Origin of the sequence: Streptomyces sp. NPDC060064 (assembly GCF_042736455.1) — a bacterium.
GTDB lineage: Bacteria > Actinomycetota > Actinomycetes > Streptomycetales > Streptomycetaceae > Streptomyces.
Genome location: NZ_JBHWWF010000023.1, coordinates 47,886 through 104,715, shown reverse-complemented (window position 1 = coordinate 104,715; position 56,830 = coordinate 47,886). Strand labels below are relative to the sequence as shown.

Below are 56,830 nucleotides of genomic sequence, written 5' to 3'. Positions count from 1 at the left end.
AGTACGGTGCCGCCATCACCCTCGATGTCGACGAACTGTACGTCCGGGGCGGCGGATGGGGCCTGAACACCGGCCGTCCGGGCAGCGGGTGCCACCCCGGCGGCCGCCCCTACGGCCGGTCCGGCGAGAAGCGCCAGGGAGACCGAACCGATCGCGGTCGTGCGCAGAGCCTTGCGCGACTGTCCCACGGGTCACTCCTCACTCGTGTCAATGCAAAGTGACCCGACGGTAACCTGGGGGACTTACTTGAGGTAACTACTCGGTAAGTTACGCGAGGGTAACGATTATTGGACGTCGTGTCAGTGGGAGTGGAGTCCGGCGCCTGCGTCGGCCGTCGCCGCGAGGTTCACCCCAACACGCCCTGCAGTGGCTGATGTTGCGCGGTGCCCACGACCTCGGCGCCGACGGCCACGTCATGCGCGGGGTACCCTCCACCCTTGACGATGGTGATCGTCTTTTCGGGCCGGCGCGCTGCAGGCTCGGTACCGGAGGCCAGGTCGTCGAGACCCCCGGCGAGTGGGAGAGACCAGTGGGCGGAGCCACCGACAACGCGCTGTACCGCGCCTTCCGGGCGTGTACGGCCCGCCGATGACGGCCACCGTCGAGGCGCCGGCCGCGCGGCCCGCGTCCGTACTGCGCAGCGGCGCCGCGATGGCCGCCGGTTCCATCGTCTCCCGGGCCACCGGATTCATACGCTCCGCCGTCGTCGTCGCGGCCCTTGGCACCGGCCTCCTCGCCGACGGCTACACGGTCGCCAACACCGTCCCGAACGTCCTCTACACCCTGCTCATCGGCGGAGCGCTCAACGCGGTCTTCGTTCCCGAACTGGTCCGGGCCGCCAAGGAACACGAGGACGGTGGAGCCGCGTACACCGACCGGCTGCTGACCGCCTGCACCGTCGCACTGCTGCTCATCACGGCCGCGGCCGTCCTCGCCGCGCCGTCGCTCGTCGCGTTCTACACCGACTACACGGGCGCGCAGGCAGGTCTGACCGTGGCCCTCGCCCGCTACTGCCTGCCACAGATCCTCTTCTACGGTCTCTTCACCCTGCTCGGACAAGTACTCAACGCCCGCAGCCGCTTCGGCGCGATGATGTGGACGCCGGTCCTCAACAACCTTGTCGTCATAGGGGTGTTCGGGCTGTACCTCGGGGTCGCGGCCGGCAGCGGCGGCACACTCGGCCAGTCCGAGGCCCGGCTGCTCGGCTGGGGCACCACGGCCGGCATCGTCGTCCAGGCGCTCGCGCTGATCCCCTCGCTGCGCGCGGCCGGATTCCGCTGGCGGCCGCGCTTCGACTGGCGCGGCAGCGGGCTCACCCGGCCGCTGCGGTCGGCCGGCTGGCTGTTGCTGCTCGTACTGACCAACCAGTTCGCCTACTGGGTGGTGACCCGGCTGTCGACGTCCACCGCGAAGCACGCGGTGGAGGCGGGACTTGCGGGCGGGGCCGGGTACACGGCGTACACCAATGCCTATGTGCTGTGGGCCGTTCCGCAGGGCATCGTCACTGTCTCCCTCGTCACCGCGCTGCTGCCGCGGATGAGCCGGGCCGCGGCCGACAGCGATCTCCCGGCCGTCCGGCGCGATGTCTCGTATGCGCTCCGCTCCAGCGCGGCGGTCGTGGTCCCGGCGGCCTGTGCGATGTTCGCGCTGGCGCCGTGGGTGATGGGGAGCGTCTACGGGTACGGCAGGACCGGGCCGGACGACATCGCGGTGATGGCCGGGATGCTGATGGCGTTCGCGCCCGGACTGATCGCCTTCTCAGGCCAGTACGTGCTCTCGCGCGGCTTCTACGCGCTCTCCGACACCCGCACCCCCTTCTTCCTCAATCTGGTGATCGTCGGGCTCAACGCCGGGCTCTCCGTGGGCGCTTATCTGCTGCTGCCCGCGCGCTGGGCGGTGACCGGAATGGCCGGGGCGTACTCGGTCGCGCTCTTCGCGGGCTTCGCCGTCACCGCGTACACCCTGAACCGCAGACTCGCGACCGGCGGCCGGCCCGCGCTGCTGCGCTCGCCCGGCCTGAGGATGCACGGACGGCTGCTGCTCGCCTGCCTGCCGGCGGGCGTGCTCGGATACGCGGCGGCCCGGTTCGCCGACGCTGCCGGGGACTTCGCGGCGGCGGGCGCCGGGACGCTGACGCTGGCCGCGGTCGTCGCGCTGCTCGCGCGTCCGCTGGGCCTCACCGGAATCACCGCACTGCTGACCGGCGCCCGCCGGCGCCTGCGCCGCTGAACCACGCCGAATCGCCGGAAGACACCACCGAGGTGACCGCCACCGGCACCGACGGTTCCTTCGGGCCGGAGCGCTGCTCGCTCGCCACCGGATGAGCGGAATTCAGCCGACCTCTGGTGTTCCCGTGGCGGACGTCCCAAGCTCTCGGTGTGGAGAATCCAAAGGGCGACACCCCGCCGGCGGCGCTGGTGACCCTCCGGCTGCGACGGCAGGTCGAGTGGGTGCCCGTCGCGGCGCTCGTGCTGGCCGTCGTCTGGGCCATCGCCACCGGGGCGATCGTCGACGGCCCCAATGGCACGGCCGGCGGGATCGCCATGTCGGTGATCGGGGTGCCGATCGCCGTCCTCGCGATCAGCTGCGTGGGCCATCTGGTGCGGCCGCTGCGGGTGAGTGCCGACGCGGCCGGGCTGACCGTGCGGCTGCCGGTCTGGCCGGCCAGAACAGTGCCCTGGTCCGGCATCTTGCGGGTGACCGCACTGCCGCAGTACGTCGTCGTCGGCTGTCGCGCGCCGGTCGGCAAACTGCCGCGGACCTGTCGGCCGCGGGCCGCGTACCGCAGACTCGCTCCCGCCCCTGACAGTGTGGCGAGCGGCCAAGGGCTCTGTTTCGAGACACTGGTATTCGAGCTGGATCCGGCCGAACTGCTGGACGCCATCAGGCAGTATGCGCCGGTGGGGCTCCCGGTGACGGACGAAACGCGCCACTAGGCCTCCACAAGCCCCTCTCCACCCTTGCCCGGCGGGGCAGTTGACACCACCGTGGCGGTGTAGGCCTCTTTCGGCGATCGGAGCAGCCGTGGCCCCTTTCCTCCTGCCCCATTCACTGTACGGATCGGGCCCGCACCGGATCATCGCCGTGCACGGCTGGCTCGCCGACCGTGCCGACTATGCCGCGATACTGCCGGACCTCGACCGGCACAACTTCACCTATGTCTTCGTCGATCTGCGAGGCTACGGCGAGGCGCGGGAAGCCCCCGGCGCGTACACCACCACGGAGGGCGCCGCCGACATCCTCACGCTCGCCGACCGGCTCGGCTGGGACTCCTTCTCGCTCATCGGGCACTCGATGGGCGGATCGGTCGTCCAGCGCGTCCTGGCCGCGGCCCCGCACCGGGTACGGCGGCTGGTCGGGATCTCGCCGGTGCCCGCGAGCGGGCTGCACATGCCGCCGGAGCAGTGGGAGCTGTTCGCCTCCGCGGCCACGAAGCCGGAGAGCCGGCGCGCCATCATCGACTTCACCACCGGGTCGGTGCGGCCGGACGCCTGGCTGGACCGGATGGTCGACCGGTCCGTGGACCGCAGCGACCCCGACGCCTTCCGTGCCTGGCTCGACTCCTGGGCGGAGGAGGACTTCCATGACGAGGTGGCGGGCTCGACGACGCCGGCGCTCGCGGTGACCGGGGCCCTCGACCCGGCGATCAGCGCGGACTTCATGCGCCGCACCTGGCTGCGGTGTTACGCACGCGCGAAGCTGGCCGAGCTGGCCTGCGCCGGACACCACGCGATGGACGAGACCCCGCTCCAGCTCATCCGTACGGTCGAGGACTTCCTTCGGGCGGACGGCCGCGTATGAGGCGTATGACAATGCCCGTATGACAAGGCCCGACCGGACCGTGCCGGACGTCTTCGATCCGCGGATCTACGCCGCCGGGCTGCCGCACGACGCCTTCCGCGAGCTGCGCGACCACCACCCCGTGGCCTGGCAGGAGGAGTACGAGGTCCTCGGCTGGCCCGCCGGACCCGGCTTCTGGGCGGTCACCCGCCACGCGGACGTCGTGCGGGTCCTCAAGGACTCCGCGACGTTCTCGTCCCACCTCGGCGCCACCCAGATCCGCGACCCCGACCCGGCCGATCTGCCGTTCATCCGCCGCATGATGCTCAACCAGGACCCTTCCCCCCGCTTCGCGGGGGAGACCCCGTCGGACCACGGGCGGCTGCGGCGGCTGGTGAGCCGCGCCTTCACGCCGGGACGCATCGACCTCTTCACCGGAGCGGCCCGGATCCGGGCTCGTCAACTCCTCACCGTGGCACGGGACATGGGTCCTGTCATCGACCTGGTCAGCGCCGTCACCGACGACTACGCCCTGCTCAACCTCTCCGATCTGCTGGGCGTCCCGGAGAGCGACCGGGGACTGCTGCTGAAGTGGACCGAGCGCGTCATCGCCTATCAGGACCCGGACGAGCCGCCGGTGCTCGGACCCGACGGCACGCCCGTCAACCCGCGCTCACCCGCCATGCTCCAGGAGATGTTCAGCTACGCCCAGCAGCTCGCCGCGTACAAACGGCGCCGGCCTGCAGACGACGTCATGACGTCGCTCGCGGAGTCGGAACTCTCCGACGCCGAGCTGGAGATGTTCTTCTTCCTGCTCACGGTGGCGGGCAACGACACCGTTCGCAGCGCGGCTCCCGGCGGCTTCCTGACGCTGGCGGAGCACCCGGACGAGCAGCGCAGGCTGCGGGCCGGAGAGGTGGCTCCGGACAGCGCCGTCGACGAACTGCTGCGCCGCCAGCCGCCCGTCCTCAGCTTCCGCCGCACCGCCACCCGGGACACCCGCCTCGCCGGGCAGCAGATCCGCAAGGGCGACAAGGTCGTCGTCTTCCACGCCTCCGCCAACTACGACGAGCGTGTCTTCGAGGCCCCGCACGGCCTCGACCTCTCGCGCTCCCCGAATCCGCACGTCTCCTTCGGTGACGGCCCGCATGTCTGTCTCGGCGCCCACTTCGCCCGGCTTCAGCTGCGCGTCCTGCACGAGGAGGCGCTGGATGTGCTGCCACCATGGACGACCGCGGGCCCGCCGCGCCGACTGGTGTCCAACTTCATCAACGGCATCAAGTCGCTGCCGCTGACCGCGGCCTAGCTTGCGGCGCGGTGCGAGTTGCGCGTGGCCGGGGCGGGCGTCTGCGCCGTCCGGGTCACATCGGCGACCAGCTCCACCACATCGGGGCCGTACGCCTGGGAGTTGACGACCTTGAGCAGCAGGCAGAAGGAGTTCCCGCCGTGCTTGCGGGCGAGCTTCTCGTGGTTGCGGGCCAGATAGCGGGTGGCCGCCTGGTTGGTGATCGCGCGCTGGCCGCAGAAGAGAAAGACGGGCCGCGCGTCCTGCCCCGCTGTGAGCCGCGCCAGCATGACGTACTCGGCGACGCCCGGCTCCATGCGGTAGCGCTCCGGGCCGATCTGGAAGGCGCCCTGGTCGGGGCCCGGCTCAGGGTCCGTGTTGACCTTCACGCCGGGGAGCAGCGACTGCAGATGCGCGGCCATCCGGCGGTTGGAGAACGGGCCGCCCACACAGAATTCCGTACGCTCGCCGAAGCCCTGCTGGGCTATGTCGTGCCAGATGATCTGGGCATGCGAACCGCAGTCCTTGATCAGCGCGGCGAGCTCGAGCAGCGCGAAGACGTCGAAGCGGTGCACGGACCCGTCGCGGCCGGCCTCGCGGTTGACAACGAGCAGGGACTCGGAGTTCCCCGGCAGCCCGAAGAAGGCCTGCTTGCGGTGGAGTCTTCGCCGCCAGAGGTACGTGCGGGTGAGCCAGCCGAGTGTGGCGCTGACCCCGGCGGCCATCACGCCGAGCACGATATTGCGTACGTCGTCATTCATGGGCGCGCATGTTAGCGGTCTTGCGGACCATTGTTCGAGACGGGCCTGACGGGGCGGTCGCGGTAAAGTTACGCTGCGCGGACGTACGTTGACTGGAGGTACGGATGCGTCGCTCTACCGCACGGAATGTGTCGGTTCTGGCCGTTGCCGCGGCCGTGGTCTCGATCGGCGCCGCGGCGCCGCCGAGCCACTCCCCGCCGGTAACGCCGCCGGTCAAGACGCCCGTGGCGGCCGGCTACGGCGGCGCCGTCGCGAGCGTCGACGCGGATGCCTCGGCCGCCGGCATAGAGGTGCTGCGGCGCGGCGGCAACGCCGTGGACGCGGCGGTGGCCACCGCGGCCGCCCTCGGCGTCACGGAGCCGTACTCCGCGGGCATAGGCGGTGGCGGCTTCTTCGTCTACTACGACGCCACATCCCGTACGGTCCAGACCATCGACGGCCGCGAGACCGCGCCCCGGTCCGCGGACGCCTCTCTCTTCCTCGAGAACGGCAAGCCGATCCCGTTCGAGGAGGGCATGACGAGCGGTCGCGGTGTCGGCACACCGGGCACCCCGGCGACCTGGGACACCGCGCTGGACGCCTGGGGCAGCAGGCCGCTGCGGCAACTGCTGCGGCCCGCCGAGCGGCTGGCGAAGGACGGCTTCACCGTGGACGCCACCTTCCGCTCGCAGACCGAGGCCAACCAGGCGCGCTTCGCGGACTTCCCGGACACGGCGAAGCTCTTCCTGCCGGGCGGGAAACTGCCGGTGGTCGGCTCGGTCTTCAAGAACCCCGATCTGGCGCGTACGTACAAGGAACTGGGACGCAAGGGCGTCGGCACCCTCTACCGCGGTGAGCTGGCCCAGGACATCGTCCGTACGGTGCGCAAGCCTCCGGTGGCCCCGGGCGCGGCGCGGGTCGTGCGGTCCGGCGATCTGACGGCCGAGGATCTGAAGTCGTACGAGACGGAGCGCCGGGCCCCGACCAAGGTCGGCTACCGGGGTCTTGATGTGTACAGCATGGCGCCCTCCTCGTCGGGCGGTACGAGCGTCGGCGAGGCGCTCAACATCCTGGAGCGGAGCGACCTTTCGAAGGCCACGCAGGCGCAGTATCTGCACCGCTTCATCGAGGCGAGCCGGATCGCGTTCGCGGACCGCGGGCGGTGGGTCGGTGACCCGGCCTTCGAGGAGGTGCCGACGAAGGAGCTGCTGTCGCAGCGGTTCGCGGACTCGCGCGGATGCCTGATCAAGGACAACGCGGTGCTCACCAGCCCGCTGGCGCCGGGTGACCCGCGCAGTCCCGCGGCGTGCGGGTCGTCGGGAACGGCCGCCCCCACCACGTACGAGGGCGAGAACACCACCCATCTGACCGCCGCCGACAAGTGGGGCAATGTCGTCGCGTACACCCTGACGATCGAGTCCACGGGTGGCAGCGGAATCACCGTGCCGGGGCGCGGCTTCCTGCTCAACAACGAGCTGACCGACTTCTCCTTCGCTCCGGCCAATCCGGCCGTCCACGACCCGAATCTGCCGGGCCCGGGCAAGCGTCCGCGCTCGTCCATCTCTCCGACGATCGTGCTCGACCACGGCCGTCCGGTGCTTGCGGTGGGCTCCCCGGGCGGCGCGACGATCATCACCACGGTGCTGCAGACACTCACCGGCCGTCTGGACCGGGGTCTGCCGCTGGTCGACGCGATCGCGGCGCCACGCGCGAGCCAGCGCAACCAGGCGACGACGGAGCTCGAACCGGCGCTGTGGAACAGCCCGCTCCGCGCCGAGCTGGAGGCAATCGGCCATGCCTTCCGGCAGAACCCGGAGATCGGCGCGGCGACGGGCATCGAGCGGCTGCCCGACGGGCGGTGGCTCGCGGCTGCCGAGAAGGTACGGCGGGGCGGTGGCTCCGCGATGGTTGTCCACCCGAGCGGTACTCAGTCCGGCGGCTGACCGATAAGAGTCGAACGCCCGCGGCCCCGGCCTCAATGGTCGGTCGGGTCGCGGGCGTTGTGCTGCCAGGGGTTGACGCGGTCATGCAGAGGGCTCACATTTGGTCGTTGAACGGGTAAGGAAACTTTCCTAACAGAAAGGCCACCCCCATGCGCACTCGTACGCTCGCGCTGGCCGCTGCTTCCGTCGTCGCCCTCCTCGCGGCCGCGGCGCTGCCTGCCACCGCCGACTCGGCGCAGCATGCCGCCGTTCCGAAGGCCGCCGGCGTCAAGGAAGGTTCGGTCAGCGCGGCCGACCTGCTGGCCAAGGTGAAGAACTGTTCGCAGATCTCCAACGGCAAGTACAAGTCGGACACCGAGACTTCGGCGAACATTCCGGTCTGCGGGAAGAACGGAGCCGTGTTCTGGAAGGCCGACATGGACGTCGACTGCGACGGCCAGGTCACCAGCAAGTGCAATGCCAACACCGACCCCTGGTTCCAGGACGACACGGCCTTCCATCAGTCCAACGGCAAACCGCTGAACGCCGAGAAGCTGCCGTATGTCGTCGTGCCGAGCAGCAGCGGCATCTGGAACTACTCGAGCGCCGGGATCAAGGGCGGCGGTGTCGTCGCCGTCATCTACAACGACACGGTGGAGTACGCCGTCGTCGGGGACACCGGCCCCAACAAGATCATCGGCGAGGCGTCCTACGCCACTGCGAAGGCGCTGGGCATCGACCCGGACCCGGAGACCGGCGGTGCCGAGTCCGGTGTCACGTACATCCTGTTCAAGAACTCCAAGGTCTCTCCGATCGAGAGCCACAGCGCCGCGGTGAGCCTCGGTGACTCCCTCGCCAAGAGGTTCCTGCAGGACAACTAGGCGGGCGGTGGGGCGGGGCGACCGGGCGGGCCTGCTCGGCAGGCCCGCCCGGCGGGACTTCTCAAACCCGCTCTAGAGTGCGGTCAGGATGCGCGGGCCGTCGTCCGTGACCGCCACCGTGTGCTCCGCGTGGGAGGCGCGGCTGCCGTCCGCGGTGCGCACCGTCCAGCCGTCGCGTGCCGTGTAGTGGTTGTCGGTGCCGCCGCCGATCACCATCGGCTCGATCGCCAGCACCATGCCGTGCCGCAGGGGCATTCCCCGGCCCGGGCGTCCCTCGTTGGGGACGCCCGGGTCCTCGTGCATATGGCGGCCCACGCCATGGCCGCCGAAGCCGTCCGGGATCCCGTACCCGGCCTTCCGGCACACCCGGCCGACGGCATGGGCGATGTCGCCGATGCGGTTGCCGACGACGGCCGCCGCGATGCCCGCCGCCAGTGCCTCCTCGGCGGTACGGATCAGCTTTGTGTCCTCGGCGCGGGCGCGGCCGACGGTGAAGCTGACGGCCGCGTCGCCCGCCCAGCCGCCGTGGAGCGCGCCGCAGTCGATGCTCACCAGGTCGCCGTCGCTCAGCCGGTAGTCGCCGGGGATGCCGTGCACGATCGCGTCGTTGACTGAGGCGCAGATGACGGCGGGGAAGGGGGTCGGTGCCCACTCGGGGCGGTAGTCGAGGAAGGGCGATGCGGCCCCGGCTTCACCCAGGACCGCGCGGGCGGCCCGGTCGAGGTCGCGGAGGCTGACGCCGACGGCCGCGGCCTCCCGGACCGCCGTGAGTGCCTGGGCCACGATGCGGCCGGCCTCGCGCATCGCGTCGATCGATGTATCGGTTTTGATCTCCACCATGCCAATTACTATACCGGTCCTTCCGGTATTTTAATACCGGCATTAGAATAACGGCATGGTGCGCACCCCTCTCACTCCCGAAGAGCGTGAACGCGGCGAACGGCTCGGCCGGTTGCTGCGCACGTCGCGCGGCGACCGCAGCATGGTGGAAGTGGCCGCGGCCGCCGGACTGTCCGCCGAGACTCTGCGCAAGATCGAGACGGGCCGCGCCCCGACTCCCGCCTTCTTCACCGTCGCGGCACTCGCCGCGGTCCTCGGCCTGTCCATGGACGAACTGGTCGCGAGCTGCGCGCCGGCGCCCGCCGTCTGAACCGGACCCCCTGACGCACGCCTCGGACCCCGGCGCGGCGTACTCTCGCGTCGTGACTCCCGACGACTTCGCCGACGCCAGGTACATCAGCGTGACCACGTTCCGCAAGGACGGGACGGGTGTCGCCACGCCCGTGTGGTTCGCGGTGGACGGCGGTGAGATCTTCTTCTGGACCCGCTCCGATTCCTGGAAGGTCAAGCGCCTGCGCAACAACAGCCGCGTCGTCGTCACGGTTTGCGACGTACGCGGCCGGATCGCGGACGGCGCCCCGAGCGCGGAGGGCACGGCGCGGCTGCTGGAGGGGGATGCGATGGGCGCGATCCGTAAGCTCCTCGCCCGCAAGTACACCTGGCAGTTCTGGCTGGTCGACTGGCCCGCGACGATCGCGCGACGCGGGAAGCGGCCGCACACCGGCATCGCGGTGACCATCTGAAAACTGTCCGTAGCAGAGCCGTAACACGACTGCGGTCGAATGCCTCCGGACCGGATGCTTTCGGGCGGTGGCGCAGGGGCGGCGATGACGGTGCATCAACTTCCGGTAGAGGCCGGGACGTTCGCGCGGTACTTGAGAGATCTGACCGCGCTGCTCGACCCGGGTGACGGCTGGTACGGGATCTTCTGCCAGCGGGACCCCGAGGGGATGCGGGCCTGCCTGGACGGTGTCGAGATCCCGCCCTGGGACGTGGTGGAGTCGCTGCTCCAGGACCTCGCGACGGGGCGCGGGGCGCAGTTCGCCGAGCCCGAAACCGTGCGCGCGAGACGGCTCCACACAGCCTCGGCGGCGGTGCACGACCGGCAGCCGGGCGGCCGCGAGGCACTGACGGAACGGCTCGAACTGATGCGCCGCGAGCAGGTGTACGCGACGGGCCGGGCGGAAGAGCTGGTGCGCCGCCTGGCCGGGGAACCGGAGGGCACACCGGCCTCGGAGCAACTCGCCAACGAACTGGCCTGGACACGTGACGACCACGCGAGGGCGACCGCCCGGGTGGGGGAGCTGCGGGGCCGGCTTGCGGCGGTATCCGACGGGCCCGGCGCGGACGAGGAGACGTCCGGGCTGCCGGACAGCTGGTACGGCCGGGCGGACACATCGGCGGGCCCCGGGCCGGCGTGGGCACCGGACGGACGCGCGCGCTCGGGCGTGGGGTGGGCCGCGGAGCAGGAGACGTCCGCCGCGCCGGGCGGGTATGCGCACGCCGCTCCCGCGGACGTCCGGCCCCGGTGGGCGCAGGAGACGGCCGAGGGTGCCGGATCTGCCCCGGTGTTCGGCGGACCCGCGCGCCCGGCGGCCGGACCGGGCGAGCCGAACGGACCGGGCGGACCGGGCGAGCCGAACGGACCGGGCGGACCGGGCAGGCCGAACGGGCCGGGCAGGGCGCACGGACAGGGCGGCGGAGCGGAGCACGGCCGGGAGGCGGACGACTGGTCCGGCTTCGCTCGGCGGTACGAACGGCCCACCGCGGCCGAGGCCCGGGCGGCCGCCGCCGACGGCTGGGACGCCCTTGGGGAACGACCGGGTGCGGACCCGGCGTACGACGCGTACCCCCGTCCGGACAGCGATGCCACTCGCCGGCCGGGCGGCAGGCCCTCGTTGCCCGACGACTGGTTCCGGCCGGAGCCCGCCGCGGCCGAGCCCGGCGACCCGGCGGCACCCCGTCCCACCGCGTTCGGTCCAACCACTCCCGGTCCAGCGGCGTCCGCCGGCACCCGCACCGGCTCCGCCCGCCCCGAGGCACAGCCCGACCCCCCGGTCGCCCCGCCCGCCCAGCCCGAGACCCGTTCCGCCAAGAAACGGCGGCCCCGTGGGGGCGCCCGCTTCGCCGGCGTCGAGGGGAGCGGGGACGAGATCGCCGCCGTGCCCGTGCTGCCCGTCACCGACGACGTCCCGCGCGGCGCCAGATACGGCGGCGCCGCACCCAGTCAGGAAACGCCCGCCGCCCCCGCCGCATCGGACGGCGCGCGCAGGGCCGCGCGGGAGACCGTCGCCGCGCTCAGCAGGCTCCGGGCCGAGGGGCTGAGCGGTGAGGCGCACGCCATGATCTGCGAGGCCGCCGTCCGGCCCGCCTCCTGGCTGCCCCTCCTGGCGGCCGAACTGCACCGCGCCGGCCTCGACGCCGACTGGGCCACCCTGCTGTGGGAGGCCGCCTCGCAGCCCGCCCTGCGGCTCGCATCGGCAGCCGGAGCACTCGCCGCCGCCGGCCGGACCGAGGACAGCGGACAGCTGCTGCGCCAGGGCGTGGCCCGCCCCGCCGACGACATCGCCGCCGCCGTACTCGCCCTCGAGGACGAGAGCCGGAATCCGGAGGCAAGGGCTTTACTGACCGCCTTCGTACAGGTGCACACCGCCGAGGACACGGCCAGAATCGCCGAACGGGATCCGCGCCGCCTTGTGCCGCAGCTGCTCGACGCCGCACGCGCCCAGTCCGCGGCGCATGAGCGCGATCTCGTCCACGCGCTGCGCGTAGCGGGTCACCTCAGCGGCTGAAGCGGTTCGGAGTGGACCGCTCGGGTGTGAAACATGATCGACTCTGCGGGTTAACGACGATGGTCTTGCCCCGCCGTGTGACGGGGCTTACGTTCTCCTCCTACGCACCGCATCTACGTGCGTAGAAGCTCTCTGACGCGCCGTCGAAGGAGCAACTCATGGCCCATGTCGTACGCGCCGCACTCGTCCAGGCGACCTGGACCGGCGACACCGAATCCATGATTGCCAAACATGAGGAACACGCCCGCGAGGCGGCCCGCCAGGGCGCCAAGATCATCGGTTTCCAAGAGGTCTTCAACGCGCCGTACTTCTGCCAGGTCCAGGAGCCGGAGCACTATCGCTGGGCCGAGCCCGTCCCGGACGGCCCGACCGTCCGCCGGATGCAGGAGCTCGCCCGCGAGACCGGCATGGTGATCGTGGTCCCGGTCTTCGAGATCGAGGGCGCCGGCTTCTACTACAACACCGCCGCCGTGATCGACGCCGACGGCTCCTACCTCGGCAAGTACCGCAAGCACCACATTCCGCAGGTCAAGGGCTTCTGGGAGAAGTACTACTTCAAGCCGGGGAATCTGGGCTGGCCGGTCTTCGACACGGCGGTCGGCAGGGTCGGGGTGTACATCTGCTACGACCGTCACTTCCCGGAGGGCTGGCGTCAACTGGGCTTGAACGGAGCTCAGTTGGTCTACAACCCGTCCGCCACCTCGCGCGGGCTCTCCGGGTACCTCTGGCAGCTGGAGCAGCCCGCGTCCGCCGTCGCCAACGAGTACTACATCGCCGCCATCAACCGTGTCGGCCAGGAAGAGTACGGCGACAACGACTTCTACGGCACCAGCTACTTCGTCGATCCACGAGGCCAGTTCGTCGGAGAGGTCGCCAGCGACAAGGAGGAGGAGCTGCTCGTACGGGACCTCGACTTCGACCTGATCGATGTCGTACGACAGCAGTGGGCGTTCTACCGGGACCGTCGCCCCGACGCCTACGACGGGCTGGTGCAGCCGTGACCAACCTGCACGACCGCCACAAGGCCGTCATCCCCGACTGGGTCGCCCTCTACTACCAGCAGCCGATCGAGATCACGCACGGCGAGGGCCGGCACGTCTGGGACGCGAACGGCAACCGCTACCTCGACTTCTTCGGCGGCATCCTCACCACCATGACCGCTCACGCTCTCCCCGAGGTCACCAAGGCGGTGAGCGAGCAGGCCGGGCGGATCATCCACTCCTCCACGCTCTATCTCAACCGCCCGATGGTCGAGCTCGCCGAGCGGGTCGCGACCCTCTCCGGCATCCCCGACGCGCGGGTCTTCTTCACCACCTCGGGCACCGAGGCCAACGACACAGCCCTGCTGCTCGCGACCGCGTTCCGCCGTTCCAACCAGATCCTGGCCATGCGCAACAGCTACCACGGCCGGTCCTTCTCCGCGGTCTCCATCACCGGCAACCGCAGCTGGTCGCCCACCAGCCTCTCCCCGCTGCAGACGCTGTACGTGCACGGCGGCGTCCGCACCCGCGGCCCCTACGCCCGGTTGTCCGACGCGCAGTTCATCGAGGAATGCGTCGCCGACCTCGAGGATGTGCTCGGGCAGACCCGCGGTGTCGCCGCGCTGATCGCCGAGCCCATCCAGGGCGTCGGCGGTTTCACCTCGCCGCCCGACGGGCTGTACGCGGCCTTCCGCGAGGTCCTCGACCGGCACGGCATCCTGTGGATCTCCGACGAGGTGCAGACAGGCTGGGGCCGCACGGGCGAGCACTTCTGGGGCTGGCAGGCGCACGCCGAGAACGGGCCGCCGGACATGCTCACCTTTGCCAAGGGCATCGGCAACGGCATGTCCATCGGCGGTGTCGTCGCCCGCGCCGAGATCATGAACTCCCTCGACGCCAACTCCATTTCGACCTTCGGCGGCTCCCCGGTCACCATGGCGGCCGGCGCCGCCAACCTCTCGTATCTCCTGGAGCACGACCTCCAGGGCAACGCCCGCCGCGTCGGCGGTCTGCTGATCGAGCGGCTGCGGGCCATCGGAGCGAGTGCCGCGTCCGTACGGGAAGTACGCGGCCGAGGCCTGATGATCGGCATCGAGCTGGTCAAGCCCGGCACGGACGAGGCGAACCCCGAGGCGGCCTCGGCCGTCCTGGAAGCGGCCCGCGAGGGCGGGCTGTTGATCGGCAAGGGCGGCGGCCACAACACCAGCGTCCTGCGCATCGCCCCGCCACTGTCGCTGACCGTCGCGGAGGCGGAAGAGGGCGCCTCGATCCTCGAACGGGCCCTGCACAGCGTCTAGTCGAGGACTCAGTTCATCCTCCAGTTCAGCGTACGAGAGGGAGCGCACCAGCATGAGCAGCACCCGCACCTTGATCCGCGGCGGTCTGGTCATCACCGCCGCGGACGAGATCCACGCGGACGTACTGATCGAGGACGGCCGGATCGCGGCCCTCGCCGCCCATGGCTCCGCCGTGTCCGAGGCCTGGACCGCCGGCCGCACCATCGACGCGACGAACAAGTACGTCATTCCGGGCGGCGTCGACGCCCACACCCATATGGAACTGCCCTTCGGCGGCACGCACGCCTCCGACACCTTCGAGACCGGGACGCGGGCCGCGGCCTGGGGCGGCACCACCACCATCATCGACTTCGCGGTGCAGTCGGTCGGCCACGCCCTGCGCGAAGGTCTGGACGCCTGGTACGCCAAGGCGGACGCCAAGTGCGCCATCGACTACGGCTTCCACATGATCCTCTCCGACGTCAATGAGTCGTCGCTGAAGGAGATGGACAAGCTGGTGGAGGAGGGCATCACCTCCTTCAAGCTCTTCATGGCCTACCCCGGCGTCTTCTACAGCGACGACGGCCAGATCCTGCGCGCCATGCAGCGCTCCGCCACCAACGGCGGGCTGATCATGATGCATGCCGAGAACGGCATCGCCATCGACGTCCTGGTGGAGCAGGCGCTGGCCGAGGGCCGCACCGATCCGCGCTACCACGGCGAGGTGCGCAAGGTCCTGCTGGAGGCCGAGGCCACGCACCGCGCCATCCAGCTGGCGCGGGTCGCGGGAGCTCCGCTGTACGTGGTCCATGTGTCGGCCGAGGAAGCCGTCGCCGAGCTGGTGGCCGCCCGCGACAAGGGGCTGAATGTCTTCGGCGAGACCTGTCCGCAGTACCTCTTCCTGTCCACCGACAACCTCGCCGAACCGGACTTCGAGGGCGCGAAGTACGTCTGCTCCACGCCGCTGCGGCCGCGCGAGCACCAGGCCGCGCTCTGGCGCGGGCTGCGGACCAATGACCTGCAGGTCGTCTCCACCGACCACTGCCCGTTCTGTTTCGAGGGCCAGAAGGAACTCGGCCGCGGCGATTTCTCCAAGATCCCCAACGGGCTGCCGGGCGTGGAGAACCGGATGGATCTCCTCCACCAGGCGGTCGTCGACGGACACCTCACCCGTCGCCGCTGGATCGAGATCGCCTGCGCGACACCGGCCCGGATGTTCGGCCTCTATCCGAAGAAGGGCACCATCGCTCCCGGCGCCGACGCCGACGTCGTCATCTACGACCCGCACGTCGAACAGACCCTCTCGGCCGAGACCCACCACATGAACGTCGACTACTCCGCGTACGAGGGCAAGCGGGTCACCGGGCAGGTGGAGACCGTGCTGTCGCGCGGCGAAGTGGTCATCGACGGGCGGGAGTTCACCGGCCGGGCGGGACACGGCCAGTACACCCCGCGCGGCACCTGCCAGTACCTCAGCTAGCCACTTCATCCACGCACCTCGTCCAGGAACCTCATCCGGGCACCTCGTCCAGAACCTCATCTAGGAGCGGCCAGGCCATGGACTTCGGACTTGTCCTGCAGACCGACCCGCCGGCCTCGGCCGTCGTCGGACTGATGCGACGCGCGGAACGCAACGGCTTCCGCTACGGCTGGACCTTCGACTCGGCAGTGCTCTGGCAGGAGCCCTTCGTCATCTACAGCCGCATTCTCGAACACACGGAGAAGCTCACCGTCGGCCCGATGGTGACCAATCCGGGCACCAGGACCTGGGAGGTCACCGCCTCCACCTTCGCGACGCTGAACGACATGTACGGCAACCGCACCGTGTGCGGTATCGGACGCGGCGACTCCGCGATGCGTGTCGCGGGACGCAAGCCCAACACCCTGGCCAGGCTCGGCGAGGCGATGGGCGTCATCCGCGATCTGGCCGAGGGCCGGGAAGCCGTAGTCGACGGCCAGCCGCTGCAGCTGCCATGGGTGCGAAACGGAAAGCTGCCGGTGTGGATGGCGGCGTACGGGCCCAAGGCGCTGGCGCTCGCGGGCCAGCAGGCCGACGGGTTCATCCTCCAGCTCGCCGACCCGTATCTGACCGCGTCGATGGTCACGGCCGTACGCACCGCCGCCTCCGACGCCGGACGTGACCCCGACTCCATCACCATCTGCGTTGCCGCGCCCGCGTACGTCAGTGACGACCTGGCGCACGCCCGTGAACAGTGCCGCTGGTTCGGCGGAATGGTCGGTAACCACGTCGCCGACCTGGTCTCCCGCTACGGCGAGCACTCCGACCTGGTGCCCGAGGCCCTCACCTCGTACATCAAGGCACGCGAGGGTTACGACTACAGCCACCACGGCCGCGCCGGGAACCCGTCCACGGACTTCGTCCCGGACGAGATCGTCGACCGCTTCTGTCTGCTGGGGCCCGCAGCGGCGCATATCGAAAAGCTGACGGCGCTGCGCGAGCTGGGCGTCGACCAGTTCGCGGTCTACAACATGCACGACGCGAAGGAAGCGACCATCGACGCGTACGGCTCCGAGATCATCCCGGCACTCAACCGCTGAAAGGCCCAGCAGCAATGACCGCGACCGTCCCGCCCGCCCCGTCCGAAGGACCGATAGTGGACCTGTCGGGCCGCGTCGAGCTCGCGCCCGGCGCGGTCCCCGCCGACCATCGCTTCGTCAACGACGATCTGCTGCCCGTCCCGGTCGCGAAGCGCCGCTGGACGACATACAACTTCGCCGCGCTGTGGGTCGGCATGGCCCACAACATCCCGTCCTGGCTGCTCGCTTCGGGTCTGGTCGCGCTGGGGATGGACTGGAAGCAGGCTGTGTTCACCATCGGCCTCGCCAATCTGATCGTGCTGGCGCCGATGCTGCTCACCGGGCACGCGGGACCCAAGTACGGCATTCCCTTCCCTGTGCTCGCGCGGGCGTCCTTCGGACTGCGCGGCGCGAATCTGCCGGCGCTGATCCGGGCCGGGGTGGCCTGCGCCTGGTTCGGCATCCAGACCTGGATCGGCGGTCAGGGCATCTTCGTACTGCTCGGCAAGATCTTCGGTGGCTGGGCCAAGGCCTCGGAGATCGGCGGGCAGCCGTGGACGCTCTGGGTCTGCTTCCTGCTCTTCTGGGTACTCGAACTCGCCATCATCTACCGGGGGATGGAGACGCTGCGACGGTTCGAGAACTGGGCCGCGCCCTTTGTCATCGTCGGCGCGCTGGTGCTGCTGGTGTGGATCACCGCGAAGGCAGGTGGACTCGGACCGCTGCTCGACCAGCCCTCCGAGCTCGGCTGGGGCGCGGACTTCTGGCCGGTGTTCTTCCCTTCGCTGATGGGGATGATCGCCTTCTGGTCGACGCTGTCGCTGAACATCCCCGACTTCACCCGCTTCGGGGCCGGCCAACGCGCCCAGATCTGGGGGCAGTCACTGGGTCTGCCGACGACGATGACGCTTTTCGCGCTGCTGTCGGTCTTCGTCACCTCCGGCTCCCAGGCGGTGTACGGGGCGGCGGTTTGGGACCCGGTCCAGCTCGCCGCCAAGACCGACAATGTCTTCGGTCTGCTCTTCGCGCTGGTCACGGTGCTGATCGCGACGATCTCGGTGAACCTCGCAGCGAACGTCGTATCGCCCGCATACGATCTCGCGAATCTGGCGCCGAAGATCGTCAACTTCCGTACGGGTGCGCTGATAACGGGCGTCGTCGGCGTACTGATAATGCCGTGGAAGCTGACCGAGACCCCCGAGCTCTACATCTTCACCTGGCTCGGTCTGGTCGGCGGACTGCTCGGCACGGTCGCGGGCATCCTCATCGCCGACTACTGGATCGTCCGCCGTACGGTCCTCGATCTGGCTGGGCTCTACACGCCGGGGAGCCGCTACTGGTACACCTCCGGCTGGAATCTGCGCGCGGTGGCGGCGTTCGTGGTCGGTGGGCTGCTGTCGGTGGGCGGTTCACACTCGGCGGAGGGGAAGGGGCCGTTCCCCGAGGACGGGTTGATCCCCTTCCTGAAGCCGCTCGCGGACTACGGCTGGGCGGTGGGGCTGGCGGCGTCGCTGGTGCTTTATGTGGTGCTGATGCTGCCGGAGCGGGGCCGTGCGGCGCATTCAAGCGCGTCCGGGGTTTGAGATCGAACCCGCTGCCGGGCGGCCTTGTCGGGACTTCGCCCCGAACCCCGCGCCTCAATCGCCGGCGGGGCTGGTTCTGGCTCCCGCCGGGCGGAAGATCCAGCCCGTCCGGTGGTTGAGGACGAACCGGCTGACGGGCAGGTCCAGCCCGTCCGGCGTTTGAGGACGAACCCGGCGGCCGGGCGGCCTGGTCGGGGCTTCGCCCCGAACCCCCGGCCTCAATCGCCGGCGGGGCAGATTTCGCTCCCCTCAGCGGCTGTCGCGCTGCGCCTCCACGATGTTTCGGACCGTGCGGTCCGCCCCGCTCGCGCGGCGCTGGACGCGCTCGGAGAAGCCCGGGAACTGACCGCCGATCGCGGTGAGCACCTTCATCTCGACCGGGGCGACGTTCACTTCGGCCCGGTCCTGTTCGATGGCGCGGAAGACGCCCGCCACGACCTGCCGGGGCGAGACCGTGCGCAGGCCCGCAGGGGCCTCCGCGCCGGTTGCCGCGAACATGCCCGCGTCCCTCACGAACCCGGGCTGGACGATCGATACGCCGACCCCGTGGTCGTGCAGATCCTGGCGCAGCGAGAGTGCGAAGCCGCGCAGACCGAACTTGGTGGCGTCGTACAGCGCGGAGTACTTCGTCGCCGTCTTGCCCGACATCGAGCCGACGAACGCCAGATGTCCCTGTCGCGCCTCGACCATGGCGGGGGCGAGCAGCCGGGCCAGCATCGCGGGAGCGCGAAGGTTCACCGCCAGGGCGCGGTCGATCTGCTCAGGGGTGTAGTCCAGCAGGTCGCCGCTGGAGGGCAGCGCGGCGTTGGCGATCAGGATGTCTGTGCCGGCGGCCTCGGCGGCGAGCCGTGCCACATCCTCCGGGTCCGCGAGGTCGGCGACGATCGTGCGGGCCCCGTACCGGTCGGCGAGCGGTTCCAGCGCGTCGGGCCGGCGCCCGGTCAGCACCAACTTGGCGCCTTTTTCAGCGAGTTCGGCGGCGAGTGCGCCGCCGATACCGCCGGTGACCCCGGTCAGCAGAACGGTTGCTCCGGTGATGCGCATCTGGTTACCCTCCAGTTCTGTTCGTTCGAACGAACAATAGGGAGGCGGGGCGGTCGTGTCCACAGATGAATTCGCCGGACTGACGGAGCATGTACGGGAGTTGGGGGAGGGTCGGACCACGTCCGAGGAGCTGGTGACCAGCGCGATCGAGCGCATTCAGGCCAGCCAGAGCACCATCAACGCCTTCCGCTGGGTGCGCGGCGAACGGGCGCTCGACGAAGCCCGTGACGCGGACCGGCGACTGGCGGCGGGGGAGCGGCTGCCGCTCCTCGGCGTGCCGCTCGCCGTCAAGGACGACACCGATGTGGCCGGGCTGCCCACGCTCTTCGGCTGCAACGGTGAACTCGCCCCGGCCGCCGCGGACGGTGAAGCGGTACGCCGCCTCCGCGCGGCCGGCGCCGTGATCGTCGGCAAGACCAACTCCTGCGAACTCGGCCAGTGGCCGTTCACCGAGGGACCTGCCTTCGGAGCGACCCGTAACCCCTGGTCCACCGACCACACCCCGGGCGGTTCCTCCGGTGGCTCCGCGGCCGCCGTCGCCGCGGGGCTCGTACCCGCGGCGCTCGGCTCGGACGGCGCCGGATCGGTCCGCATCCCGGCCGCCTGGTCCCATCTCGTCGGCATCAAGCCACAGCGCGGACGCGTCTCCCTGCATCCCTACGCCGACGCCTTCCAGGGCCTCGCCGTGAACGGCCCGCTCGCCCGCACCGTCGCCGACGCCGCTCTGCTCCTCGATGTGGTGCAGGGCCCGCACCCCGAGGATCTGCACCAGCCGGACGCGATCGACGCCTCCGCCGCCGCCCGCCGCGATCCGGGCCGGCTGCGCATCGCGCTCGCCTGGCGCCCCCCGCTCACCCTCACCCGCGCCATGCCCCACCCCGAAGTGCGCCGCGCCGTCACCGCACTTGCCGAGGCCCTCGCGCGCCTCGGCCACCAGGTGGAGGAAGCCAGACCGCGCTACGGGTTGATCGGCCTCGCCTTCGTGCCGCGCGCCACCGCCGGGATCGCCGAAGTCGCAGCCCTGCACCCCGATCCCGCCCTCCTCGACCCGCGCACGCGCAGCGCCATGCGCAACGGCCGGCGGCTCGGCGGCCGTGTGGTGCGGGCCGCCCGCGCCCGTGAGGCGCGTCAGCACCAGAGGATCGGCGCGATCTTCGACACCTACGACGTCGTGATCACCCCCACCACCGCCGCGCCGCCGCCGCGCATCGGCACCTTCGACGGTATGAGCGCCTGGCGCACCGACTCGACGATGGCGGCCGCGTGCCCGTACGCCTGGCCCTGGAACGTACTGGGCTGGCCCGGCGTCAATGTCCCGGCAGGCCTCACCGGTGACGGACTGCCTGTCGGTGCCCAACTGCTCGGCCCGGCCGGCAGCGAGGAGCGACTGATCTCACTTGCCGCCCAACTCGAGGCGGACCAGCGGTGGCACGAGAAGCGGCCGCCCGCCCCGGTGATCAGGGGGAGCGCGCCGGTGGAACAATGACCGTCATGTCCAACCCCGCCCGCTCCGCCCCGACCCGGCAGCGCATCATCACCGCCGTCCTGCACATCATCGGCAAGGACGGCGTCGCGGCGGTCACCAACCGGCGGATCGCCAAGGAGGCGGGCGTCTCGCTCGGCTCGGTCACGTACCACTTCGAGACCCAGCACGAGCTGCTGCGCGAGAGCCTGCTGCACTTCGTGCGCGAGGAGACCCGCCGCTTCACCGAGCTCGCGGACCAGTGCCAGAGCGACGGCGTCGACATCGCGGGCGCCGCCGCCCTGGCCGGGCAGGTGGCGGGCGGCACGTCCTTCGACAGCGAGCACATCGCGCCCTTCGAGCTGTACGTCGAGGCCGGGCGCGACGAACGGCTGCGGGAGGCGGCCGCAGAGGCTTTCGCGGCGTACGACCGGCTGGCGGCGCAGATCCTCACCGGCCTCGGCGTCCCGGACGCCGAGCGCCTCGCCGCGACCACCGTGGCGCTGGTGATGGGCCTGCAACTGCGCAGACTGGCTACGGGCGGGCCGGCCGAGGACCTGGTCGACGCGCTGCTGCTGCTCGCGCGGGGCGCGGTCGGCCAGGACGCCGGGCGGTAACCACCCACACCCCGCCACCGGCTCGCGGGAGCGGCCGCCCGCTGCGATGCGCGCCCCGTCGTCCCATGCCGACCGGGCGAGGCGCAGGTGGCACGCGGCCTGCCCATCCGTGTCAGCCGCGGTCGAGGACGAGATCCACGACCGGGCGGTACGCGTACTCCTCCGCGCCGCCAAGTGTCGCGTGGGTGGCGATACGGAAGACCAAGGCGCGAAGGAGCAGTTGACGCCAGTCGGGCAGATGCGCCCACCGGTCGAGCAGCGCGGGCTCGGCCTCGTACCAGCACAGCGCGTCGACGGCGACGACCGCCGAGGCCCAGCCTGCGGGCCGCCAGTAGGGCGGCCAGTCGATGATGGCGGGCGGCAGGCCGGGTTCGAAGAGGACATTGCCCAGCAGATCACCGTGGATGATCTGGGCCGGGGCCGAGACGGGGCGCAGCGCGGCGAGGAGCGGCTTGAGCAGCGGGAAGTCCGGGCCCTGTTCGGTTTCCTGCCAGGCCAGTCGCTCGGCGCGTGACCAGGGATTGTCGCGTAGGCCGAGGAAGCGCGGCCGGGGCAGGTCCGCCAGTGCCGCGTGGAATGCCTCGCCCGTCCGGATGACGTCGTCGGCGCGGTGCGGATCGCTGGATCCGCCGATCAGCCGCCAGGCCTCCCAGCCGTGCGCCGCCCAGGACCCGTCGGCGGCCGGGACCGGCCGGCCCACCCGGAAGGCGGAGGTCTCTGGCAGATGGTGCAGCACGCCCGCGCGCCACGCGGTCTCCGGCGCCGTCGCCACAGGCCTCAGTACCAGCGCGCCGGAGCGCCAGGCCGAGCCCCGGCAGCCGGGGACAAGGGCCGGCGCTTCGGCTGCGCCGAACGCTGTGAGCACAACAGAAGGCGGGGCCGCGGAGGCGGAGGACTGGCTCATGGACGGGGAGCGTAGGCGGCTACCCTGCACAGATGTCGAACACTCTCTTCGTGCCCGATGAATTCGTGGTGCCGCGCGAACTCGACTGCGGGCCATTCCGTCTCGAACCGCTGGGGCCCGAGCACAACGAGGCCGACCTCGCCGCGTGGACGTCGAGCATCGAGCACATCCGCAAGTCTCCTGGTTTCACCCGGAGTTGGCCACCGGCCGAGGGGATGACAGCCGAGGAGAATCTGGCTGATCTGGTCGGGCACGCCGGGGACTTCGAGCAGCGGCGGGGCTTCACGTACACCGTCCTCGAGACCGTGACCGGGACCGTGACCGATGTCGTAGTCGGCTGCGTCTACATCTACCCGGACCGGGACGACCCGGCCGTCACCACAGTGCGTTCGTGGGTACGGGCCGACCGTGGGAGCCTCGACCAGCCGGTGTACGAGGCCGTCAGCGCCTGGCTCACCGCCGACTGGCCGTTCGCCGAGATCCGCTACCGCTGAGGTTCAGTGCGCGAGGTTCTTCAGTACGGGTGCCGGTCGGGCTTTGAGCTCCACGCCTCGTAGGCCTTCGCGCCCAACTCGGGATGGATCTGCTCGATCTGGATCCTGCGCTCGTCGAGGGGCTTCATGAAGTCCTCGTACTGGAAGGCGTCATCGAATCCGATCTCACGCGTGGCCTTCAAATCGCAGCTGAAATAGACGTTGTCGATCCGCGACCAGTAAATGGCGCTCATGCACATCGGGCACGGGGCGCCGCTGATGTAGATCGAGCACCCTTTGAGCATCCGGGCCCTCTCCGGTACTCGGTCGGGGGACCCTTCCGGGCGCTGCACGTATTCCAGCGTGCTCTCGTTCTGGTGCTCCTGCGATATGGATGGCGCCTCGGGATTGAGCCGCTGAACCGCCTTGCGAATGGTCTCCACTTCGGCGTGCGCGGTGGGGTCGCCGGTGAGGAGCACGCGATTCTGCCCGCGGGCGAGGATCTCGCCGTCACGGGTGATGACCGCGCCGAAAGGGCCGCCCCATCCCTCTTCCACGGACTCGGTGGCCAGCCGTACCGCCTCGGCCAGAAACTCCTTGTGCCCCATGTCGAACCTCCGCTTCACTGCTCACTGAGGCATAATTACCCAATTGTCCGATAACTCCCCTGCGTAGTAGGCTACTCCGTATGGGTGTTGCTGCAAGCCGTGTCCCGGGCGACGACGGCGCGACCGTCGTGACCTCCCAGAAAGTCCGGGAGGGCCGGGTTGACGCCTATAAGCGCTGGCAGGAGAAGACCAACCACGTTGCCGAGGGCTTTGACGGCTTCGAGGGCGCGGAGGTGTATCCACCGGGCACCGGCGAGGAGAACGAGTGGGTGGCGGTCTTCCGGTTCTCCCGTATCGATGAGCTGACCACATGGCTGGACTCCGGCGCGCGCCGTGAGCTCCTGAATGAGGCGCGCCCGCTGTTCGAGGGTGCCCCGACGCAAGAGGTGCTGGCCGGCGGTACGCCTGCCCCTCAGGAGCAGGAAGCTGTCACCGCGGTCATCTCCCATTCTGTGCGGCCGGGGAAAGAGCCCGACTTTGTGCGGTGGCAGGACAAAGTCCGGAAGGTGCAGGAAAGGCATCCCGGCTTCATGGGGACCGAGTTGTTCCGGCCGGTGGAGGGAATCCAGGACAAGTGGGTGGTCGCTTTCCGTTTTGACACCCGCGACAACCTCGACGATTGGCTCGCCTCCGCCGACCGCGAAAAGCTGCTCGAAGAGGGGCATCGGTACTTCTCCTCGTACGACGTACGCAAGATCGGGTCGGCGTTCAGCGGCTGGTTCCGCTTCGGGGAGGGCGACGAGGAAGGGATTCCGGCCAACTGGAAGCAGGCCATGTCCGTCGTCCTGGCTCTGTATCCGACCGTGATGGTCCTGAATCTGACGGTGGGAAAGGTATTCGCCAACTGGGGCATACCCGGGTATCTGGGCCTGTTCATCTCCAATGTGCTGAGCGTCTCCATCCTGACCTGGGTGTTGATGCCGCTGCTCAACCGAGCCCTCGCATTCTGGCTGCTGCCCGACCGGGCACATTCCGTGCGTACGAATGCGGCGGGCGCCTTGGTCGTAATGGTGTGCTGGGCGATCTTCCTCCTGATATTCGGCCTGACCACGGGCTGACGACGAGTCGACCAATGGGGTCATCATGGGCGGACAGACGCACGCGCGGCGTATCGAGGGAGACATCGTCCGGCGGGGCGACCCCGGATACGAGCACGCCTGGCAGGGCATCCTGTGGAACGGTGTCAAGCCACCGCGGTTCCCGGATGTGATTGTCCGCGTCGCCTCGGAACGCGATGTCCCGGAAGCCGTCGCACTGGCCCGCTCCGAGGGTCTGCGCATCGCCGTACGGTCGGGCGGGCACAGCTGGTGCGGCTCGCCACTGCGCGACGGGGGCATGCTCATCGACCTCTCCGCACTCAACCGGATCCATGTTGACCCGGACTCCGCCACGGCGACCGTCCAGCCCGCCGCCACCGGCCGCGCACTCGCCGCCGAACTCTCCCGGCACGGCCTGGCCTTCCCCACCGGGCACTGCGGATCCGTCGCCCTCGGCGGATATCTCCTCAGCGGCGGTCTCGGCTGGAATTCCGGCGCGCTGGGACCGGCTTGCGCGAGCCTGCGGCAGATAGAAGCCGTGACCGCCGCCGGCGAGGTCGTCACCTGCGACACGGACGAGAACTCCGACCTGTTCTGGGCGGCGCGGGGAGCCGGCCCCGGCTTCTTCGCGATTGTCACCGGCTTCCGCCTCGCCCTGTACCCGCGCCCGGCGGCGATCGTCACGACCACGTACGCCTTTCCGCTGGCGGACGTCGTACCCGTGACCCGCTGGGTCACCGAGGCCGCCACCGAACTTCCGCCGACCGTCGAGCTGTCCTTCGTACTGGGCACCGCCGACCCGGCCATGTCGGCGGCCACACCGAGGCCCAAGGTCGTCATCGTCGCTGCCACCGCCTTCGCGGACAGCCAGGAAGAGGCGATCCGCTCCCTCGGGCCGCTGCGGGTCTGCCCGCTCGCCGACCACGCCATCTTCCAGCAGGCCGACGAGCCGACCACCCTCGAGGTCCTTTACGAGACGTCGGGGACCGTGTGGCCGGCGAGCCACCGCTGTGGCGCCGACACCCTGTGGTCGGGCGCGGACTACGAAACCCTGCTGTCGAGGCTCGCCCCTGTGGTCGCGGTGGCCCCTTCGGAGAAGTCCCTCGTGCTCGCCCCCGTGTCACCGGTCTCACAGGAGAAGGCACTTCAGCACGACATGGCCTACTCGGTGCTCGGCGACAGCTACGTCGTCCCGTTCGCGATCTGGGACTCCGCGGCGCAGGACGACGCCAACATCAGCTGGCTGCGCGACGCCATGCGCATCGTCGAACCCCTCGGCACGGGCCACTACATCGCGGAAGCCGACCTCACGGCCGACCCCTCCCGAGCCCGCCGCTCCTTCAGCCCCTCCGACTGGGACCGCCTGGGCCGGCTGAAGGCACGCTACGACCCCGATGACGTCTTCTTCTCCTACCTCGGGCGATCGGCAACCTGGGCCGCCTGACAGGCACAAGCGGTATGTGTGTTGCGCCGCCGTGGGCGTGCCGTGCGGGGATTCCCCACGGGCGTGCCGTACGGCTTGCCCTACGGGGACGCACACGCCAGCCGGAACTCGCTCCACCGCACGCCGTCCGGGGTTATCCGGTGGATGCATCCGCCTTGGTCGACCTGGAGACCGAGCGGGGTCCGCAGGGCGTACAACAGGCCGGGGTCCGTTCGCGTGAAGGTGCGACCGCCGTCCTTGCTCGCACAGGCCCCCTTCTCCCCGTGCAGTACGAGCTCGCCGCCGCGACCGGGCACCACCTGGCCGAGCAGCGTCCGGGGCTCCTCCCTGGGGCCCGTCGTCCACATCCGCTCCCAGGTGAGGCCGCCATCGCGCGAGCGGTGCAGGGCACGCATCGGGTTCTTCACGGGCTCGCCGCCCTCCAGCTCGCCCATCTCCGCCGCGTAGACCGCGTCCCGGCCGACTGAAACCGCAACATGGCGCCCGGGCTTCTTCGTGGGGCTCGGCAGCTTGCTGACCGACCAATGGCGGCCCGCGTCACGGGATACGGCGACCGCCACCTCGCCCGAGACCGGATCGCTGCCCGACACCCATCAGGAACCGTCCGGCTCGGCCACGCTCGCGGGCACCGGGACGGGAGTCACCCCGGTCCGTGGTTGCCGTGGGCCAGGGGCAGTCGGTGGTTGCTGCCCGATCGGTGCCTTCGCGGGCAGGCCCCATAGCAGCGACGGCCCCTGCCTGAGGAACCGGCGCCGACCGTCCTGCGGCGAGAGCACCGCGATCCGGTACTGGGTGCACTCCTGCTCCTCGGGGTCGAGCGATGACACGCACTCGGTGGACAGCACAGCGCCCTTCGGTATCGCCGTCACCGTGCCGCGCGCCGTCCAGTCACCCGCCCGCCAGGACCTGCCCCCGTCCACCGTGAACCAGGTGCGGCGAGGCCGTTTGTCGCTGTTCTCCCGGATCCAGGCACGGGCCGGGCCCAGCACATGGAGGTCGGCGCTTATGCCCGCGCCGCCGCGCACCACAGGCAGCGGCGATCGGCGCAGGGCCCAGGTCGAGCCGCCCCGGTCGAGCACCGCGACATACTGCCTGCAGAAGTTGTTGTCGGGCGTCGCCGCGTCCTCCACGCACTGGGCGAGCAGAGCGAAGCCGCTCCCGTCGGCGGCGAACCGCACCTGGTGAGCCCAGCCCGGCAGTCCCGGCGCGGACGGTATGCGAGGCAGTGGAACCGACCGCTCCCCGCCCGGCCCCAAGTCCACACCTGTCCCCAACTCCTCCGCCCGCTCCGGATTCTGGCCGCGGTCCGGCGGTCCCGACGGCTCGTCCGCCGAACAGCCCGTCAGCAGCAGCGCGGTCAGTAACCCGATCACGCCCGCAGCCATCCCCGTACACCTGCGCATTGAGCTTCTCCCGCCCTCGGCCGACCGGTCCGCGGTGAACCGGCGCACGGGAAACCGTGCTGCCTCTGATACACCGCGAACCGGCTGCGGGTTCCGCTCCAGCCCGAACTGCGTGAACTGCTTCAGCGAGACTCCCTCCCGTCCGGGGCGGGGGCTCCGGCCTCGTCCGTACGCGACCGGGCCGACTGTCCGCGCATGGACCACCGGTTCCTGCCGCCCGCGGAGGGCACGGCTCACTGTCCGTGATGCCCTGAATCGCGGCATTTCCGGTGTATGGGTAATTTCTTGATCAGGCCCCCTCTTGCGCGGATGCCCGTGACGGCCCTCGTGACGGTCCACGCAAGAGCCCGAGGCAAGGAGAGCAGCATGTCCCGACCCGTCGTTGTGGGAGTGGACGACTCCGACGAGAGCCTGGCGGCAGTGGACTGGGCCGCGGACGAGGCCGCGGCGCGCGACACCGGCCTCCGGCTGGTGAACGCCTCGCAGTGGCAGGAGCACCAGCTCCAGGCCGTGAAGCCGTCCCGCGAGACCCGGACCGACCGGGAGCAGAGTCTGCTGGGCGCGATGGAGGAGCGTGTCCGGGCGCGCCAGTCGGGGGTCGTCATGGCCACGGAGGAGGTCGAGGACGCCCCCGCCAGGGCCCTGCTGGCCGCCGCAGGCTCCGACGCGGACCTGCTCGTTCTGGGGTCGACCGGACTCGGCACCGTCGGCGGCTTCATCGTCGGCTCGGTGGGGCAGGAGGTCGTGGCGGAGGCGAAGCACCCGGTGGTGCTCGTACGGCCGGATTACGGCGACCGCGAGGCAGGCGCCGGCGCCCCCGGCGGCGATGCACGCCGAAAAGTGGTCCTCGGTCTGGACGTACGCGATGTGCAGGACGAACTTCTCGACTTCGCGTTCGCCTTCGCGGAACGACACGCCGTCCCGTTGCACATCGTGCACACCTGGCACCATCCGGGCCTCCACCGCCATGCCGAGGCTGCCGGGCACGGCGGCCCCGACCCGGGGACCAAGGCGGAGCGGGAGTCGGCGCTGTCGGACGCGGTGCGCCCCTACCGGGACAGGTTCCCGGGCGTGAAGGTGTCCGAGGAGGCCGCTCCGGGGCGGGCGGCCAGCCACCTCGTCCACGCCGCGTCCGATGCGGGACTTGTTGTCGTCGGCCGACGCGCGGCATCGGGCGCGCACATCGGTTCGGTCACCCACGCGGTGATCCACCACGCTCGCTGTCCCGTCGCCGTCGTTCCGCACGCCTGACGCATTTCACCCGTCGCGGGTGAGGCATCGCAGCGGGACCTCCCGGCATCCTCCGAGCAGGATCGCCCACGCTGCGCGGCCCACCCGGCGCCGGACTGCCGTCGCCAGGCGCACCGGGCGGCGGACCGACCTGAACCCACCGAGATCGGGGAACACTCATGACCGACCTGGACACCCTGTCGGTGAACACTGTCCGCGGTCTCTGCATGGACGCCGTCCAGAAGGCCCAGTCCGGCCACCCGGGCACGCCCATGGGGATCGCGCCGGTCGCCTACACCCTCTGGCAGCGGTTCCTGCGGTTCGATCCTCAGGACCCGATCTGGCCCAACCGCGACCGCTTCGTGCTCTCCGAGGGGCACGCCTCGACGCTGCTGTGGTCCCTGCTCCATCTGACCGGCGTCCGTGCCGTCGACCCGGACTACGAGGTGCTGGGACGGCCGGCGGTGACGCTCGACGACCTGAAGTCGTTCCGTCAGCTCGGCTCCCGCTGCCCCGGTCACCCCGAGTACCGCTGGACGAGCGGTGTCGAGGCCACGACCGGGCCGCTCGGCCAGGGGGTGGCGAACTCCGTCGGGATGGCGATGGCCGGCAGGTGGCTCGCCACGCGGTACAACCGGGAGGACTTCCCCCTCTTCGACTTCGATGTGTACGCGCTCGCCGGGGACGGCTGCATGATGGAGGGCGTTGCCTCGGAGGCCGCCTCGCTCGCAGGGCATCAACGGCTGTCCAACCTGTGCTGGATCTACGACTCGAACCGGGTCACCATCGAGGGCCACACCAGCATCACCTTCACCGAGGACGTCGCCGCCCGCTTCCTCGCCTACGGCTGGAACGTGACCACCGTCGCCGACGCCAACGACCTCGACGCCGTCGCCCGCGCCTTCCACACCTTCCGGGCCGAGACCGAGCGCCCCACCCTGGTCCTGGTCCACAGCCACATCGGCTACGGCTCACCCGTCGAGGACTCACCGAAGGCCCACGGAGCACCGTTCGGACCGGACGGCGTCCGGGCGACCAAGCGCTTCCTCGGCCTACCCGAGGACGAGCAGTTCTGGATTCCCGAGGAGGTCCGTGACTGGTTCGGCCAGGGCATCGGTGCGCGTGGTGCCCAACTGCGCACCGCCTGGGAGAAACGGTTCGACGCATACCGCGCCGCCTGGCCCGAACTCGCCGACGAGCTGGAGCGCATGCAGCGCCGTGAACTCCCGGACGGATGGGACAGCAAGCTTCCCGACTTCCCCGCCGACCCCAAGGGCCTGGCCACCAGGGACTCCTCGGCCCAGGTGCTCAACGCCCTCGCGCAGAGCATTCCCTGGCTCCTCGGCGGCTCCGCCGACCTCGCGCCGTCGACCAAGACCCATCTCACTTTCGACGGCGCGGGAGACTTCCAGCCGGAGAGCCCGTCCGGGCGCAACCTCCACCTCGGCGTCCGGGAGCACGCCGCGGCGGCCGTCACCAACGGTATGGCCCTGACCAAGCTGCGGCCGTACTGGTCGGGATTCCTCATCTTCTCCGACTACGCCAAGGGAGCCATCCGGCTGTCCGCGCTGATGGAGATCCCGGTCGTCCACATCTTCACGCACGACTCCATCGGCGTCGGCGAGGACGGACCCACCCACCAGCCGGTCGAACAGCTTGCGGGCCTGCGCGCGATGCCGGGACTGCTGGTGTTCCGCCCCGGTGACGCGGGCGAAGTCGTCGAGACCTGGCGGCTGGTCGCCGGCCTGCGCCACGAGCCGGCGGCACTGGTCCTCTCCCGCCAGGCGCTGCCCACGCTCGACCGAACGCGGCTGGCCGCCGCCTCGGGTGTCGCACGCGGTGCCTATGTGCTGGCGGACCCGCCCTCCGGCGAGCCACAGGTGATCCTGCTCGCCACCGGATCCGAAGTGTCCCTGGCGCTGGCCGCCAGGGACGAACTCGCAGCCGACGGCATCGCGGCCCGGGTGGTCAGCATGCCGTGCTGGGAGCTGTTCGACCGTCAGCCGCGGGAGTACCGCGACCAGGTCCTGCCGCCGGCGGTGACCGCGCGGGTCGGCATCGAGCAGGCATCGACGTTCGGCTGGGACCGCTACGTGGGAGACGGCGGCGCTCTCGTCGGCATGCACACCTACGGTGCCTCGGCGCCCCTGAAACAACTGCTCACGAAGTTCGGGTTCACCCCGCAGCGGGTGGCCGAGGTCGCACGGGAGCTGGTGGAGTCCCGGCAGGAGGCGAGGACATGAGCCGGACCTCGGCCACGAGCCGTCCACCAACGCCCTCATCCGTCATCATCACCGCGCTCTGAAGAACGGGGAAGCCGGACATGACCACTGACACACCCATGCAGCTCGGCATGATCGGGCTCGGCCGGATGGGCGCCAATCTCGTGCGCCGGCTGATGCGTGACGGTCACCGATGCGTCGTCTACGACCTCGACCGGGAGGCCGTGCAGGAGCTGGAGAAGGAGGGGGCGACGGCCGCCACCTCGCTCCATGACTTCGTCGACAAGCTGGAAAAGCCCAGGAACGTCTGGCAGATGCTCCCCGCCGGGGTGGTGCAGCCGACACTGGACCAGCTGGCCGCGCTGCTCGAACCCGATGACACCGTCGTCGACGGCGGCAACTCGTACTACCGGGACGACATCGCCCGGGCGCAGCAGCTCGCTCCCCGCGGAATCCACTACGTCGACTGCGGGACCTCGGGCGGCGTCTGGGGCCTCGAAAGGGGCTACTGCCTGATGATCGGCGGCGAGGACGACGCGGTGGCACGGCTGAACCCGATCTTCCGCACCATCGCCCCCGGCGCCGGGAGCGTCGAGCCCACCGCGGGCAGGACCCGCGCCGACGGGACCGCGCCCGAGGGCTATCTGCACTGCGGCCCGAGCGGCGCGGGCCACTTCGTGAAGATGGTGCACAACGGAGTCGAGTACGGGATGATGGCCGCCGTCGCCGAGGGGCTCAGCATCATCAAGCACGCGGACGCGGGTATGCGCCGCAGAGCCGTCGACGCCGAGACCGCCCCGCTGCGCGAGCCGGAGGCCTACCAGTACGAGATCGACGTCGCCGAGGTCGCCGAGGTGTGGCGCCGGGGCTCGGTCGTCAGTTCATGGCTCGTCGACCTGGTCGCCGACGCGCTGGCGCGCTCGCCCGAGCTCGACACGTTCACCGGCCGCGTCTCGGACTCGGGGGAGGGCCGCTGGACGGTCCTGGCGGCGGTCGACGAGAGCGTGCCCGCCCCGGTCATCATCTCTGCGCTGACGCAGCGGTACGAATCGCGCGGGCTGGGCGAGTTCACCGACAAGCTGCTGTCCGCGATGCGCGGCGAGTTCGGCGGTCACGCCGAGAAGGCGGGGTGAACCGTGGCCGGCCCTTCCCAGCCGGAAAGCCGTCCCCCGGTCCCGGAGGACCACGTGATCGTGGTCTTCGGCGCGACCGGCGACCTGGCCCGGCGCAAGCTCCTGCCGGGGCTTTTCCACCTGGCCAAGGCGGGGCTGATGCCACCCCGATTCCGTGTCATCGGCTCGGCGCCCTCCCAGGTCGCGCTCAGCGACGACGAATTCCGCAAGCGGGCACGGGAGGCGGTCGCCGAGTTCGGCAGGTCGAAGCCCGAGGGCAAGGCGTGGCAGGAGTTCGAGGACACGCTGTCCTTCGGCGCGGCCGACCCCGACGCCCCCGAGCCGCTCCTGGAAGCCGTACGGGAGGCCGAGCGGGCCGTCGGCGGCAACCCCCGGCGCCTGTTCCACCTCGCCGTGCCGCCCAAGGCCTTCGGCTCCGTCGTGGAGCTGCTCGGCACGACCGGCCTCGCCGACAACGCCCGTGTCATCGTGGAGAAACCGTTCGGCACGGACCTCCCCTCGGCCCAGGCCCTCAACGCGACCATCCACGCGGTCTTCGACGAGTCCCGCGTCTTCCGCATCGACCACTTCCTCGGCAAGGAGTCCGTCGACAACATCCTCGCCCTCCGCTTCGCCAACGGACTCCTCGAGCCCGTGTGGAACCGCGACCACATCAGCCATGTGCAGATCGACGTGCCGGAGAAGATCGGCATCGAGGGCCGCGCACAGTTCTTCGAAGGGACCGGCACCTTCCGGGACATGCTCGTCACTCACCTCTTCCAGCTCATGGGGTTCGTGGCGATGGAACCCCCGACCGCCCTTGCGGCGAAGCCCCTGCGGGACGAGAAGGAGAAGGTCTTCGAGAGCATGCGGCCGCTGGATCCGGCACAGGTCGTCCGCGGCCAGTACGAGGGCTATCGCGACGAGCCGGGCGTCGATCCCCGGTCGGACACCGAGACCTTCGTGGCACTGCGCGTCGAACTCGACAACTGGCGGTGGGCCGGAGTGCCCTTCTACCTGCGCTCGGGAAAGGCGCTCGGTCAGGGGCGGCACGTCGTGACGCTCGGCTTCCGGGAACCGGCGCTGCGTATGTTCCCCCTTGCCGCGCAGAGCGGCACGGAATCCCGGAACAATGAACTTGTGATCGATTTCGCTGACCCCGGCCGGATCGCCGCCCGTTTCCTGGTGAAGGAGCCAGGACCCGCCATGCGCCTGAGCGAGGCCGAGATGGTCTTCAACTACGCCGACTCCGTCAACTCGATGTACGCGCTGGAGGGATACGAGCGCCTCATCCTGGACGCGATGCTCGGGGACCAGTCCCTGTTCACCCGCTCCGACGGGATCGAGCGGCTCTGGAAGGCATCCGCCCCGCTGCTGGAGAACCCGCCGCCGGTCGAGCCCTACGCACCGGGCTCCTGGGGCCCCGAGTCGGTCGACCGGCTCATCGCGCCCTACCGGTGGAGCCTGCCGGACGCTCACTGACACCCGCGAGCGACCCCGTGCGGCCGGGCCCGGTGCCCGGCCGCGCCCGCGGCTGCTCCGGATGACACTGGTACATCATCCCCACGGGCTACGCATGGCGCGGCGGGCGGCATCTGCCGCCCCCGGCGACCGCCTCACCCTTCTAGCCTCGACCCATGCTGGGGCTTCCGGATCACGTACGCACTTGCCTGTTCGACCTCGACGGCGTCCTCACGCGCACCGCGAAAGTGCACGCGGCGGCATGGAAGGAGATGTTCGACGACTACCTCCGTCGGCGCGCCGACCGTGAGGGCGTTCCCTTCGAGCCGTTCGACGCCGTGCACGACTACGACGAGTACGTGGACGGCCGGCCGCGCGAGGACGGGGTGCGCACCTTCCTCGCGTCGCGGGGGATCCGGCTGCCCGAGGGCGCGCCCGACGACGGACCGGACAGGGAGACGGTCAACGGCCTGGGCACCCGTAAGAACGCGCTGGTGCTCCGCAAGATCCGTGAGCAGGGTGTGGAGGCCTACGAGGGCTCGGTGGCGTATGTGAGCGCCGCCAGGGACGCGGGTCTGCGGCGTGCCGTGGTCTCCTCGAGCGCCAACTGCCGCGATGTGCTGGCCGCGGCGGGCATCGAGGATCTCTTCGAGGAGCGCATCGACGGGATCGTCGCCAGGGAGCAGCGGTTGCGGGGCAAGCCGCAACCGGACACCTATCTGGCCGCCGCCCGTGCTCTCGGCGCCGAACCGGGTGCCGCGGCGGTCTTCGAGGACGCCCTGGCGGGCGTGGAGGCCGGCCGGGCAGGGGGGTTCGGCCTTGTCGTGGGCATCGACAGGACCGGGCAGGCCGAGGAGCTCCGGCGGCACGGCGCGGACATCGTCGTGAAGGATCTCGCCGAACTGCTGGAGCCACGATGATCACCCATCCCGGCTATGCGGTCGAACCGTGGTGCCTGCGCGAGACCGAGCTGAACCTCGACGTCCTCGCCCAGAGCGAGTCCGTGTTCGCGCTCGCCAACGGTCACATCGGATGGCGCGGCAATCTCGACGAGGGCGAACCGCACGGGCTTCCCGGCGCCTATCTCAACGGTGTCCACGAACTGCACCCGCTGCCGTACGCCGAGGCCGGCTACGGCTATCCGGAGTCCGGTCAGACGATGATCAACATCACCGACGGGAAGATCATCCGGCTGCTGGTGGACGACCACCCCTACGACCTGCGGTACGGCGAACTCACGGCACACGAGCGGGTGCTGGACTTCCGTACAGGAGTCCTCCGCCGCACCGCGGAGTGGACCTCCCCGGGCGGCCGCGCCGTCCGCATCACCTCGTACCGGCTGGTGTCGTTCGCCCAGCGCGCCATCGCGGCGATCGCGTACGAGGTGGAGCCGCTGGACGCCGGGGCCACCGTGGCCGTCCAGTCCGAGCTGGTCGCCAACGAGCAGATGCCGCACGACGCCGGCGACCCGCGGGTCGCGGCCGCGGTCGAGTCCCCGCTCGAGGCGGAGGAGGACTTCGCCCAGGACACACGGCTGCGCCTGGTGCACTGCACCCGCAAGAGCGACCAGCGGGTGGCGGCCGCGGCCGACCACATCGTCGAGGGCCCCGAGGGGACGGCCTGGTCGGCCGAGAGCGAGCCCGACGTCAGCCGGCTCACGGTCACCGCCGCCCTGGCGCCCGGCGAGCGGCTGCGGCTGGTGAAGTTCGTGGCGTACGGGTGGTCCGCGGAGAGGTCGCTGCCCGCCGTCCGCGACCAGGTCGACGGCGCGGTCGCGGCCGCCCGCAGCACCGGCTGGGACGGGCTGCTCGCCGAGCAGCGGGCCTATCTGGACAACTTCTGGTCCGGCGCGGACGTGGAGGTGGACGGGGACGCGGAGATCCAGCAGGCCGTGCGCTTCGGGCTGTTCCATGTGCTGCAGGCCGCGGCCCGCGGCGAGGAACGGGCGATCCCCGCCAAGGGGCTGACGGGGACGGGCTACGACGGGCACTCGTTCTGGGACGTGGAGTCCTTCGTCCTCCCGGTGCTCACCTACACGGCCCCCCAGTCCGTCGCCCCGGTTCTGCGCTGGCGGCACGCGACCCTGCCCGCGGCCCGGGACCGCGCCCATCAGCTCGGGCTGGCCGGAGCGGTGTTCCCGTGGCGGACCATCACCGGCGCGGAATGCTCGGCGTACTGGCCGGCGGGCACAGCCGCGTTTCATGTCAACGCCGACATCGCCGACGCCGTGCTGCGGTATGTGACCGCCACCGGCGACGAGGCGTTCGAGCGGGGGCCGGGACTGGAACTGCTGGTGCACACCGCGCGGCTCTGGCGCTCGCTCGGCCACCACGACGCGGAGGGCGTCTTCCATATCGACGGGGTCACGGGCCCCGACGAGTACAGCGCCATCGCCCGCGACAACCTCTACACCAACCTGATGGCGCGCCGGAATCTGGTGGCTGCCGCGGAGGCGGCGTTGCGCCACGTCGAACGCGCGGAGGAACTGGGGGTCGACGACGAGGAGACCGCCGAATGGCGGGACGCCGCCGCCCGGATCGCCGTGCCGTACAACGAGCTGCTCGGTGTGCACGAGCAGTCGGCCGGGTTCACGGGCTTCCAGCGGTGGGACTTCGACAACACCTCCCCGGAGCAGTACCCGCTGATGCTGCATTTCCCGTACTTCGACCTCTACCGCAAACAGGTCGTGAAACAGGCGGACCTGGTCCTCGCCATGCTGACCTGCGGCGACGCCTTCACCGCCGAGGAGAAGGCCCGCAACTTCGCCTACTACGAGCAGCTGACCGTACGGGACTCCTCGCTGTCGGCGTGCTGCCAGGCCGTCATGGCCGCTGAGACGGGACACCTCCGGCTGGCCTATGCCTATCTGGGCGAGGCGGCCCTGATGGACCTGGAGAACCTGGAGCACAACACCCGCGACGGCCTGCACATCGCCTCCCTTGCGGGCACCTGGACGGCGCTGGTGCTGGGGCTCGGAGGAATGCGCCAGTGCGACGGGGAGAGCGGTGCGGGCGATCTGGGGTTCTCCCCGCGGCTGCCCGAGCGTCTCTCCGGACTTCGGTTCACCGTGCTGGTGCGGGGGCGCAGGCTGCATGTGGACATCCGCAGCTCCGCAGCCGTCTACACCCTGGTGGAGGGGGACCCGCTGAAGATCCTGCACCACGGCGAGCCGCTCACGGTCACGGTGTCCCGGCCCGTGGAGCGTCCCCTGCCGCCGGTGTCCGTACAACCGGAACCGCAGCAGCCCAGCGGCCGTCGCCCTGCCGACCGCATGGGCGGCGCGGAGATGACCGGCGGGGAGGGGGTCGGCTGACCTGTCAGCCCGCCGTCCGCTCCAGAGAGGCGGGATGTGACACGACCACGCGGCACAGCCTGGCACGATCCCGAGTGGGCTGGTAATGCTTGGTGGTCGGCTCCGGAAACCCTTCGGGGGATGACGTGGGGGTGTGGCCGGGCGGGGTATCGGTCGGCTGACCGGACCGATGGATGCGCCTCAACAGCAAGGGGGACATGGCATGTTCACCACCCGGCCGACTCTCCAGGGCACCTTCGGCATGGTGTCCTCCACCCACTGGCTCGCCTCGCAGTGCGCGATGGCTGTCCTCGAGGACGGCGGCAACGCCTACGACGCCGCCGTCGCCGCGGGATTCGTCCTGCATGTCGTTGAGCCGCATCTGTGCGGTCCCGCCGGCGAGGTGCCGATCATCCTCGCGCCGGCTGACGGCGAGGTGCGGGTGCTGTGCGGGCAGGGGCCCGCACCCGCCGGAGCGAGCGTCGACCACTACCGCTCCCTGGGCCTCGACCTCGTGCCCGGCACGGGACCGCTGGCCGCCGCCGTGCCCGGGGCGTTCGACGCGTGGATGGTGCTGCTGCGCGACTACGGCACCAAGTCCCTCTCCGACGTGCTGCGTTACGCGATCGGATATGCGGAGGACGGACACGCGCCCGTCGAGCGGATCGGCGAGACCGTGGAGAGCGTCCGTGAGCTGTTCGAGACGGAGTGGACGTCGTCCGCCGAGGTGTATCTGCCGGGCGGCAACGCCCCTGCCCCCGGTGAGCTGCTGCGCAATCCGGCGCTCGCCGCGACCTGGCGACGGCTGATCGCCGAGACGTCCGGCGGCGGGCGCGTCGCCGGGATCGAGGCCGCGCGGAAAGTATGGAGCGAGGGCTTCATCGCCGAGGCGCTCGTGCGCCAGGCCGCCCGCCCCACACTGGACACCAGCGGCGAACGCCACACAGGCACGCTGACGGCGGCCGATCTGGCGGACTGGTCCGCATCCTACGAAGCCCCGGCGACGTACGACTGGAACGGCTGGACCCTGTGCAAGGCGGGCGGCTGGAGCCAAGGTCCCGCTTTCCTCCAGCAGTTGGCGCTCCTCCCCGACGAGCTGCCGGAGTACGGCTCGGCCGCATACGTCCATCTGCTCGTCGAGGGCTGCAAGTTGGCGATGGCGGACCGGGAGGCCTGGTACGGGGACGCGGCCGAAGTGCCCCTCGACGCGCTGCTGTCGGAGCCGTACAACGCAGCCCGCCGCGTGCTCATCGGCGACAAGGCCTCGTACGAACTGCGTCCCGGCAGCCCCGGCGGCCGCACGCCGGTACTGAGCACGCACGCCGGGGACGCGGCCGACGACGAGCCCGAATTCAGCCCCATGGGGGTGGGCGAGCCCACCGTCGCCAAGGATGGCGCGACCCGCGGCGACACCTGCCACCTCGACATCGTCGACCGCTGGGGCAACATGATCGCCGCCACACCGAGCGGCGGCTGGTTGCAGTCCAACCCCGTCGTCCCCGAGCTGGGCTTCCCGCTCGGCACGCGCCTCCAGATGGCCTGGCTCGACCCCGGCCTGCCCAACACCCTCACGCCGGGCCGCCGGCCCCGCACCACCCTCACGCCCTCGCTCGCGCTGCGCGACGGCGTGCCCGTGATGGCCTTCGGAACGCCCGGCGGCGACCAGCAGGACCAGTGGCAGCTGCACTTCTTCCTGGCCGTGGCGCTCCGCCCTGCGGTACGCGGCGGGCTCGACCTCCAGGGCGCGATCGACGCGCCGGGCTGGCACAACGACAGCTTCCCCAGCTCCTTCTACCCGCGCGGTATGCGGCCGGGCAGCGTGACCGTCGAATCCCGGACGGACCCGGATGTGATCACCGAGCTGCGGCTCCGTGGTCACGATGTGACGGTCGGTGAAGGCTGGTCGGAGGGCCGGCTGTGCGCGGTCGCCCGGGACCCGCGGACGGGCGTGCTGTCGGCCGCGGCGAACCCGAGGGGAATGCAGGGTTACGCGGTGGGGCGCTGAGCGGACAGCCCGATGTCAGCGGGCCGTGCTTAGCTGGCAACATGATCGATGACTTCCTGAACGGTGATCTCTCCGACGTCGAGGAGACGGTCCGCAAGGCGGCCGCCACCGAGATCACGCCGCGTTTCCGGCAGCTTGCCGCGCACGAGATCGTCGAGAAGAGCGGCCCGCACGACCTGGTGACGATCGCCGACCGGCTCGCCGAGGAGCACCTCACGAAATCCCTGACGGCGCTGCTCCCGGGCTCCGTGGTGGTCGGTGAGGAAGCGGTGCACGCGGATCCGTCCGTGTACGAGGCGCTGCACGGCGACGCGCCCGTGTGGATCGTCGACCCGGTCGACGGCACCCGGCAGTTCGTCCGCGGCGAGGCGGGCTTCTGCACACTGGTCGCCCTCGCCCAGCACGGCGAGGTGCTCGCCTCCTGGACGTACGCGCCGGTGCTGGAGGAGATGGCGATCGCGGTACGGGGCGGTGGCGCCCGGCTCAACGACGCGCCGATACGGTCGGGTTCGCCCGCGCCCGGCGCGGTGCTCGAGGTGGCCATGTCCCACCCGGACTACACGACCCCGGACCAGAAGCGCGCCCTCCTGGGCCTGAACGTGCCCGGAGTGCGCGGTCGCCCCTGCGGTTCGGCGGGCCTGGAGTATCTGGCCGTTGCCCGGGGCGAGCTGGACGCGGTGGCCTTCTCGTGGGAGAACGCATGGGACCACGCGGCGGGGCTCCTGCTGGTGACCGAAGCGGGCGGGGCGCAGATGACGGTGGCGGGTGAGCGATTCCGTATCGAGGGAGGCAATGCGCTCCCGTTCACGGCGGCGCGCGACGCGGACACGGCACGCCGGGTACGGAGCCTGTTGCTGGGGTGACGGGGTGCCTTCCCCTACCGTTGGTGGTTGCTGTCCGGTGGGTGGTTTCCTCAGTTGCTCGGTCATGTGGTGAGGTGGGCCGGGGGCGTGGTGGGTTGCTCTTCGGTGGGTGGTTTCCTCCGGCGGACCGCTGTACCCCTGCGGCGAGCGGTCTTGTCTCGTTCGGGTGGGGAGGTGCCGTGCAGTGTCGCCCCCGTCAGTGCTCGGTCATGTGGTCGAGGTGGGCCGGGGACGTTGGTGGCAGTCGACCGGTCTTGTGGTGAGGGTGGGCCGGGGGCGTTGTCGGTTGCTCTCCGTGGGTGGTTTCCACCGGCGAACCGCTGTACCCCCGCGGCGAGCGGTCTTGTCTCGTCCGGGTGGGCAGGTGCCGTGCAGTGTCGCCCCCGTCAGTTGCCCGGTCTTGTGGTGAGGGTGGGCCGGGGGCGTTGTCGGTTGCTCTCCGTGGGTGGTTTCCACCGGCGAACCGCTGTACCCCCGCGGCGGGCGGTCTTGTCTCGTTCGGGTGGGGAGGTGCCGTGCAGGGTCGGCCCCGCAGGGGATTGGCGGCAAAACCGGGGTCACGCACCAAGAGCCTGTACGCCGCCGACCCCGAGGAGTCGAGCCCGGAGGGGCACCGGAGCCCGCACCCGACAAGACCGGACGCCCCAGGCCCGGGCAACAAGCACCCGCACCCCGCCGGAGGCAACCCGCACCCGACAAGACCGGACGCGCCCCGCCGGAGGCAACCCGCACCCGCGGACCCGGGCCACAAGACCCCGCCCCCGCCGGAGGCAGCCCGCGGTCGTGCAATTCATCACGGCGGAGGCCACCGCCGCGCCCGCTGTCGGTGCCCGGGAATATCCTGGGGACCTTGGCCATCGGCTGACAAAGGAGTCCGAAGGTGCCGTCGATGCTCGATGCCGTCGTCGTGGGGGCGGGACCCAACGGACTGACCGCCGCTGTCGAACTGGCCCGCCGTGGCTTCTCGGTGGCGGTGTACGAGGCCATGGACACGGTCGGTGGGGGAGCGAGGACCGAAGAGCTCACCCTCCCCGGCTTCCGCCATGACCCGTGCTCCGCCGTCCACCCGCTCGGCGTCGGCTCGCCCGCCTTCGCCGCCATGCCCCTGGCGCGGCACGGCCTCGAGTGGTTGCATCCCGAACTACCGCTCGCCCACCCCTTCCCCGACGGCACGGCCGCCGTGCTGAGCCGCTCGGTCGGCGAGACCGCCATGTCCTTCGGTGCCGGTGACGCGGGAGCGTACCGACGCCTCGTCGCCCCCTACATCGGCCACTGGGACACCCTCGCCGCCGATTTGCTGCGCGCGCCCTGGGACGGGCTGCCCCGAGACCCGTACCGCTTCGCCCGCTTCGGGCTGACCGCGCTGCAGCCGGCCAGCTTGCTCTCGCGCCGCTTCGATGGCGAGCGGGCGCGTGGCCTGTTCGCCGGGCTCGCCGCCCACGCCATCGCCCCCATCAGCGGGCTTGCCACCGGCGGCGTCGCCCTGATGTTCGCGCTGGCCGCCCATGAGGTGGGCTGGCCGGTGCCGCGTGGCGGTTCGCAGGCGATCTCCGACGCGCTCGCCTCGTATCTGCGGGAACAGGGCGGCGTGATCCACACCGGCACGGAGGTGAAGCGGCTGGACGAGCTGCCTCCGGCCCGCGCGTACATCTTCGACACCTCGCCGACCGCGCTCGCCCGGATCGCCGGTCTCGGCCAGGCATACAAGCACTACCGGTACGGCGCCGCCGCTTTCAAGATCGACTACGCGCTGTCGGGGCCGATGCCCTGGACCGCGAAGGAGGCCCGCGCCGCAGGCACCGTCCATATCGGTCCCACGGCCGGTGAGATCGAGGCGGCCCTGGCCGCCGCCGTCGGGGGTCGCGACCCCAAGGTCCCCTTCCTGATCACCGCCCAGCCGAGCGTGATCGACCCGTCCAGGGCCCCGGCCGGCAAGCATGTCCTGTGGGCGTACGGCCATGTGCCGGCCGGCTGGGAAGGCGACGCCACCGAGGTCATCGAGCGGCAGCTGGAGCGCTTCGCGCCCGGATTCCGCGATCTCGTGCTGGCCCGAGCCGTCGCCGGTCCGCCCCGGATCGCCCAGCGCAACGCCAATTACGTCGGCGGTGACATCGCCTGCGGTGCCTACGCCGGACTCCAGACGGTGATCCGCCCCAAGCTCGCCCGCGTCCCGTACGCGACCGCGCACCCCGCCGTTTTCCTCTGCTCCTCCGCGACCCCGCCGGGCCCAGGGGTGCACGGCATGTCCGGCCATCATGCGGCGAAGGCGGTGTGGCGCCGCCTCCGCGCTGCCCGCTGAGGCGACGCATCATGGCCGTATGACACAGCACCGCCCGGCCATCACCCTCGTACGCGGCGACATCACCCAGCAGCAGGTCGACGCCATCGTCAACGCCGCCAATTCCTCGTTGCTCGGCGGCGGTGGTGTAGACGGAGCGATCCACCGGCGTGGCGGCCCGGAGATCCTGGCCGAGTGCCGCGCCCTGCGCGCCTCGCACTACGGAAAGGGCCTGCCCACCGGCCGGGCCGTCGCCACCACCGCGGGCAACCTCGATGCCGGCCATGTGATCCATACGGTCGGCCCCGTCTGGTCCCGCCAGGAGGACCGGTCCGCCCTCCTCGCCTCCTGCTACCGCGAATCGTTGCGCGTGGCAGCCGAGTTGGGAGCCGAGACCGTCGCCTTCCCCGCCATCTCGACCGGCATCTACGGCTGGCCGATGGACGACGGGGCGCGCATCGCGATCCGTACGGTGCGCGATGCGGCCGCGGCACCCGTCACCGAGGTACGGTTCGTGCTCTTCGACGAGCAGGCGTACGCGGAGTTCGAGACGGCCCTGGCAGCGCAAGGCTGATGTCGTTTTCTCGCTAGCTCCAGCCGTTCTGCATCCCCGATGCTTGAGCCATGCACACCGACACCGAGCGCTGCGTACGCGCCGTCCAGTCGAAGGACGCCCGATTCGACGGCTGGTTCTTCACGGCCGTACTGACCACGCGGATCTACTGCCGTCCCAGCTGCCCGGTGGTGCCGCCGAAGGTCGAGAACATGACCTTCTACCCGAGCGCCGCCGCCTGCCAGCAGGCCGGATTCCGGGCCTGCAAGCGCTGCCGCCCGGACACCAGCCCCGGCTCGCCGGAGTGGAACGCCCGTGCCGACGCCGTCGCCCGTGCCATGCGGCTCATCCGTGACGGGGTCGTCGACCGCGAAGGCGTGCCGGGCCTCGCCGCCCGCCTCGGCTACTCCACCCGGCAGATCGAGCGCCAGCTCCTCGCCGAGCTGGGCGCGGGCCCGCTTGCCCTGGCCCGCGCCCAGCGCGCCCAGACCGCCCGCCTCCTCATCGAGACCACCGGCCTCCCCATGGCCGAGGTCGCCTTCGCGGCGGGTTTCTCCTCCATCCGGACCTTCAACGACACCGTCCGCGAGGTGTTCGCGCTGGCCCCGAGCGAACTGCGCACCCGCGCCGCGCACAGCAGGTCCGCACCGCCGCAGACGCCCGGCGTGATCGCACTGCGCCTGCCGTACCGCGCGCCGCTCAACCCCAGCAACCTCTTCGGGCATCTCGCCGCGACCGGGGTCCCCGGCGTCGAGGAGTGGCGCGACGGCGCGTACCGCCGCACCCTGAGCCTCCCGTACGGACACGGCATCGTCGCCCTCACCCCGCGGCCCGACCACATCGCCTGCCGGCTCTCCCTCACCGACCCACGCGATCTCACCATTGCGATCAGCCGCTGCCGCTGGATGCTCGACCTCGATGCCGACCCGGTAGCCGTCGACGACCAGCTGCGTACGGACGAGTTGCTCGCCCCGCTGGTCGACAAGGCCCCCGGCCGACGGGTGCCGCGGACTGTGGACGCCGCGGAGTTCACGGTACGGGCGGTGCTCGGCCAGCAGGTCTCGACGGCCGCCGCCCGCACCCACGCCGGCCGGCTGGTCACCGCGCACGGCCGGGCGATCGACGACCCCGAGGGCGGCCTCACCCATCTCTTCCCGTCCTCCGAGGCGCTGGCCGCGCTGGACCCGGAAACCCTGGCGCTGCCGCGCAGCCGCCGCACCACGCTGACGACCCTGGTCGGCGCGCTCGCCGGCGGCTCGCTGCAGCTCGGCCTGGACAGCGACTGGGAGCAGGCGCGCGCCCAGCTGACCGCGCTGCCCGGATTCGGCCCCTGGACGGTCGAGGTGATCGCGATGCGGGCCCTCGGCGACCCCGACGCCTTCCTGCCCGGTGACCTGGGGATGCGCCGCGCCGCTGCCGAACTCGGTCTGCCCTCGACCCCGGCCGCGCTCACCGGGCGCGCCGCGGCCTGGCGACCCTGGCGGGCATACGCCGTCCAGTACCTCTGGGCCACCGACGACCACGCCATCAACCGCCTCCCCAAGTAAGGAAGTTCACCCATGACCAGGCAGCACACGGTCGTCGACAGCCCCTACGGCCCGCTGACCCTCGTGGCCACCGACGGGGTACTGAGTGGCCTCTACATGGTCCAGCAACGCCACCGCCCGGACGAGGAGACGTTCGGTGAACCCGAGGCCGCCCCGTTCGGCGGGACGATCCGGCAGCTCGATGCGTACTTCGCCCGCGAGCTGACGGAGTTCGACCTGCCGATGCGGCTGGACGGGACGCCCTTCCAGCGAGCCGTCTGGGACCAGTTGCGGCAGATCCCGTACGGCGAGACACGTACGTACGGCGAGCTGGCGGAGTCGCTCGGCAATCCCGCCGCATCCCGCGCGGTGGGACTGGCCAACGGAAGGAACCCGATCGGGATCATCGTGCCGTGCCACCGGGTCATCGGCTCGACGGGCAGCCTGGTCGGCTACGGCGGCGGGCTCAACCGCAAGCAGCGTCTGCTGGCGTTCGAATCCGGCACGCCGGACGACGCACTGTTCTGAGAAGACTCGCCGTGCCAAGAACCGGGGATCCGCCCCGGACCTCGCGCCTCAATCGTCGGCGGGGCTCGGAATCAGCCGCTTCAGCAGTGCCGGGAGCGCCTCGCCGATCGGCTCGCGCACGATCTCGTCCGCCAGTTCGTCGTACGGCGTCGGCTCCGCATTGACGATGACGAGCCGCGCCCCGTGCTCCGCCGCGATGCCCGCCAGCGAGGCGGCGGGCTGCACCTGCAGGCTCGTACCGACCGCGATGAAGACCTCGCAGGCCTTCGCGATCGCCATCGCCTCGGCCAGCACCGTCGGGTCGAGCCGCTGCCCGAACATCACCGTCGCGGACTTCAGGATCCCACCGCATGCCAGGCATGGCGGGTCCTCCTCGCCCGCCTCGACCCGTACCAACGCGTCCTGCATCGAGGAGCGGACATGGCAGCGCGTACAGACCACCGTCCGTGCCGTGCCGTGCAGTTCGAGCACCTTGCGGTCGGGCATACCGGCCAGCTGGTGCAGTCCGTCGACGTTCTGGGTGATCACCCGCACGGCGAACCCGGACTGCCGGTCCAGCTCGGCGACGGCACGGTGCGCGGGGTTCGGCTCGGCACGCCAGGTCGTGCTGTCGCGCCGCATCAGCCAGGAGCGGCGGCGGATCTCCGGATCGGCCATGTAGTAGTCGTACGTGACGAGCTTCTCGGCCTCCGGATCGCGCCGCCACAGGCCGTTGGGCCCGCGGTAGTCGGGGATGCCGGAGTCAGTGGAGATGCCGGCGCCGCTGAGGATTGCGACGAGAGTCATGCGGCGAGCCTACGCAGCGGTCCCCCGAGGCGGCGAGCCGATGTGGCCCGCCCCTGGACCGGCCTGACGGTCCGCGCGGTCAGGCGGGCGGCTGCCCGTTCTCCAGCTCCACCGTCCCGCTGCCCCTCTCCAGCGCGTCGAGAGCGGCCAGCACACGGTGCCCCAGCGCCCCCAGCAGGTGCTCGCCGATCTCGTCACGGGACACCAGCCGCCAGGAAATCAGCTCCTCCTCCTGCAGCCGGATCGCCGCGAACTGCGCCTCGGTCAGCACCCCGCCGTCGTACACATACGCGGCGATGGGTGGCCGCGACTCGCCAGGCACCCAGTCGACCGCGAGCAGCGCGCCCGGCTCCACATCGAGCCCGATCTCTTCGAGCGTCTCCCGCCGGGCCGCCTGCCGGGGGGTCTCGCCCCGGTCCGACTCGATGGTCCCGCCCTTATGAACAGTTCGCATGTCTCAACCCCCAACTGTCTCAGCGGACGCGCTGCACGGCGCGACTCAAGGAGATATGGATGAGGGTCGTGTGTCTCAGCGGTGACTCCAGAATCCTGTCGGCTTCAGCACGCTCGTCCAAGACGAGGTGGAGGCTGTCTGGCCGGGAAGGCGTCGGGTCGCACCTATGTAGGATCACTGGCCGAGATATGCCCCGCGATCGCGGCAAGGTGACACCCGGAGTGCGCGCCATGGCCTCCTGACACCGAATTGGTTCGGCTTCCCTGTACTGGGCGGAGAGGGTCTACATACAGCCGAGCTGGTCTCAGACATCCCGGCGCCGCACGACGATCACGGCGACGGCCACCGAGACGAGCGCCCAGGCCGCGAGCGCTATCCAGGAGCCCGTGATCGTGGCGGGGTATGCGCCCACGCTGGCGTTGGAGTCGGGGTTGAGCGCCAGCCGGCCCTGGGCGGCGAGCGGCAGGTGGTTGCCGATCTCCTTCAAGAACCTGTACCTCTCGCCACCGAAGAGCATGGGCAGGATAAAGAGCATGCCTACAACTGCGACGATCGAGGCCGTGGCGTGTCTCAGGACGGCGCCGAGCGCCATGCCGATGAGCGCGCAGACCGGGATGACCAGCGCGTATGCCGCAACGGCCCGCAGACAGCCGGGGTCGTGGATGGAGAGTCCGACGTGGCGGGAGGCCAGCATCGCGTTGGTGGTGAAGAACGACGTCACGGAGACGATCACACCGAGAACGAGCGTGATCGCCGTGACGAGAGCCACCTTGGCCGTGATCACCGCGCGCCGGTCGGGGGCGGCGGCAAGCGTGGTGCGGATCATTCCGGTGGCGTACTCGCCGAAGACTGTAATGGCGCCGAAACTAGCCGCGGCCAGTGCCATGACATCGGCGGCAATGCTGCCCAGGCCGTGGAACAGCGGGTCGTACTTGAAGGGCGGGAAACCGGGCAGCGGGGGATGCGGCTGGTCGATGTACGTCAGGTCGGAGCGGACGGCGTTCACGTTGATCGCGATGGCGACGACGGCACTGAGGGCGAGCACCCAGTAAGTCGACCGGAGCGACCGCATCTTGATCCACTCAGCGGCAAGCAGGTCGACGAACCTGGCCACCGGTTCGGCGGTGGGCTCGGACGGCCTGGTGCCGGAGAACGTCATTGTGCTCATCGGGCTTCTCCTGCGAGGTATTCGACGCTGTCGGCGGTGAGGGACATGAACGCCGACTCCAGGGACGTGGTGTGGGTGGCGAGTTCGTGCAGCACCAGGCGGTGCCGGTGGGCAAGGTCGCCGATCCGGGCCGAGGTCAGACCGGTGACCCGGACTGCCTGGTCGCTCTCCCGGCGCACCGACGCACCCTCGGCGATCAGCACGGCCTCCAGGGCCTCCAGGTCGGGCGTGTGCACGGTCACGCCCAGGGAAGTATTGCGGGCCGAGAAGTCCTCCAGGGTCTGGTCGGCGATCAGCCGACCCTGGCCGATGACGATGAGCCGGTCGGCGGTGTGCTCCATCTCGGCCATCATGTGACTGGAAACGAACACGGTGCGGCCCTTGGACGCCAGACGACGGAACAGACCACGCACCCACAGCACGCCCTCGGGGTCCAGACCGTTCAGGGGCTCATCGAACAGGAGCACTGGCGGATCGCCGAGCAGGGCCCCCGCGATGCCGAGACGCTGCTTCATCCCGAGGGAGAACCCCCCGATCCGGCGCCGCGCAACCTTCGCCAGCCCGACCTCCTGGAGGACTTCGTCCACGCGGGACAACGGGATGCGGTTGCTGCGGGCCAGCGCGGACAGGTGCGCCTGCGCGCTGCGTCCGCCGTGGACGTCTTGAGCGTCCAACAGCGCGCCGACGTGGCGCAGTCCACGCGGGCGGTGCGAGAAGGGAACCCCGTCCACGGTGACGGTCCCACTGGTGGGGGCGTTCAGGCCCAGGATCATCCGCAGTGTGGTGGATTTGCCGGCGCCGTTCGCACCGAGGAAGCCGGTGACCTTGCCGGGTTCCAGGGTGAAGGTCAGGTTGTCGACGGCGACGGTGTCGCCGTATCGCTTGGTCAGTCGGGTGGATTCGATCACGGGGTCCAAGCTGCCGGGGAGGGCGCGGAGCCGGCATCGGCCGGTGGTTCACACTTATGAGCCCGGCTGGTAGCCCGGGGGATTACGCCTGTGGGCCAATGTCCCGGCGGACGGGCATCGATAGGATCGATCGATGATCGCCACTCCTTATCCACCCCGGCTCAAACGCGTGCCACCGGGTGTGTGGGTGGCGGCCTTCTGGTCGGCCCTCATCCTGGTGCGTATGTTCCAACGGCCGGACGAGCTGCAGCGTCTGCTCCGGTACAACGGCAACATCGAGGACGCACCGCTCCTGGTCACCGCCGTCGTCACGACCCTGGGCGCGCTGCTGCTGTTCCGCGCGCCGCTGGCGGCCGTGGCCATCGCGCTCGCGGGCACCGTCATCTCCCTGGGAATGCCGGTGCGGGAGACACCCGTCGCACTCTTCCTCCTGGCTGACGCGGCCGTGGGCTACACTGCTGCGACCCGCTCACGGCGTGCCTCGGTACTCGCCGCCGCGCTGCCGGCCGGCACGCTGGTCGGCTACACGCTCTGGCGGCTTGCTAGTGGTTACTTCTTCAACCTCGCGGTCCCGGCCGCCCTCGCGTCGACCGTCGTCATCGCCTGGCTGATTGGCAACACGATCCATCAGAACCGGGCGCACGTAGACACGGTGCGCGCCCAGGCCACGCAGCAGGCGGTCACGGCCGAGCGGCTGCGGATCGCCCGGGAGCTGCACGACATGGTCGCGCACAACATCGGCATCATCGCCATCCAGGCCGGCGTGGGCAGCCGGGTCATGGACACCCAGCCCGCCGAGACGCGCAACGCGCTCAACGCCATCGAGGCCACCAGCAGGGAGACCCTCTTCGGCCTGCGGCGGATGCTCGGCGCACTCCGGCAGAGCGACCAGGAGTCCGCGCCGCTCGACCCGACCCCGGGTCTGGCCGCCCTTGATCAACTGGTTGGGAAGACCGCGGCCGCCGGGGTCCGGGTCGACGTCCGATGGCGGGGGGACCGACGCGACCTGCCCTCCGACGTCGACCTGGCGGCCTTCCGCATAGTCCAGGAAGCTGTCACCAACGTGGTGCGGCATTCCGGCACCCGGGACTGCAGCGTGACGGTCGACTACCGCCACAATGAACTGGCTGTCGATATCGTCGACCTCGGTTGCGGCGGCACCGTCGCAGATTCCGGATACGGCATCGCCGGTATGCGTGAACGGGTCAGTCTGCTGCAGGGCGAGTTCAGCGCCGGGCCGCGCCCGGAAGGCGGCTTCCGCGTGGCAGCGCGGCTGCCGGTACCCGTGGAGGCGGGACAATGATCCGTGTCGTTCTGATTGACGACCAGCCCCTGATCCGCACCGGCCTGCGCGTCCTTATCGCCGACACCCCCGACCTGGAGGTAGTAGGGGAGGCCGGGAACGGTGCCGAGGCGGTGGAACTGGTCCAACGGCTACGGCCGGACGTCGCCATCATGGACATCCGCATGCCTGGTACGGACGGCATCGAGGCCACCCGCCGGATCAACGCGGATCCGGAGTCGAAGACCCACGTCCTCGTCCTCACCACCTTCGACGACGACGAGTACGTCTACGGCGCGCTGCGCGCCGGAGCGAGCGGCTTCCTCGTCAAGGACATGCCGCTGGAGACCATCCTCGACGGGATAAGGGTCGTCGCCGCCGGAGACGCCCTCATCGCTCCCAGCGTCACCCGCCGTCTCATCGAAGAGTTCGCCGCACGGCCCGAACCCGCCGCCACACGCCGGGTGGTAGTCGACGGCATCACCGGCCGGGAACGCGAGGTCCTGACCCTTGTGGGCCGCGGCCTGTCCAACACCGAGATCGCCGAGGATCTCTCCATCAGTGTGGCCACGGCCAAGGCGCACCTCGCACGGCTCTTCACCAAACTCGATGCACGCGACCGGGTCCACCTCGTCGTCCTCGCTTATGAGATCGGCCTGGTCGCGCCTACACGGTGAGGTTCACCCCACAGATGTCCCCTCGGCCTCAGTGATCCGCCCAATCCGGTTCCCGAGCCCTTTGCCATCGTGCTTCTCGGCTACATACGCACCTCAGCGTGCGTATCCCGACTCGTCATACTCCGCCATTGAGAACGGTGAGGCGGCTCTGCTGCTTGCTCAGCTTCTTCTTCAGATCGATGTTCTCGTGGTAGAGGTTGGCTGTCACCGTGGCCAGGGCGTCGAGCTTGCTCTGCAGCTCGGTGACCTTCAGGTTGGCCTTCCTGAGCTTCGCCTTGAGTTCAGCGATGGTTTCGTCGCGCTGGACCTCGCCGGGCGTACGGAGGACCGGTTGAGGGATTCGGGCGTTCCATTCGGCGAGGACGTCCTCGGCTCGGTGGACGCTGGCGTGGCTGACCTGGGCTTCGCGGGCCAGATTCTCCTTGGTGAGCGCGCCGTCGCTGTGCAGGGGCTCTCCTGCCAGCAGCCGGGCCATGGCTTCCCTGAGTTTCGCGGAGGTGGCTGCGGACACCGGCATCAGAGGTTCTCCTTCAGCTTGTCGATCTGCGCGGTGGCGGAGTGGACTTCGGCGAGCCGGGTCTGGGCTTGCTCGCGCAGCGGCTTGGAAAGCTTCTTCTTCAAGAACTCCACCAAGTCGGCCTCCTCCATGCGCCAGATCCGCTCGTGCGACAAGGTGAGGACGGAATTGCGGCAACGGGACGGTTGGCAGGCGCCCAGCAGCGGGGCCTGGCCGCGCTGAGCAGGCGGGAGTTGGTTCTGGCACTCCGCGGTGGGCGCGTTCCAGAGGCAGTGGTTGACCGTGCCCAGGTGGAGGTTCGCGAACTCGTCCCGCAGGAGGGTGATCTCCAGTCGCTCATCTGCGACTTGGGCCCGCAGCGTCGAGTTCGCCACGATTACCGCGTTGACCTTGTCGAGCCCGGCGTGGAAGCGGGTTGCACCTGGGCCGACCGCGATGGTGGCCCCGGTCCGGCGGGCCTGGAGCAGCCCCACCAGCTTCTGGGCTGCTGCGGTCTGCAGATCGGTGTCGAACTCCTTCGCCCACTTGGCATCGGGTTTGCCGTAGGCGCCGGTAAGGCGATTGGCCAGCGCCCTACGCGCGGCGTGCTTGAGCTGGATCCCCAGGGCGATATCGCCGTCCGGCTGCTGGCTGGCAATGATCGACATGGTCCTGCGGAACATGTGCGGACGTACCCGCCCAGGAGGGATTTCCTCCACGCCAGTGAGGTGCCGGGTGACGTTCACCGTCTCGATGAAGAAGTCGATGTCGTCGGCGGCGGAGATACCGGCTCGTCCTCGTCCGGCAGGTCCGCCCTCGCTCGGCGGCGTCATCGTGGCGAAGACATGGGTGTCGTGCCAGGACAACCGCTCGGCCACCGCCAGGGCCTGTGCGACCGGTTCGATGATCCACCAGTTGGCCTGCGGCCTTGAGGAATCCCCTTTCGATTTGCGGGAGCCGATTGCCGGAGCCCCGTAGTGCTGGGTGAGCGCGCCGCGCTGGATTTCCTGGATTTCGCTGTCCCGCATCGCACTCAACGCTGCAACGAAGATGTAGCAGGATGCCCGAAGCATCCGCAGATCCCTGGCCAGTTGCTTGTCCCAGTACACGATCCGGCGCTCGCCGACTGCGGCTTGCAGCACCAGATCGCGTCGGCGCCGACCTTGTTTACTGCCGATGCCGAAGACATCCACCCGCTCCGAGGTGTCATAAAGCAGGGCCTCCAGTGCTGACCACACCGGCTCCCCGGGAGCGAGCCGACTCGTTTCGGCGTGGACGGGGACGAGGTTCGCTGGATTGGCGAGCCATTTCTGGAGCGTGGCGTCCATAGCCTGGGATGAGCGACGGCGGGTCCCGTAGTCGGCGTAGTCCGGCTCGAACTGCTTGGCGCCGGCAGGGTGCACAGGTCTGATCCGGCCCGTCTCTTCGATCATCCGCAGGACCTTCTGTCGACGTTCCATGCCTTGCCTGTTGTTTTTGGTCGCGAAGGCTGTGGAGCTGGCCCCTGTCGTCACCGCTCGGCTCAACGAGCTCCAGATGGGGGAGCCCTTCGGATTGAACCTGGCGTCGCGGTCGCTGACGGGTACCAGGTTGGCCGGGTTGGTCAGCCACAACTCCAGCTGGTGGTTGATGCTTTCAGCGCTGAGGGTGGCTGGAGCCGTCGGGGCTGTTGCGGCCCCTTCTGCTTCGCGGTCGCGTTGGTCCAGGATGCTCGCGGAGAATCGGTCGATATAGGACCACGCGGCCCGTAGGAGCGGCCACCAGACTTCCGGCGGGATCGAGGGTGTGGCCAGCCCGTCACAGGTGGCGACCTTGGCCACGTCGCTGTCTGTCTGTCCTGGCCAGGGGTCTTCGAGAGGGTCGGTGCCTGTCAGGATGGGGGAGAAGCGGACCAGGTGACGGACGGCTCCCACCGCACTCCGTACGGACTCCGGTTTCGTGCTTGATGCGCAGTGGTCGATGTAGCCCTGCCAGTCCTCAACCGACCAGAAGTGCAGGTTGTCTGGCATCCCTTCGCGAAGCGCCCAGGCACCGAGCTGCGACACGCTGAAGCAGACCTTGATCACCGTGGCGGGGGCCCATTTCTTCCTGGGCAGGAAGATGCCCGCGTTCCTCAGGGCTTGGTGGTTGGGATTGAGCATGCTGAAAGCGACTTCTCGTGCGCGCAAGTTCCAGACAGGGTCGAGCGGGAACACGCACTTCCACTGTGCCGGACTCTTGTTCGCCGGCCGTCTGAGACAGTCGCAGGGCCACTCGTCGATGTGCCCGAACGCCGGCCCGCGAACGCCGGGGAGCTGCCCAGGCATACTGCTGTAGACGAGTTCGTCGTCGGCGAAAGCCCGGGATACCGGCCTGTCCACTGCGGCGAGGATGGTCATCGGTCGTACTCCGTTCGCATGCCCAACGACAGATTCAGGCGGATGTCCTGCTTCTCGATGGCCTGGCGCGCGGTGGGAATGTGTTCAGCGCATTCCTCGAACACTTCGGCCAGCGCCTTGGCTTGGCGTCCCCATACCGCATCCCAGACCATCGGCGGCTGCGTCAGTCGCATCCGCTCGATGTGGTCGGACAGCAGCAACTGCTGCGGCAGTTGTGAGACGAACACGACTGCGTTGGTGCAGACCATGCACATGGCCGGGGCGACATGGCAGAGCTTGCCGGGGGTGCTGTGCGGTGAGTCGTGCGGGTTCTTGCAGTTGGTGACGCCCATGTCGAGCTCACCGGCGCTCAGGGCGGCCCCCTGTTCAGGGCTCACCCCCAGGGCCTGGGCGACTTCCGGTTCACCGAGGCGGGACTGCACATCCGGGTCGACCAGAACCGGCTTGTCGGCGAGCCGGTCGAACACGAGCGTCTGGGCGCGGTTCATCGCCGCTCCGGCCAGGACCCGCGCGGTGGTGCCGTGGGCGTAGTGGCCCTGGAACACCTGGATGCTGTGATCATCCCCCGCCATGTCGGACAAGGTGCCTCCCAGGGCAACGACGCGCGTGGTCTTCGCGGTCTTGCGAAGCCGGGGTGCCGCGTGCGGTTCGGAGATGGCCAAGGCGGGCTCACCGTCCGCGTCGACATGTGAGGCGATCCAGTGTGTGAAGCGGCGACCCGGGTCGACGAAGCGGGCGAACCGAGCATCCATGGTGCTGCGGTTCTTGGCATATTCGACCGCGGTGAACAGCCACGGCACGCCGCCGAACACTTCGCGCGTCAGCGCGGTGGCCGTCACGAGGCGTCGCAGCAGACCAGGGACATCCCAATCACCTCGGCCCTCGTAGGCGAGCTCCCCAGGCACCTCGCCCTTCTCCAGGGGCTGATCGACCACGTGGTAGTCGGCGCGAACGCGATCCGCGCGATTCTTGGTCTGGACAATACGCACGCCCTGATTGCTGAACTCCAGGTCAGGAACCCGTAGCGCATGCAGCTCCTCGGTGGTGCAGTCGAGCATGGCCAGCAAGAGCAAGACTCGAAACGGGTGCAGGTCCAACTCCTGCGGAAAGAGCAAGGCATGCACTCCCCGCAAGAGGCCGTAGAAGCCGCCGAGCGCACCTCTGTTGGCCGGCCGCGCTTCCCGTAGTTCCTGAGGCCAGCGCTTGGCATGCGCAGGGAGGTGAACACGGAGTTCATCCATGTTCAGCAGACGGTGTCGGGCAGCCCAGACCAGATTCGGCAGTTCCTCCCATCCGAACTCACGCGGATCTTTCCCGGCCCTCAGGAGCTCTTTTCCCCGGGCAAGACGCTTCTCAAGAGCTCTCAGGTCGTCCTGGGCAGCCCCTTTGAGCGCGAGACGTTCAGAGTTGGAGAACTCGTCCAGCGGTTCCCCGGTGGCCTTGCGTAGGGTCGGTGGCGCCGCCGCGCGCTTACGCAGTTTCTCCGGCACGCGCGCATCGCGCTCAGCCCGGTGGTGAACCAACGCGAGCAGCGAGCGCGACAGTTGCCATGGCTGCGAGGAGTTCTCCGGGAACTGCGCGAGGAGGTCGTTCTCCCATGCGTAGATGGCTTCGGCGAGGTCGATGTGATCGGTGTCGAGGCGGGCGTCTGCGGGGTTCAGGCCCAGAGCGGTCAGATACGGGCCGAGGAACTTCGCGAACGAGCGAACCGCTCCCAGGTACCTGTCACTGTTCTTCAACGCTGCTTTGTGGTGGTACTCGACCCATACGTCGGCGAGTTGAGCGACCAGCGCCCGGCATGCGTACTCTCCCGGATCGACCTGGCTGGTCGTGGTGCGGCCGCGCTTCACCTGAGTCAGCTCCCGCACTCCGACGTGGCCGACGGTGCGTGGAGCGGGCAGGCGCGGCGGTAGCGTCGCGGACCGGGATCGGCGTTCTCCGCGGCGCGGCATCAGACGGCCCACCCTCCGGCCTGGCGAGCGGCCAGGTCTGCGTATGTACGGTCCTGATCGTTCCAGTCCTTCACTGCCCGGGCGACGAGCAAATTCGTCTTTCTCTTGTAGGTCAGGTATCGCATGGTCGATTCGGGACGGCGATGCCCAAGGAGCCGCATGACGGTCAGGAACGGGTTGCGGGACACGTGGTCCGCCGCGTAGGCGGGCGCGCGGCCGGTGAGGCGCTGCTGCTCCTCGTCCTGGGCGCGGACCAACTCGGTCAACTGCTCCAGCATGTATACGGCGAACGTATGGCGAAGATCATGGATGCGGACCTGCCCCGGCATCTCCAGCGGCAGGTTGTGCTCGGCCGCGATCCGTACCGCTCTCGCGTGCGCGCCGGCGAAGATCTGCTCCCAGCGCTGACTGCTGATCATCCGTCCGTTGCGCCCGACGAAAAGAGCCATCGACTCCAGCCCGTGGTCGCCCTCAATGACTGTGATTCGCCGCAGTGGCGCCTTCATCGCCTTGATCCTGTAGGTGCGTCGCCGACCGTCCTGGATGCCGCTGACCTTCATCGTGCGCATGTCGACGTCATCGACGACGAACAACTCATCGCGCTGCCGGTACAGGTTCTTCGCGGCCTTGCGAAGGAAACCGGCACGCTCGGTCCTTCGATACCAGTCCAGTTCACATAGCGTGGCGTCCTGGATCTCGGTGGTCCTGGGCAGGCCGAACTTGGCGATCGCTTGCAGTTCGACTTCCTTGGCCGAGCCGTCCCGACGGGGAGTGCCGACTTCGATGTCGAGCAACGCGCTGAACTCCCGCAGCCGCAGGCCCGTCGTGATGGAGAGATTCCCGCCGCAGCTGTCCCGCAGAGCATGGCCGGAGCGGAAGGTGGGATCCGCCTTGCCGTCGGGCAGCAGCCCACGCAGGCCGACCCGGTCCAGGAACCACCATTGCTCGAACGTCAGATGGCGTACGTCGAGCTCGCTGGTCGCTCCCCAGTTGAGGATGTCGCGGCCGTTCTTCTTGCGGTAGTACGGGCGCCGGTCAAGAAGCCTGGCCTCATCGACCGCCCAGTCGTAGAACCTGTTGATCGTGGCTCTGCGGCGCTTCCACGTGGCCGGCGCCATCGGCTCGTCGCGGTACTCGATGCAGTGATCGCGGTAGGCGATCAGTTCGTCCTCGGTGGCAGACAGCAGGTCGGTCGGGGGATCGAGGCTTGAGAGGAAGTCGTCCAGGTCGAGGAAGTCGTACGTGTAGTCACGCAGCGACTTGGCCTCAAGGGTCTTGGCGAGTTCGTAGAAGAAGGAGCAGTGGGGCTCCAGGGGCCGCATGTCCGTGCCGAGGAAGAAGGGGGTCCCGTCCTTGAGGGCCTTGCTCCGGCTCGTGTATTGCGTCCCGTCCAGGATGATCCCGGATGGTGCTTCGTAGTGGCGCCGTGCGGTGACGCGTGACGTGAAGAAGTAGTCCATGGCTCCTCTTGAGACAACGAGATGACCATGTGGCTAACGACTCTCCAGCCGAAAGGTAGCTGCCGAGCTGATGTCCTGAGACATCTATGGATGCTTTGCCTAACCGCCCGGCAGCGCCCAGCCGTCACGGTAGTTGGGCTCGACGATCAGTACCCGCCCCTGGCCGTCACGGATGAGCGCGGCGGCGCCGGCGAGGATGCGGGGCAGGGAGGCGATGTACGTGGCGTAGTCAGGAGTAGTCACTCGGGGAAGCGTAATGGGATGCAGGGCTCAGCCCTTGGGACGAGGAGGGCGTCCGCCGGAGGGTGGGCTGCCGAGTTGGGTACGGACCCGGTCGGCATCGCGCTGAGCGGCTCGGGTGTCGGGGTCGTCGGCTCCCAGGACTCGCGCGCGGGACCTGGCCACGGTGTTGTACATCTCCAGGGCGCTGATCCGCTCGCCCATGCGGAGCAGGAAGTGGGCCATCTCGTGGCGGGTCACCAGAGCGTCGGGGGGGGGGGGGGCGGGCCCCCCCCACCCGGGGGGGTGGTGGGGGGCGGGCGCGGGGGGTTGCGCCCGCGGGGGCGCCAGGGCGCGCCCGGGGGAACCC

General features: G+C 70.0%; 49 protein-coding genes and 3 pseudogenes (1 of these 52 running past the window's edge). 34 read left to right on the top strand and 18 right to left on the bottom strand.

The features are described from left to right. On the bottom strand, positions 1 to 188 hold the 5' portion of the coding sequence (locus tag ACFWDI_RS25965) for an alpha/beta fold hydrolase (protein ID WP_385307241.1). The gene continues 1,414 nt to the left of window position 1, outside the view; the window shows 188 of its 1,602 coding nt (coding positions 1-188); the start codon lies at positions 186 to 188; the stop codon falls past the left edge of the window. A gap of 114 nt (positions 189 to 302) precedes the next feature. Here ACFWDI_RS25965 and ACFWDI_RS25960 point away from each other — a divergent pair. The 5 genes and pseudogenes from ACFWDI_RS25960 to ACFWDI_RS25940 form a co-directional block, all read left to right on the top strand. Then, positions 303 to 592, top strand: a pseudogene (locus tag ACFWDI_RS25960) (peptidoglycan bridge formation protein FemAB); the annotation flags it as partial. Then, positions 589 to 2,229 (top strand): murein biosynthesis integral membrane protein MurJ, encoded by a 1,641-nt coding sequence (murJ, locus tag ACFWDI_RS25955; RefSeq protein WP_385307239.1) that lies wholly within the window; start codon positions 589 to 591, stop codon positions 2,227 to 2,229. The pseudogene ACFWDI_RS25960 and the gene murJ, both read left to right, overlap by 4 nt. A 149-nt stretch (positions 2,230 to 2,378) precedes the next feature. After that, positions 2,379 to 2,936, top strand: coding sequence for a hypothetical protein (locus ACFWDI_RS25950; RefSeq protein WP_385307238.1), 558 nt, complete (start codon positions 2,379 to 2,381; stop codon positions 2,934 to 2,936). 88 nt (positions 2,937 to 3,024) lie between these two features. Further along, positions 3,025 to 3,801 carry an alpha/beta fold hydrolase gene (locus ACFWDI_RS25945; RefSeq protein ID WP_385307236.1) on the top strand — a complete coding sequence of 259 codons (777 nt, stop codon included), beginning with the start codon at positions 3,025 to 3,027 and terminating at the stop codon, positions 3,799 to 3,801. 19 nt (positions 3,802 to 3,820) lie between these two features. Beyond that, positions 3,821 to 5,086, top strand: coding sequence for a cytochrome P450 (locus tag ACFWDI_RS25940; protein WP_385307234.1), 1,266 nt, complete (start codon positions 3,821 to 3,823; stop codon positions 5,084 to 5,086). Here ACFWDI_RS25940 and ACFWDI_RS25935 read toward each other — a convergent pair. After that, positions 5,083 to 5,826, bottom strand: coding sequence for a hypothetical protein (locus ACFWDI_RS25935; protein ID WP_385307232.1), 744 nt, complete (start codon positions 5,824 to 5,826; stop codon positions 5,083 to 5,085). The genes ACFWDI_RS25940 and ACFWDI_RS25935 overlap by 4 nt on opposite strands. A 104-nt stretch (positions 5,827 to 5,930) precedes the next feature. Here ACFWDI_RS25935 and ggt point away from each other — a divergent pair, with 104 nt between their 5' ends. After that, positions 5,931 to 7,748, top strand: a complete 1,818-nt coding sequence (gene ggt, locus ACFWDI_RS25930; RefSeq protein ID WP_385307230.1) for a gamma-glutamyltransferase — start codon at positions 5,931 to 5,933, stop codon at positions 7,746 to 7,748. A 149-nt stretch (positions 7,749 to 7,897) separates the two neighbouring features. After that, positions 7,898 to 8,608: a glycoside hydrolase family 75 protein gene (locus tag ACFWDI_RS25925; protein ID WP_385307229.1), complete on the top strand. Its 711-nt coding sequence runs from the start codon at positions 7,898 to 7,900 to the stop codon at positions 8,606 to 8,608. Between the two features lie 72 nt (positions 8,609 to 8,680). Here ACFWDI_RS25925 and map read toward each other — a convergent pair whose 3' ends face one another. Beyond that, entirely contained in the window at positions 8,681 to 9,448 is a 768-nt protein-coding gene (map, locus tag ACFWDI_RS25920; RefSeq protein WP_385307227.1) for a type I methionyl aminopeptidase, read from the bottom strand. 55 nt (positions 9,449 to 9,503) lie between these two features. On the opposite strand from map, the gene ACFWDI_RS25915 reads away from it, so the two are divergent. The 8 genes from ACFWDI_RS25915 (at position 9,504) to ACFWDI_RS25880 (ending at position 18,618) form a co-directional block, all read left to right on the top strand. After that, positions 9,504 to 9,758, top strand: coding sequence for a helix-turn-helix domain-containing protein (locus tag ACFWDI_RS25915; protein WP_385307225.1), 255 nt, complete (start codon positions 9,504 to 9,506; stop codon positions 9,756 to 9,758). A 52-nt stretch (positions 9,759 to 9,810) separates the two neighbouring features. Continuing rightward, positions 9,811 to 10,191: a PPOX class F420-dependent oxidoreductase gene (locus ACFWDI_RS25910; protein WP_385307223.1), complete on the top strand. Its 381-nt coding sequence runs from the start codon at positions 9,811 to 9,813 to the stop codon at positions 10,189 to 10,191. A gap of 84 nt (positions 10,192 to 10,275) precedes the next feature. Then, positions 10,276 to 12,240, top strand: coding sequence for a hypothetical protein (locus ACFWDI_RS25905; protein ID WP_385307221.1), 1,965 nt, complete (start codon positions 10,276 to 10,278; stop codon positions 12,238 to 12,240). A gap of 158 nt (positions 12,241 to 12,398) precedes the next feature. Continuing rightward, positions 12,399 to 13,241, top strand: a complete 843-nt coding sequence (locus ACFWDI_RS25900) for a nitrilase-related carbon-nitrogen hydrolase (RefSeq protein ID WP_327326916.1) — start codon at positions 12,399 to 12,401, stop codon at positions 13,239 to 13,241. After that, a complete protein-coding gene (locus ACFWDI_RS25895; RefSeq protein WP_385307219.1) occupies positions 13,238 to 14,518 on the top strand; it encodes an aspartate aminotransferase family protein in 1,281 nt (426 codons plus the stop codon). Before ACFWDI_RS25900 ends, ACFWDI_RS25895 begins: the two co-directional genes overlap by 4 nt. A gap of 52 nt (positions 14,519 to 14,570) precedes the next feature. Beyond that, positions 14,571 to 15,977 carry a dihydropyrimidinase gene (gene hydA, locus ACFWDI_RS25890; protein ID WP_385307218.1) on the top strand — a complete coding sequence of 469 codons (1,407 nt, stop codon included), beginning with the start codon at positions 14,571 to 14,573 and terminating at the stop codon, positions 15,975 to 15,977. Between the two features lie 77 nt (positions 15,978 to 16,054). After that, positions 16,055 to 17,056 (top strand): TIGR03842 family LLM class F420-dependent oxidoreductase, encoded by a 1,002-nt coding sequence (locus tag ACFWDI_RS25885; RefSeq protein WP_327326919.1) that lies wholly within the window; start codon positions 16,055 to 16,057, stop codon positions 17,054 to 17,056. A gap of 14 nt (positions 17,057 to 17,070) precedes the next feature. Beyond that, positions 17,071 to 18,618: an NCS1 family nucleobase:cation symporter-1 gene (locus ACFWDI_RS25880; RefSeq protein ID WP_385307216.1), complete on the top strand. Its 1,548-nt coding sequence runs from the start codon at positions 17,071 to 17,073 to the stop codon at positions 18,616 to 18,618. A 249-nt stretch (positions 18,619 to 18,867) separates the two neighbouring features. Here the strand turns inward: ACFWDI_RS25880 and ACFWDI_RS25875 are convergent, their stop codons facing one another. Then, complete coding sequence (locus ACFWDI_RS25875) at positions 18,868 to 19,662, bottom strand: SDR family NAD(P)-dependent oxidoreductase (protein ID WP_385307214.1); 795 nt, start codon at positions 19,660 to 19,662, stop codon at positions 18,868 to 18,870. A 55-nt stretch (positions 19,663 to 19,717) separates the two neighbouring features. Here ACFWDI_RS25875 and ACFWDI_RS25870 point away from each other — a divergent pair, with 55 nt between their 5' ends. After that, the gene (locus tag ACFWDI_RS25870) at positions 19,718 to 21,148 is read left to right on the top strand and encodes an amidase (protein WP_385307213.1); all 1,431 of its coding nucleotides are present in this window, start codon (positions 19,718 to 19,720) and stop codon (positions 21,146 to 21,148) included. A gap of 5 nt (positions 21,149 to 21,153) precedes the next feature. Beyond that, positions 21,154 to 21,741 carry a TetR/AcrR family transcriptional regulator gene (locus ACFWDI_RS25865; RefSeq protein ID WP_385307211.1) on the top strand — a complete coding sequence of 196 codons (588 nt, stop codon included), beginning with the start codon at positions 21,154 to 21,156 and terminating at the stop codon, positions 21,739 to 21,741. Positions 21,742 to 21,853: 112 nt separating this feature from the next. Here ACFWDI_RS25865 and ACFWDI_RS25860 read toward each other — a convergent pair whose 3' ends face one another. Continuing rightward, positions 21,854 to 22,645, bottom strand: a complete 792-nt coding sequence (locus ACFWDI_RS25860; RefSeq protein WP_385307209.1) for a TIGR02569 family protein — start codon at positions 22,643 to 22,645, stop codon at positions 21,854 to 21,856. A gap of 32 nt (positions 22,646 to 22,677) precedes the next feature. Here ACFWDI_RS25860 and ACFWDI_RS25855 point away from each other — a divergent pair, with 32 nt between their 5' ends. Then, positions 22,678 to 23,139, top strand: a complete 462-nt coding sequence (locus ACFWDI_RS25855) for an N-acetyltransferase (protein ID WP_385307207.1) — start codon at positions 22,678 to 22,680, stop codon at positions 23,137 to 23,139. Between the two features lie 20 nt (positions 23,140 to 23,159). Here the strand turns inward: ACFWDI_RS25855 and ACFWDI_RS25850 are convergent, their stop codons facing one another. Next, positions 23,160 to 23,726 carry a nucleoside deaminase gene (locus ACFWDI_RS25850; RefSeq protein ID WP_385307206.1) on the bottom strand — a complete coding sequence of 189 codons (567 nt, stop codon included), beginning with the start codon at positions 23,724 to 23,726 and terminating at the stop codon, positions 23,160 to 23,162. Between the two features lie 80 nt (positions 23,727 to 23,806). Between ACFWDI_RS25850 and ACFWDI_RS25845 the strand changes: the two genes are divergently transcribed. Together ACFWDI_RS25845 and ACFWDI_RS25840 are read left to right on the top strand one after the other, a co-directional pair. Beyond that, on the top strand, positions 23,807 to 24,784 hold the full coding sequence (locus ACFWDI_RS25845) for an antibiotic biosynthesis monooxygenase (RefSeq protein WP_385307204.1): 978 nt from the start codon (positions 23,807 to 23,809) through the stop codon (positions 24,782 to 24,784). A gap of 25 nt (positions 24,785 to 24,809) precedes the next feature. Next, positions 24,810 to 26,207 carry an FAD-binding oxidoreductase gene (locus ACFWDI_RS25840; protein WP_385307203.1) on the top strand — a complete coding sequence of 466 codons (1,398 nt, stop codon included), beginning with the start codon at positions 24,810 to 24,812 and terminating at the stop codon, positions 26,205 to 26,207. 80 nt (positions 26,208 to 26,287) lie between these two features. On the opposite strand, the gene ACFWDI_RS25835 is transcribed toward ACFWDI_RS25840, so the two are convergent. Continuing rightward, positions 26,288 to 26,797 (bottom strand): WD40/YVTN/BNR-like repeat-containing protein, encoded by a 510-nt coding sequence (locus ACFWDI_RS25835; RefSeq protein ID WP_385307201.1) that lies wholly within the window; start codon positions 26,795 to 26,797, stop codon positions 26,288 to 26,290. Positions 26,798 to 26,800: 3 nt separating this feature from the next. Beyond that, positions 26,801 to 27,592, bottom strand: coding sequence for a hypothetical protein (locus tag ACFWDI_RS25830; protein ID WP_385307199.1), 792 nt, complete (start codon positions 27,590 to 27,592; stop codon positions 26,801 to 26,803). Positions 27,593 to 27,976: 384 nt separating this feature from the next. On the opposite strand from ACFWDI_RS25830, the gene ACFWDI_RS25825 reads away from it, so the two are divergent. The 12 genes from ACFWDI_RS25825 (at position 27,977) to ACFWDI_RS25770 (ending at position 44,680) form a co-directional block, all read left to right on the top strand. After that, positions 27,977 to 28,861, top strand: a complete 885-nt coding sequence (locus ACFWDI_RS25825) for a universal stress protein (protein WP_385307198.1) — start codon at positions 27,977 to 27,979, stop codon at positions 28,859 to 28,861. A 158-nt stretch (positions 28,862 to 29,019) separates the two neighbouring features. After that, positions 29,020 to 31,083, top strand: a complete 2,064-nt coding sequence (gene tkt, locus ACFWDI_RS25820; protein WP_385307197.1) for a transketolase — start codon at positions 29,020 to 29,022, stop codon at positions 31,081 to 31,083. An 80-nt stretch (positions 31,084 to 31,163) separates the two neighbouring features. Then, positions 31,164 to 32,195, top strand: coding sequence for a phosphogluconate dehydrogenase (NAD(+)-dependent, decarboxylating) (gene gnd / locus ACFWDI_RS25815; protein ID WP_385307196.1), 1,032 nt, complete (start codon positions 31,164 to 31,166; stop codon positions 32,193 to 32,195). A 3-nt stretch (positions 32,196 to 32,198) separates the two neighbouring features. Next, a complete protein-coding gene (gene zwf / locus ACFWDI_RS25810; RefSeq protein WP_385307194.1) occupies positions 32,199 to 33,656 on the top strand; it encodes a glucose-6-phosphate dehydrogenase in 1,458 nt (485 codons plus the stop codon). Positions 33,657 to 33,811: 155 nt separating this feature from the next. After that, positions 33,812 to 34,555: an HAD family hydrolase gene (locus ACFWDI_RS25805; RefSeq protein WP_385307192.1), complete on the top strand. Its 744-nt coding sequence runs from the start codon at positions 33,812 to 33,814 to the stop codon at positions 34,553 to 34,555. Beyond that, positions 34,552 to 36,948, top strand: coding sequence for a glycoside hydrolase family 65 protein (locus ACFWDI_RS25800; protein ID WP_385307191.1), 2,397 nt, complete (start codon positions 34,552 to 34,554; stop codon positions 36,946 to 36,948). Before ACFWDI_RS25805 ends, ACFWDI_RS25800 begins: the two co-directional genes overlap by 4 nt. A 202-nt stretch (positions 36,949 to 37,150) precedes the next feature. Continuing rightward, positions 37,151 to 38,932: a gamma-glutamyltransferase family protein gene (locus tag ACFWDI_RS25795; protein WP_385307190.1), complete on the top strand. Its 1,782-nt coding sequence runs from the start codon at positions 37,151 to 37,153 to the stop codon at positions 38,930 to 38,932. 41 nt (positions 38,933 to 38,973) lie between these two features. After that, positions 38,974 to 39,795: an inositol monophosphatase family protein gene (locus ACFWDI_RS25790; protein WP_385307189.1), complete on the top strand. Its 822-nt coding sequence runs from the start codon at positions 38,974 to 38,976 to the stop codon at positions 39,793 to 39,795. An 880-nt stretch (positions 39,796 to 40,675) separates the two neighbouring features. Continuing rightward, positions 40,676 to 42,094 (top strand): phytoene desaturase family protein, encoded by a 1,419-nt coding sequence (locus tag ACFWDI_RS25785; RefSeq protein WP_385307188.1) that lies wholly within the window; start codon positions 40,676 to 40,678, stop codon positions 42,092 to 42,094. 19 nt (positions 42,095 to 42,113) lie between these two features. Beyond that, complete coding sequence (locus ACFWDI_RS25780) at positions 42,114 to 42,647, top strand: O-acetyl-ADP-ribose deacetylase (RefSeq protein WP_385307187.1); 534 nt, start codon at positions 42,114 to 42,116, stop codon at positions 42,645 to 42,647. 50 nt (positions 42,648 to 42,697) lie between these two features. Continuing rightward, positions 42,698 to 44,173, top strand: a complete 1,476-nt coding sequence (locus ACFWDI_RS25775) for an AlkA N-terminal domain-containing protein (protein WP_385307186.1) — start codon at positions 42,698 to 42,700, stop codon at positions 44,171 to 44,173. Positions 44,174 to 44,185: 12 nt separating this feature from the next. Beyond that, positions 44,186 to 44,680 carry a methylated-DNA--[protein]-cysteine S-methyltransferase gene (locus ACFWDI_RS25770; protein ID WP_385307184.1) on the top strand — a complete coding sequence of 165 codons (495 nt, stop codon included), beginning with the start codon at positions 44,186 to 44,188 and terminating at the stop codon, positions 44,678 to 44,680. Between the two features lie 48 nt (positions 44,681 to 44,728). On the opposite strand, the gene ACFWDI_RS25765 is transcribed toward ACFWDI_RS25770, so the two are convergent. From ACFWDI_RS25765 to ACFWDI_RS25750, 4 genes and pseudogenes are all read right to left on the bottom strand, one after another. Continuing rightward, the gene (locus tag ACFWDI_RS25765) at positions 44,729 to 45,466 is read right to left on the bottom strand and encodes an NAD-dependent deacetylase (RefSeq protein ID WP_385307182.1); all 738 of its coding nucleotides are present in this window, start codon (positions 45,464 to 45,466) and stop codon (positions 44,729 to 44,731) included. Between the two features lie 79 nt (positions 45,467 to 45,545). After that, positions 45,546 to 45,902, bottom strand: a pseudogene (locus tag ACFWDI_RS25760) (NUDIX domain-containing protein); the annotation flags it as partial. 322 nt (positions 45,903 to 46,224) lie between these two features. Next, positions 46,225 to 47,088 (bottom strand): ABC transporter permease, encoded by an 864-nt coding sequence (locus tag ACFWDI_RS25755; protein ID WP_385307181.1) that lies wholly within the window; start codon positions 47,086 to 47,088, stop codon positions 46,225 to 46,227. Next, complete coding sequence (locus ACFWDI_RS25750) at positions 47,085 to 47,996, bottom strand: ABC transporter ATP-binding protein (protein WP_385307179.1); 912 nt, start codon at positions 47,994 to 47,996, stop codon at positions 47,085 to 47,087. Before ACFWDI_RS25750 ends, ACFWDI_RS25755 begins: the two co-directional genes overlap by 4 nt. Before the next feature lie 133 nt (positions 47,997 to 48,129). Here ACFWDI_RS25750 and ACFWDI_RS25745 point away from each other — a divergent pair, with 133 nt between their 5' ends. Further along, the gene (locus ACFWDI_RS25745; protein WP_385307178.1) at positions 48,130 to 49,299 is read left to right on the top strand and encodes a sensor histidine kinase; all 1,170 of its coding nucleotides are present in this window, start codon (positions 48,130 to 48,132) and stop codon (positions 49,297 to 49,299) included. Beyond that, positions 49,296 to 49,955, top strand: a complete 660-nt coding sequence (locus ACFWDI_RS25740) for a response regulator (protein ID WP_385307177.1) — start codon at positions 49,296 to 49,298, stop codon at positions 49,953 to 49,955. The genes ACFWDI_RS25745 and ACFWDI_RS25740 overlap by 4 nt, the downstream gene beginning before the upstream one ends. A gap of 115 nt (positions 49,956 to 50,070) precedes the next feature. On the opposite strand, the gene ACFWDI_RS25735 is transcribed toward ACFWDI_RS25740, so the two are convergent. From ACFWDI_RS25735 to ACFWDI_RS25710, 6 genes and pseudogenes are all read right to left on the bottom strand, one after another. Continuing rightward, positions 50,071 to 50,472 (bottom strand): hypothetical protein, encoded by a 402-nt coding sequence (locus tag ACFWDI_RS25735; RefSeq protein WP_385307175.1) that lies wholly within the window; start codon positions 50,470 to 50,472, stop codon positions 50,071 to 50,073. Further along, positions 50,472 to 52,829: a hypothetical protein gene (locus ACFWDI_RS25730; protein ID WP_385307174.1), complete on the bottom strand. Its 2,358-nt coding sequence runs from the start codon at positions 52,827 to 52,829 to the stop codon at positions 50,472 to 50,474. The genes ACFWDI_RS25735 and ACFWDI_RS25730 overlap by 1 nt, the downstream gene beginning before the upstream one ends. Then, a complete protein-coding gene (locus ACFWDI_RS25725; RefSeq protein ID WP_385307172.1) occupies positions 52,826 to 54,679 on the bottom strand; it encodes a hypothetical protein in 1,854 nt (617 codons plus the stop codon). Before ACFWDI_RS25725 ends, ACFWDI_RS25730 begins: the two co-directional genes overlap by 4 nt. 101 nt (positions 54,680 to 54,780) lie before the next feature. Further along, a complete protein-coding gene (locus tag ACFWDI_RS25720; protein WP_385307170.1) occupies positions 54,781 to 56,241 on the bottom strand; it encodes a site-specific integrase in 1,461 nt (486 codons plus the stop codon). 102 nt (positions 56,242 to 56,343) lie between these two features. Further along, positions 56,344 to 56,484, bottom strand: a pseudogene (locus tag ACFWDI_RS25715) (NUDIX hydrolase); the annotation flags it as partial. Between the two features lie 27 nt (positions 56,485 to 56,511). Then, positions 56,512 to 56,721: a hypothetical protein gene (locus ACFWDI_RS25710; protein ID WP_385307168.1), complete on the bottom strand. Its 210-nt coding sequence runs from the start codon at positions 56,719 to 56,721 to the stop codon at positions 56,512 to 56,514. Positions 56,722 to 56,830 lie beyond the last annotated feature (109 nt).

What these genes read in the sequence shown, in the direction of transcription:
- ACFWDI_RS25855 (WP_385307207.1), top strand. Translation starts at nt 22,678, where the DNA reads ATGTCGAACACTCTCTTCGTGCCCGATGAATTCGTGGTGCCGCGCGAA.
- ACFWDI_RS25800 (WP_385307191.1), top strand. Translation starts at nt 34,552, where the DNA reads ATGATCACCCATCCCGGCTATGCGGTCGAACCGTGGTGCCTGCGCGAG.
- ACFWDI_RS25875 (WP_385307214.1), bottom strand. Translation starts at nt 19,662, where the DNA reads ATGCGCATCACCGGAGCAACCGTTCTGCTGACCGGGGTCACCGGCGGT.
- ACFWDI_RS25765 (WP_385307182.1), bottom strand. Translation starts at nt 45,466, where the DNA reads ATGACTCTCGTCGCAATCCTCAGCGGCGCCGGCATCTCCACTGACTCC.
- gnd (WP_385307196.1), top strand. Translation starts at nt 31,164, where the DNA reads ATGACCACTGACACACCCATGCAGCTCGGCATGATCGGGCTCGGCCGG.
- ACFWDI_RS25790 (WP_385307189.1), top strand. Translation starts at nt 38,974, where the DNA reads ATGATCGATGACTTCCTGAACGGTGATCTCTCCGACGTCGAGGAGACG.
- ACFWDI_RS25730 (WP_385307174.1), bottom strand. Translation starts at nt 52,829, where the DNA reads ATGACCATCCTCGCCGCAGTGGACAGGCCGGTATCCCGGGCTTTCGCC.
- ACFWDI_RS25885 (WP_327326919.1), top strand. Translation starts at nt 16,055, where the DNA reads ATGGACTTCGGACTTGTCCTGCAGACCGACCCGCCGGCCTCGGCCGTC.
- ACFWDI_RS25735 (WP_385307175.1), bottom strand. Translation starts at nt 50,472, where the DNA reads ATGCCGGTGTCCGCAGCCACCTCCGCGAAACTCAGGGAAGCCATGGCC.
- ACFWDI_RS25940 (WP_385307234.1), top strand. Translation starts at nt 3,821, where the DNA reads ATGACAAGGCCCGACCGGACCGTGCCGGACGTCTTCGATCCGCGGATC.
- ACFWDI_RS25720 (WP_385307170.1), bottom strand. Translation starts at nt 56,241, where the DNA reads ATGGACTACTTCTTCACGTCACGCGTCACCGCACGGCGCCACTACGAA.
- hydA (WP_385307218.1), top strand. Translation starts at nt 14,571, where the DNA reads ATGAGCAGCACCCGCACCTTGATCCGCGGCGGTCTGGTCATCACCGCC.
- ACFWDI_RS25740 (WP_385307177.1), top strand. Translation starts at nt 49,296, where the DNA reads ATGATCCGTGTCGTTCTGATTGACGACCAGCCCCTGATCCGCACCGGC.
- ACFWDI_RS25860 (WP_385307209.1), bottom strand. Translation starts at nt 22,645, where the DNA reads ATGAGCCAGTCCTCCGCCTCCGCGGCCCCGCCTTCTGTTGTGCTCACA.
- ggt (WP_385307230.1), top strand. Translation starts at nt 5,931, where the DNA reads ATGCGTCGCTCTACCGCACGGAATGTGTCGGTTCTGGCCGTTGCCGCG.
- ACFWDI_RS25770 (WP_385307184.1), top strand. Translation starts at nt 44,186, where the DNA reads ATGACCAGGCAGCACACGGTCGTCGACAGCCCCTACGGCCCGCTGACC.
- ACFWDI_RS25795 (WP_385307190.1), top strand. Translation starts at nt 37,151, where the DNA reads ATGTTCACCACCCGGCCGACTCTCCAGGGCACCTTCGGCATGGTGTCC.
- ACFWDI_RS25925 (WP_385307229.1), top strand. Translation starts at nt 7,898, where the DNA reads ATGCGCACTCGTACGCTCGCGCTGGCCGCTGCTTCCGTCGTCGCCCTC.
- ACFWDI_RS25935 (WP_385307232.1), bottom strand. Translation starts at nt 5,826, where the DNA reads ATGAATGACGACGTACGCAATATCGTGCTCGGCGTGATGGCCGCCGGG.
- ACFWDI_RS25845 (WP_385307204.1), top strand. Translation starts at nt 23,807, where the DNA reads ATGGGTGTTGCTGCAAGCCGTGTCCCGGGCGACGACGGCGCGACCGTC.
- ACFWDI_RS25850 (WP_385307206.1), bottom strand. Translation starts at nt 23,726, where the DNA reads ATGGGGCACAAGGAGTTTCTGGCCGAGGCGGTACGGCTGGCCACCGAG.
- ACFWDI_RS25880 (WP_385307216.1), top strand. Translation starts at nt 17,071, where the DNA reads ATGACCGCGACCGTCCCGCCCGCCCCGTCCGAAGGACCGATAGTGGAC.
- ACFWDI_RS25905 (WP_385307221.1), top strand. Translation starts at nt 10,276, where the DNA reads ATGACGGTGCATCAACTTCCGGTAGAGGCCGGGACGTTCGCGCGGTAC.
- ACFWDI_RS25915 (WP_385307225.1), top strand. Translation starts at nt 9,504, where the DNA reads ATGGTGCGCACCCCTCTCACTCCCGAAGAGCGTGAACGCGGCGAACGG.
- map (WP_385307227.1), bottom strand. Translation starts at nt 9,448, where the DNA reads ATGGTGGAGATCAAAACCGATACATCGATCGACGCGATGCGCGAGGCC.
- ACFWDI_RS25830 (WP_385307199.1), bottom strand. Translation starts at nt 27,592, where the DNA reads ATGGCTGCGGGCGTGATCGGGTTACTGACCGCGCTGCTGCTGACGGGC.
- murJ (WP_385307239.1), top strand. Translation starts at nt 589, where the DNA reads ATGACGGCCACCGTCGAGGCGCCGGCCGCGCGGCCCGCGTCCGTACTG.
- ACFWDI_RS25900 (WP_327326916.1), top strand. Translation starts at nt 12,399, where the DNA reads ATGGCCCATGTCGTACGCGCCGCACTCGTCCAGGCGACCTGGACCGGC.
- ACFWDI_RS25755 (WP_385307181.1), bottom strand. Translation starts at nt 47,088, where the DNA reads ATGAGCACAATGACGTTCTCCGGCACCAGGCCGTCCGAGCCCACCGCC.
- ACFWDI_RS25840 (WP_385307203.1), top strand. Translation starts at nt 24,810, where the DNA reads ATGGGCGGACAGACGCACGCGCGGCGTATCGAGGGAGACATCGTCCGG.
- ACFWDI_RS25775 (WP_385307186.1), top strand. Translation starts at nt 42,698, where the DNA reads ATGCACACCGACACCGAGCGCTGCGTACGCGCCGTCCAGTCGAAGGAC.
- ACFWDI_RS25865 (WP_385307211.1), top strand. Translation starts at nt 21,154, where the DNA reads ATGTCCAACCCCGCCCGCTCCGCCCCGACCCGGCAGCGCATCATCACC.
- ACFWDI_RS25745 (WP_385307178.1), top strand. Translation starts at nt 48,130, where the DNA reads ATGATCGCCACTCCTTATCCACCCCGGCTCAAACGCGTGCCACCGGGT.
- tkt (WP_385307197.1), top strand. Translation starts at nt 29,020, where the DNA reads ATGACCGACCTGGACACCCTGTCGGTGAACACTGTCCGCGGTCTCTGC.
- ACFWDI_RS25825 (WP_385307198.1), top strand. Translation starts at nt 27,977, where the DNA reads ATGTCCCGACCCGTCGTTGTGGGAGTGGACGACTCCGACGAGAGCCTG.
- ACFWDI_RS25780 (WP_385307187.1), top strand. Translation starts at nt 42,114, where the DNA reads ATGACACAGCACCGCCCGGCCATCACCCTCGTACGCGGCGACATCACC.
- ACFWDI_RS25805 (WP_385307192.1), top strand. Translation starts at nt 33,812, where the DNA reads ATGCTGGGGCTTCCGGATCACGTACGCACTTGCCTGTTCGACCTCGAC.